This is a genomic window from Brevibacillus borstelensis, from assembly GCF_037834415.1.
In the GTDB taxonomy this organism is placed as follows: domain Bacteria; phylum Bacillota; class Bacilli; order Brevibacillales; family Brevibacillaceae; genus Brevibacillus; species Brevibacillus borstelensis_A.
Map to the genome: position 1 here is coordinate 115,343 of NZ_JAUMSJ010000006.1, position 57,671 is coordinate 173,013.

Annotated in this window: 47 protein-coding genes, 1 pseudogene and 1 riboswitch (2 of these 49 running past the window's edge); of the genes and pseudogenes, 22 read left to right on the forward strand and 26 right to left on the reverse strand. The window is 51.7% G+C overall.

What is annotated here, in order from left to right:
* Together Q3F21_RS08175 and Q3F21_RS08180 are read right to left on the reverse strand one after the other, a co-directional pair.
* Positions 1–1,802, reverse strand: partial view of a M56 family metallopeptidase gene (locus Q3F21_RS08175; RefSeq protein ID WP_340251177.1) — the 5' portion only. The gene continues 496 nt to the left of window position 1, outside the view; 1,802 of the gene's 2,298 nt are visible here — the first part of the coding sequence; its start codon is at positions 1,800–1,802; its stop codon lies beyond the left edge, outside the window.
* A 228-nt stretch (positions 1,803–2,030) separates the two neighbouring features.
* A complete protein-coding gene (locus Q3F21_RS08180; protein WP_340251179.1) occupies positions 2,031–3,002 on the reverse strand; it encodes an ABC transporter substrate-binding protein in 972 nt (323 codons plus the stop codon).
* Positions 3,003–3,177: 175 nt separating this feature from the next.
* Between Q3F21_RS08180 and Q3F21_RS08185 the strand changes: the two genes are divergently transcribed.
* From Q3F21_RS08185 to Q3F21_RS08220, 8 genes are all read left to right on the forward strand, one after another.
* Positions 3,178–4,140 (forward strand): FecCD family ABC transporter permease, encoded by a 963-nt coding sequence (locus Q3F21_RS08185; protein WP_340251306.1) that lies wholly within the window; start codon positions 3,178–3,180, stop codon positions 4,138–4,140.
* Positions 4,137–5,150, forward strand: a complete 1,014-nt coding sequence (locus Q3F21_RS08190) for a FecCD family ABC transporter permease (RefSeq protein ID WP_340251182.1) — start codon at positions 4,137–4,139, stop codon at positions 5,148–5,150. Before Q3F21_RS08185 ends, Q3F21_RS08190 begins: the two co-directional genes overlap by 4 nt.
* A gap of 406 nt (positions 5,151–5,556) precedes the next feature.
* On the forward strand, positions 5,557–6,531 hold the full coding sequence (gene sbnA, locus Q3F21_RS08195; RefSeq protein ID WP_340251186.1) for a 2,3-diaminopropionate biosynthesis protein SbnA: 975 nt from the start codon (positions 5,557–5,559) through the stop codon (positions 6,529–6,531).
* A gap of 93 nt (positions 6,532–6,624) precedes the next feature.
* A complete protein-coding gene (sbnB, locus tag Q3F21_RS08200; RefSeq protein ID WP_425341231.1) occupies positions 6,625–7,623 on the forward strand; it encodes a 2,3-diaminopropionate biosynthesis protein SbnB in 999 nt (332 codons plus the stop codon).
* Between the two features lie 55 nt (positions 7,624–7,678).
* A complete protein-coding gene (locus Q3F21_RS08205; protein ID WP_340251188.1) occupies positions 7,679–9,481 on the forward strand; it encodes an IucA/IucC family protein in 1,803 nt (600 codons plus the stop codon).
* Positions 9,482–9,542: 61 nt separating this feature from the next.
* Positions 9,543–11,381, forward strand: a complete 1,839-nt coding sequence (locus tag Q3F21_RS08210) for an IucA/IucC family protein (RefSeq protein WP_340251190.1) — start codon at positions 9,543–9,545, stop codon at positions 11,379–11,381.
* Positions 11,378–12,610 carry a type III PLP-dependent enzyme gene (locus tag Q3F21_RS08215; protein WP_340251192.1) on the forward strand — a complete coding sequence of 411 codons (1,233 nt, stop codon included), beginning with the start codon at positions 11,378–11,380 and terminating at the stop codon, positions 12,608–12,610. Before Q3F21_RS08210 ends, Q3F21_RS08215 begins: the two co-directional genes overlap by 4 nt.
* 36 nt (positions 12,611–12,646) lie before the next feature.
* Positions 12,647–13,411, forward strand: a complete 765-nt coding sequence (locus tag Q3F21_RS08220) for a ParB N-terminal domain-containing protein (RefSeq protein WP_340251194.1) — start codon at positions 12,647–12,649, stop codon at positions 13,409–13,411.
* A 93-nt stretch (positions 13,412–13,504) separates the two neighbouring features.
* Here the strand turns inward: Q3F21_RS08220 and Q3F21_RS08225 are convergent, their stop codons facing one another.
* The 6 genes from Q3F21_RS08225 to Q3F21_RS08250 all read right to left on the reverse strand — a co-directional run bounded on the left by Q3F21_RS08225 (position 13,505) and on the right by Q3F21_RS08250 (position 20,123).
* A complete protein-coding gene (locus Q3F21_RS08225; protein ID WP_340251196.1) occupies positions 13,505–14,806 on the reverse strand; it encodes a (Fe-S)-binding protein in 1,302 nt (433 codons plus the stop codon).
* Positions 14,803–16,206, reverse strand: a complete 1,404-nt coding sequence (locus Q3F21_RS08230) for an FAD-binding oxidoreductase (protein WP_340251198.1) — start codon at positions 16,204–16,206, stop codon at positions 14,803–14,805. Before Q3F21_RS08230 ends, Q3F21_RS08225 begins: the two co-directional genes overlap by 4 nt.
* Positions 16,207–16,232: 26 nt before the next feature.
* Entirely contained in the window at positions 16,233–16,922 is a 690-nt protein-coding gene (locus Q3F21_RS08235) for a FadR/GntR family transcriptional regulator (protein ID WP_340251200.1), read from the reverse strand.
* Positions 16,923–17,228: 306 nt separating this feature from the next.
* On the reverse strand, positions 17,229–18,485 hold the full coding sequence (locus Q3F21_RS08240) for an MFS transporter (protein ID WP_340251202.1): 1,257 nt from the start codon (positions 18,483–18,485) through the stop codon (positions 17,229–17,231).
* 25 nt (positions 18,486–18,510) lie between these two features.
* Positions 18,511–19,380: a DUF6282 family protein gene (locus Q3F21_RS08245; protein ID WP_340251204.1), complete on the reverse strand. Its 870-nt coding sequence runs from the start codon at positions 19,378–19,380 to the stop codon at positions 18,511–18,513.
* 20 nt (positions 19,381–19,400) lie between these two features.
* Positions 19,401–20,123, reverse strand: a complete 723-nt coding sequence (locus Q3F21_RS08250) for an MBL fold metallo-hydrolase (RefSeq protein ID WP_340251206.1) — start codon at positions 20,121–20,123, stop codon at positions 19,401–19,403.
* A gap of 430 nt (positions 20,124–20,553) precedes the next feature.
* On the opposite strand from Q3F21_RS08250, the gene lhgO reads away from it, so the two are divergent.
* Positions 20,554–21,750: an L-2-hydroxyglutarate oxidase gene (lhgO, locus tag Q3F21_RS08255; RefSeq protein WP_340251208.1), complete on the forward strand. Its 1,197-nt coding sequence runs from the start codon at positions 20,554–20,556 to the stop codon at positions 21,748–21,750.
* Between the two features lie 136 nt (positions 21,751–21,886).
* Here the strand turns inward: lhgO and Q3F21_RS08260 are convergent, their stop codons facing one another.
* From Q3F21_RS08260 to cidR, 3 genes are all read right to left on the reverse strand, one after another.
* The gene (locus Q3F21_RS08260) at positions 21,887–24,352 is read right to left on the reverse strand and encodes an EAL domain-containing protein (protein ID WP_340251211.1); all 2,466 of its coding nucleotides are present in this window, start codon (positions 24,350–24,352) and stop codon (positions 21,887–21,889) included.
* A gap of 74 nt (positions 24,353–24,426) precedes the next feature.
* The gene (locus tag Q3F21_RS08265; protein WP_340251213.1) at positions 24,427–25,629 is read right to left on the reverse strand and encodes a protoglobin domain-containing protein; all 1,203 of its coding nucleotides are present in this window, start codon (positions 25,627–25,629) and stop codon (positions 24,427–24,429) included.
* Positions 25,630–25,964: 335 nt separating this feature from the next.
* Complete coding sequence (gene cidR / locus Q3F21_RS08270; RefSeq protein ID WP_340251215.1) at positions 25,965–26,879, reverse strand: cidABC operon transcriptional activator CidR; 915 nt, start codon at positions 26,877–26,879, stop codon at positions 25,965–25,967.
* A 110-nt stretch (positions 26,880–26,989) separates the two neighbouring features.
* Here cidR and Q3F21_RS08275 point away from each other — a divergent pair, with 110 nt between their 5' ends.
* From Q3F21_RS08275 to Q3F21_RS08290, 4 genes are all read left to right on the forward strand, one after another.
* The gene (locus Q3F21_RS08275) at positions 26,990–27,364 is read left to right on the forward strand and encodes a CidA/LrgA family holin-like protein (protein WP_340251217.1); all 375 of its coding nucleotides are present in this window, start codon (positions 26,990–26,992) and stop codon (positions 27,362–27,364) included.
* Positions 27,361–28,047: a CidB/LrgB family autolysis modulator gene (locus Q3F21_RS08280; RefSeq protein ID WP_340251219.1), complete on the forward strand. Its 687-nt coding sequence runs from the start codon at positions 27,361–27,363 to the stop codon at positions 28,045–28,047. Before Q3F21_RS08275 ends, Q3F21_RS08280 begins: the two co-directional genes overlap by 4 nt.
* A 235-nt stretch (positions 28,048–28,282) precedes the next feature.
* On the forward strand, positions 28,283–28,663 hold the full coding sequence (locus tag Q3F21_RS08285; protein ID WP_340251220.1) for a BlaI/MecI/CopY family transcriptional regulator: 381 nt from the start codon (positions 28,283–28,285) through the stop codon (positions 28,661–28,663).
* Positions 28,660–30,126: a M56 family metallopeptidase gene (locus Q3F21_RS08290; protein WP_340251222.1), complete on the forward strand. Its 1,467-nt coding sequence runs from the start codon at positions 28,660–28,662 to the stop codon at positions 30,124–30,126. The genes Q3F21_RS08285 and Q3F21_RS08290 overlap by 4 nt, the downstream gene beginning before the upstream one ends.
* A 216-nt stretch (positions 30,127–30,342) precedes the next feature.
* Here Q3F21_RS08290 and Q3F21_RS08295 read toward each other — a convergent pair whose 3' ends face one another.
* On the reverse strand, positions 30,343–30,684 hold the full coding sequence (locus Q3F21_RS08295) for a zinc ribbon domain-containing protein YjdM (protein ID WP_340251224.1): 342 nt from the start codon (positions 30,682–30,684) through the stop codon (positions 30,343–30,345).
* 173 nt (positions 30,685–30,857) lie between these two features.
* Here Q3F21_RS08295 and Q3F21_RS08300 point away from each other — a divergent pair, with 173 nt between their 5' ends.
* Entirely contained in the window at positions 30,858–34,004 is a 3,147-nt protein-coding gene (locus tag Q3F21_RS08300) for a hybrid sensor histidine kinase/response regulator (protein ID WP_340251227.1), read from the forward strand.
* A 262-nt stretch (positions 34,005–34,266) separates the two neighbouring features.
* Positions 34,267–35,631, forward strand: a complete 1,365-nt coding sequence (gene glpT, locus Q3F21_RS08305; RefSeq protein ID WP_340251229.1) for a glycerol-3-phosphate transporter — start codon at positions 34,267–34,269, stop codon at positions 35,629–35,631.
* A 201-nt stretch (positions 35,632–35,832) separates the two neighbouring features.
* Here the strand turns inward: glpT and Q3F21_RS08310 are convergent, their stop codons facing one another.
* Positions 35,833–36,885: an NAD(P)/FAD-dependent oxidoreductase gene (locus Q3F21_RS08310; RefSeq protein WP_340251231.1), complete on the reverse strand. Its 1,053-nt coding sequence runs from the start codon at positions 36,883–36,885 to the stop codon at positions 35,833–35,835.
* Positions 36,886–37,078: 193 nt separating this feature from the next.
* On the opposite strand from Q3F21_RS08310, the gene Q3F21_RS08315 reads away from it, so the two are divergent.
* The 4 genes and pseudogenes from Q3F21_RS08315 (at position 37,079) to Q3F21_RS08330 (ending at position 40,901) form a co-directional block, all read left to right on the forward strand.
* Complete coding sequence (locus Q3F21_RS08315; RefSeq protein WP_340251234.1) at positions 37,079–37,870, forward strand: ABC transporter ATP-binding protein; 792 nt, start codon at positions 37,079–37,081, stop codon at positions 37,868–37,870.
* Between the two features lie 4 nt (positions 37,871–37,874).
* Positions 37,875–38,798, forward strand: coding sequence for an iron-hydroxamate ABC transporter substrate-binding protein (locus tag Q3F21_RS08320; protein WP_340251236.1), 924 nt, complete (start codon positions 37,875–37,877; stop codon positions 38,796–38,798).
* Between the two features lie 90 nt (positions 38,799–38,888).
* Entirely contained in the window at positions 38,889–39,899 is a 1,011-nt protein-coding gene (locus Q3F21_RS08325; protein WP_340251238.1) for a FecCD family ABC transporter permease, read from the forward strand.
* Positions 39,896–40,901 (forward strand): annotated as a pseudogene (locus Q3F21_RS08330) (FecCD family ABC transporter permease). Before Q3F21_RS08325 ends, Q3F21_RS08330 begins: the two are co-directional and overlap by 4 nt.
* A gap of 105 nt (positions 40,902–41,006) precedes the next feature.
* Here Q3F21_RS08330 and Q3F21_RS08335 read toward each other — a convergent pair.
* The gene (locus Q3F21_RS08335; RefSeq protein WP_340251241.1) at positions 41,007–42,605 is read right to left on the reverse strand and encodes a DUF4179 domain-containing protein; all 1,599 of its coding nucleotides are present in this window, start codon (positions 42,603–42,605) and stop codon (positions 41,007–41,009) included.
* A complete protein-coding gene (locus Q3F21_RS08340) occupies positions 42,602–43,159 on the reverse strand; it encodes an RNA polymerase sigma factor (RefSeq protein WP_340251243.1) in 558 nt (185 codons plus the stop codon). Before Q3F21_RS08340 ends, Q3F21_RS08335 begins: the two co-directional genes overlap by 4 nt.
* Positions 43,160–43,343: 184 nt before the next feature.
* Between Q3F21_RS08340 and Q3F21_RS08345 the strand changes: the two genes are divergently transcribed.
* On the forward strand, positions 43,344–44,339 hold the full coding sequence (locus Q3F21_RS08345; RefSeq protein WP_340251245.1) for a DUF4367 domain-containing protein: 996 nt from the start codon (positions 43,344–43,346) through the stop codon (positions 44,337–44,339).
* A gap of 216 nt (positions 44,340–44,555) precedes the next feature.
* Here the strand turns inward: Q3F21_RS08345 and Q3F21_RS08350 are convergent, their stop codons facing one another.
* The 11 genes from Q3F21_RS08350 to Q3F21_RS08400 form a co-directional block, all read right to left on the reverse strand.
* Positions 44,556–45,296, reverse strand: coding sequence for an amino acid ABC transporter ATP-binding protein (locus Q3F21_RS08350; protein ID WP_340251247.1), 741 nt, complete (start codon positions 45,294–45,296; stop codon positions 44,556–44,558).
* Between the two features lie 20 nt (positions 45,297–45,316).
* On the reverse strand, positions 45,317–46,057 hold the full coding sequence (locus tag Q3F21_RS08355) for an ABC transporter permease subunit (protein WP_340251249.1): 741 nt from the start codon (positions 46,055–46,057) through the stop codon (positions 45,317–45,319).
* Between the two features lie 88 nt (positions 46,058–46,145).
* Entirely contained in the window at positions 46,146–46,982 is an 837-nt protein-coding gene (locus Q3F21_RS08360) for a transporter substrate-binding domain-containing protein (protein WP_340251251.1), read from the reverse strand.
* Between the two features lie 107 nt (positions 46,983–47,089).
* A riboswitch (Lysine riboswitch) is annotated at positions 47,090–47,275 on the reverse strand.
* Positions 47,276–47,416: 141 nt separating this feature from the next.
* Entirely contained in the window at positions 47,417–47,926 is a 510-nt protein-coding gene (locus Q3F21_RS08365) for a hypothetical protein (RefSeq protein ID WP_340251253.1), read from the reverse strand.
* A gap of 110 nt (positions 47,927–48,036) precedes the next feature.
* A complete protein-coding gene (locus Q3F21_RS08370; protein WP_340251254.1) occupies positions 48,037–48,687 on the reverse strand; it encodes an ABC-2 transporter permease in 651 nt (216 codons plus the stop codon).
* Between the two features lie 4 nt (positions 48,688–48,691).
* A complete protein-coding gene (locus Q3F21_RS08375; RefSeq protein ID WP_340251256.1) occupies positions 48,692–49,543 on the reverse strand; it encodes an ABC transporter ATP-binding protein in 852 nt (283 codons plus the stop codon).
* Positions 49,540–49,920 carry a GntR family transcriptional regulator gene (locus Q3F21_RS08380; protein WP_340251258.1) on the reverse strand — a complete coding sequence of 127 codons (381 nt, stop codon included), beginning with the start codon at positions 49,918–49,920 and terminating at the stop codon, positions 49,540–49,542. The genes Q3F21_RS08375 and Q3F21_RS08380 overlap by 4 nt, the downstream gene beginning before the upstream one ends.
* A 220-nt stretch (positions 49,921–50,140) precedes the next feature.
* The gene (locus Q3F21_RS08385; RefSeq protein WP_340251260.1) at positions 50,141–50,992 is read right to left on the reverse strand and encodes a DUF2785 domain-containing protein; all 852 of its coding nucleotides are present in this window, start codon (positions 50,990–50,992) and stop codon (positions 50,141–50,143) included.
* Positions 50,989–51,747: an alpha/beta fold hydrolase gene (locus Q3F21_RS08390; protein ID WP_340251311.1), complete on the reverse strand. Its 759-nt coding sequence runs from the start codon at positions 51,745–51,747 to the stop codon at positions 50,989–50,991. The genes Q3F21_RS08385 and Q3F21_RS08390 overlap by 4 nt, the downstream gene beginning before the upstream one ends.
* 138 nt (positions 51,748–51,885) lie before the next feature.
* A complete protein-coding gene (locus Q3F21_RS08395; protein WP_340251262.1) occupies positions 51,886–52,809 on the reverse strand; it encodes a helix-turn-helix transcriptional regulator in 924 nt (307 codons plus the stop codon).
* Positions 52,810–53,090: 281 nt separating this feature from the next.
* Positions 53,091–54,482, reverse strand: a complete 1,392-nt coding sequence (locus Q3F21_RS08400; RefSeq protein ID WP_340251264.1) for an amino acid permease — start codon at positions 54,480–54,482, stop codon at positions 53,091–53,093.
* A gap of 1,101 nt (positions 54,483–55,583) precedes the next feature.
* Between Q3F21_RS08400 and Q3F21_RS08405 the strand changes: the two genes are divergently transcribed.
* Together Q3F21_RS08405 and Q3F21_RS08410 are read left to right on the forward strand one after the other, a co-directional pair.
* Positions 55,584–55,757, forward strand: a complete 174-nt coding sequence (locus Q3F21_RS08405; protein WP_340251313.1) for an FDLD family class I lanthipeptide — start codon at positions 55,584–55,586, stop codon at positions 55,755–55,757.
* Positions 55,758–55,899: 142 nt separating this feature from the next.
* On the forward strand, positions 55,900–57,671 hold the 5' portion of the coding sequence (locus Q3F21_RS08410) for a thiopeptide-type bacteriocin biosynthesis protein (RefSeq protein ID WP_340251266.1). 1,450 nt of this gene lie beyond the right edge of the window; the window shows 1,772 of its 3,222 coding nt (coding positions 1–1,772); its start codon is at positions 55,900–55,902; the stop codon falls past the right edge of the window.

A 57,671-nucleotide genomic window follows, 5' to 3' on the forward strand; every position in this document is an offset into this window, starting at 1 on the left:
GGGACAAAGCCGACTGCTTTGGGTACCTGTTTCACGTCTTCTGAATCATAAATCTCTTCGTTCAACTGTTCTTCGCCGATGAATCGCGCGAAGAGTTCTTTATCCGGATACTTCATCGAAGAAATCGTCTTGACTATTTCGTCATCCTGGAGCTCGGCGGTTGATGAGGTAGTCTCGATTTTATACTGAATCCCCTGATCCTGCCAAAAATAATGGCGCTGCCAATCGCTAACTGTTCCATGTTTGATTGTGACCTTCTCCACTTTTTGTCCTTGAACGTTGAGGGGCTGTTTCCGCTTTTCCAGCAACTCCTTTCTTTCCTTATTGTTTTCCACAATCGAAATTTCAGTAAGTTCCTTTCTTAAAAAGTGGCCGACTACGGCTTGCAGATCCGCTTCGGCTGGTTGTGCGAACAAGCTGAACTCTCCCTGATGAATACCTTCGACACTTTTATCGAAATTCAGCAACGCCAATTTTGCCCCGCCTTTTTCCTTTGGTGCAAAGGCGCCTTCTGTAAAGCGGTAACCAGCGGGCAAGGCTGCCGGAACCTTGAACTTGAAATCGGAAAGCTTGACGACTTTTTCCAGATTTCTATAGTACCGCCGCTCCGAATCAAACAATAGCCGTGCCTTCTCCGCCGCTTCCGTGCTTGCAAACTGGCTGCCGGGAGCTTGAGGAGCGCTGGCGGGCACCGGACTGCTGGCGTTGGTCAAGGTTGCCGCCCCCAGAACCCCCACGCATAAAACGGCAGCGAAAGACAGTTTATACGATCCCTTTTTAAACGACTTGATCAAGTGAATCCTCCTCTTCATTTCAACTCGATGATCGGGTCCGAAAAAATACAGCAATTCAGACTGGCGGCCAGCGGGAGAAAAGCGCTTCAGGCATTCGATGATCGTCATCCCGTACGGCACCGCCTCCGCTTCGCCGAGCGCCTCCAGAACGCAGGCGTCACAGGCAAGCTCCCTGTCCGCTTTCATCCGCTTCATGCCGATCCACACCAGCGGATTCATCCAATGGACCGCCAGCGCCAAGCTTCCTATCGCATTCCATATGATGTCTTTTCTTTTGTGATGGGCAAGCTCGTGCAAAAGGATGTGGGTAAGCTGGGATGCGCTCAGCTCCTTGGCCATCGCTTCGGGCAGATAGATCCACGGGCGGAAAAATCCGGAGAGGTACGGGCTGTTCGCGTGATGACCGGTATAGACGGGAACAGGTTTCCCGATCCCCAGACGCACTCGGCAAGCCTCTGCGATCGACAGGATTTCCGGGTCTGTCAGCGGCTTCATCCGCCTGCGCTGCCGACTCATCCTCACCGAAAATGCGGCCACATACAGCATCAGGGCCACGGCTCCAGCCAGCCATACGACAGCGGCGACTTGCATGCCGAGCGGATAGGCGGAGCCGGCTTGTTCCGGTGCCTCATCCGCTTGCCGGGCGGGAACATCCGTCAGCGACCGCGGGCCTTCCATCAGCGGCGGATTCATCCGAGTCTCCGGGATTGCAGCATCGCGGCGATCTCCATACGCCTGCGGGAGCAGCTGGTTCTCTGCTGGCCGGTCGAACAGCGAAGCCTGTTTGCTCTCCGAACCCGTCTGCAAGAGATGAAAGACGCTCACCGGGCTGTCCGGGAAAACGGGGACCAACAGCCGCACCAGCACCAGCAGCCACAAAACATGTGCAAGGCGGGGACTCAGCCTGCGGCGGAACAGTCTTTGCACAGCCATTACCAGCAGCAGGACAACGCTCGCCGCTACGGTAGCATCCAGAAACCAAAGAAAAGCGCGAATCAAAATATCCATGTTTTCCCCTCTCCGGCATGTTGCTTGGTACTCACCCTGGCTCGCTCCATGATTTACAGTTGTAAATAAAACTTGCTGCCTCTGATATTACGCTTGTAAACAAAAACTGTCAATAGCTGGTTTCCGTGGAATATTATTTTTTTTGCCCGTGGACGCTGCTGGAAACATAAAAGCCAGCATGCTCCGGTTGATTCCCGGAGCATGCTGGCTCTCCTGATGACGCCCGCCTTACTTGTCCAGATGCTTGATCACTTCGTCCAGCATCAGATTTCGCGACACAACCCCCATCCCGCTCAGCCACGGGTCGGTCGACACCTCATACACATTCCCGGCCTGAACCGCCTTTAACGTCGCCCAAAGGGGGTTGTCCTTCAGCTTTGTCGTCATGATGTTTTCCTGGTCGCGGCTGAACCAGAAGATGACGTCCCCGTCCATATCGGCGATTTGCTCTTCTGTCGCTTTCTTGGCAAACTCTTTCTCCGACTGGGCCTTCGGACGGGGGAAACCAAGCTCCTCGATGAATTTCCCGCTGTACGATTCCGACAGGTAAATGCGAATGTGATCCGCATTCATCCGCAACATGGAAACTTCTGTTTTCCCGACTTTATCGCCCATTTTCGCCTTGAATTCGGCCACGCGCTTTTCATAATCGCCAATCATCTTTTCAGCTTCCTTCGCTTTTCCCACAGCTTCGGCATGCAGCTTCAAGTTTCCCTTCCAATCCAGTCCCAGCGTCTCCACGAAAACAGTGGGGGCAATTTGCATCAGCTTGGAATGAATGGCCTCGTGCTGGTCTTTGGTTCCCAGGATCAAATCCGGCTTCAATGCGGAGACGGCTTCCAGATTCGGCTGGTCGATCGTACCCACCTTTTCAATCCCGCTTGTTTTGTCGCCCAGATAGGAGAAAAACGGTTTGTCCAAAGACACCGTGGCAGCCCCCACAGGAGTTACGCCGAGTCCGAGAAGGTTATCCAGAGCGCCATTGTCCAGAACGACGATGCGTTTGGGTTCAGCAGGCACCTTCACTTCACCCATCGCGTCCTTTACGGTATGTTCTTGCGGACTCGCCTGGGTCGGAGCATTGGACGCCGGTGTTCCTTGAGCCGGTGTTGCGGCGGAATTGCCGCATCCAAACAAGAAAAGAGAGAGAGACAATATCAGCAGAAAAAAGAAAAGGGTGTGTCTTGAAATGGAATACATTGACAGATTCCCCCTTGCTCAGTATATTTTTTATGAGAATGATAACTATTCTCACAATTAGGAATCATATACTTGATAAATACGGTTGTCAAGGATATTTATGTAAATTCATGGATTGCGAGTGAGCGTCGTGAGCAAATCGCGGAATCATCTCTGTCTGCTTATCGGGCTGATCATGGGACTTGTAGCAGTCCTCTTCTTTATCGGGGTCAGCATTTCTTTTGGGATTGTGGACATCAGTATGCAAACCGTTGTCGAAACATTCCTTGAATTTGACGGGTCGAGGGAACAGCTGATCATTTATACCACCCGTCTTCCCCGAGCGTTGATTGCCGCGGCGGTGGGAGGGTGCCTCGCCGTGGCGGGGGCCATGACACAGGCTTTGACCCGAAATCCATTGGCTGCTCCCGATCTGCTGGGCATCAATCACGGAGCCGCGCTTATGGTTGTCTTGTCCCTGTTTCTCGTCGGGGGGCAAAATCTCACCCTCTATGCATGGGCCGCTTTTATCGGGGCGGGGGCGGTATCCATTCTCGTCTTCCTGCTCGGTTCAGTCGGGCGAACCGGAATGACTCCTCTGAAGCTGACGCTGGCAGGCGTTTCTGTCACAACCCTGTTGTCGGCGTCCACGCAATCGATCCTGATCTTTCACGAGCGTTCCCTTGATGAAATGCGCTTTTGGCTGGCAGGGTCGGTCGTGGGGAGGGACCTGGAGCTTCTCATCCGGGTTCTGCCCTTCATGATCGCCGGGCTGCTGCTTGCCTTTCTGTTGAGCAGGGAAGTCGATACCCTGCAGTTCGGAGACGATGTAGCCAAAAGCTTGGGGCAGCGTACAACGCTGGTGCGCACGCTCGCTTTTACCGCTGTGGTGCTGCTTTCCGGCAGCAGTGTAGCGGTGGCCGGTCCCATCGGATTTGTCGGGCTCGCCGTTCCGCATCTTGTCAGGTCCGCTGTCGGCAAAGACCACCGCTGGATTTTTGCCTACTCGGCGGTGGCGGGCGCTGCTTTGCTGCTGCTCGCTGATGTGGCGGCCCGGTTCATTTTGGACAATCAGGAGCTGCCTGTCGGCGTGATGACAGCTATCATCGGGGCTCCATTCTTTATCTACCTGGCGCGGAGGAGGGTGCACAAGCTATGAAGGGGGAAATGCTGCAGGGGCGGACGACAACGCTTTTTGCCTTGCTTATCCTGCTTAACATCGCTTTTTTGGCGGCCAATGTAGGGGCGGGAGTATACGACCTGTCTCTGTGGGAAGTGGTCCGTACGCTGCTCGGGCTGGGGAGCGGGGAACATGCGTTTATCGTCAATACGCTGCGTCTTCCGCGTGCCCTGATTGCCTTTTTGGCAGGGGCGGGACTGGCTGTTTCGGGCGCGATTTTGCAGGGGATCACATCCAATCCTCTCGCATCTCCCGGCGTCATCGGGCTGAATGCAGGGGCTTCGCTCGCCGCTGTTCTCGTGATCGTCGCGCTGCCAGCGGTTCCGCTCGGCTTATTGCCGCCTGCCGCATTTGCGGGAGCGCTGCTCGCGGCGGCCCTCACTTACTGGCTTGGCTGGAAGGGGGGGAGCTCGATGTACCGGATCATTCTGGTCGGGGTGGGCGTCTCCGCGGTCGCGCAGGCCTTGATCACGATCATCATGATGTCCGGAAAAATCATGCTGGTCACGCAGGCTCTGATCTGGATGACAGGGAGCGTTTACGGCAGGGGATGGGAGCACTTCTACGCCCTCCTTCCCTGGATGCTTCTGTTCCTCCCGCTGGCGTTTTTGCTCTCCCGGCAGCTGAACCTGCTGCAGCTGGGCGATGACGTCTCCAAAGGGCTTGGCAGCAAAATCGAGTGGGTGCGGGGCGGGCTGATTCTGGTCAGCGTCGCATTGGCGGCAGCTTCCGTGGCGACCGCCGGAACCGTGTATTTTGTAGGTCTGATGGCTCCGCATATCGCCAGACGGTTGGCCGGACCCTCCCACACGACTCTGCTTCCGGCCGCTGCGCTGACCGGCGGGCTGCTTGTTCTCGCGTCCGATTTCATCGGCCGAACGATCGCAGCTCCGGTAGAGCTTCCCTGCGGGTTGATCACAGCGATGATCGGCGCGCCCTATTTCGTTTATCTGCTGCTGACGGAAAAAAAACAATCAGCTGCAATGTAAATAAAAGGAATTATTGACAATGATTATCAATATCATCTAAAATGGGGTTGCCCACGGGAGAACCGGACGGGGAAGGAGGTGATTTTCTACCAGTGAGGGCGAAGGGAAAGTGTAGCGAGTGCAGTTAGCGAGGAGAACAACGAGAAGCAATGCAATCCGGTCCATCCGGCAAGTATTTTTACGAAAACAGGAAAAAGCCGCTAACCAGGCAGACTTTGGCCGGTGCAGTCTGGTAACGGCGTTCGATCGGTACCCCGATTTTTACTGGGTAAAAAAGGGCACCTTTTTTCAATGTAGCAAAAACAAGAATGGATGTAAATGAAAGGGATCTACCCATCGGGCAACATCCTCATTTTTTTGACCACAAATGATAATGATTATCATTTTTGTTTAAGGAGGGATCCGCATGCCTTTTGCAGGAGCACGACCCGCTGTCAAATCCTCCATCGTCGATTGCGTCGGACACACTCCCTTGGTTCAGCTCAACCGGCTTTTTCCGCATCAAGCGTTGAGCGTGCTGGCCAAGCTTGAGTTTATGAACCCGGGCGGCAGCATGAAGGACCGCCCCGCCCGCTACATTGTCGAACAGGGGCTGAAGGATGGGACGATCCGTCCCGGCACACACATCATCGAGAGCACGTCCGGCAACCTCGGCGTCGCGCTCGCCATGGTTGCCAGAGTCTACGGACTGTCGTTTACATGCGTCGTCGACCCGAAAATTACGAAGGCGAATCTCCAAATCCTGCACCAGCTCGGCGCCAATGTTGACATGGTGGATCAGCCGGACGATCAGGGCGGATATTTGCAGACCCGTATCCGCAGAGTACAGGAGCTGTTGACCATACTCCCCGACAGCTTCTGGATCAACCAGTACGCCAACGAGCTGAACTGGAAGGCCCATTATTACGGGACCGGCAGCGAGCTCGTGGAACAACTGGACGAGCCGGTGGATTGCCTGTTTGCCGCCGTAAGCACGACAGGCAGCATTATGGGCAACGCCCGTCGCTTGCGGGAAGCTTTTCCGCACATCAAAATCGTGGCCGTGGATGCGGTCGGCTCGATCATCTTCGGTTCTCCCTCGGCTCCCCGGGAACTGCCGGGCATCGGTTCAAGCCGCGTACCCGAGCTGCTCAACCCGGACGAAATCGACGAGGTCGTACATGTCAGCGATCGGGAATCCGTACAGGGCTGCAGGGATCTGCTGTTCCATGAAGGGATTTTCGCCGGAGGCTCTTCCGGTTCGGTGATCGCCGCCGTTCGCAAGCTGCTTCCCGCCTTTCCTCCCACCTATCGCATCGCCGTCATCTTGCCCGACAGAGGGGACCGTTATCTGGACACGGTTTACGATGACGATTGGGTTTCCGGTTTGCCTGCTCGTTAAAAACCATGCGAAACGAAAGAGGTGTGTCCCGTGATCAACACCACAAGACAGCGAGCCGCGGTCACAAGCCATACGGCCCCCCACACTCCCGCTCTGCTGTACCTGAACAGGGAGACGATTGCTGCTCTGGGCGGGAACGCGTCGGCCCTTTATGTCGAAGCAATCGCCGAGGTGCTGGCCAAGCACGCTCGAGGACAATACGTCCAGCCGCTGAAGCCGTACCTCAGAACAAACGAAAAAGACGGCCACATCGCCGACCGCATTATTGCCATGCCTGCCCATGTAGGCGGGGAGGGTTCCGTCTCCGGCATCAAATGGATTGGCAGCAAGCACGACAATCCGGAAAAAAGAGGGCTTGAGAGGGCGAGCGGTCTGATTATTTTGAACGACCCCGTTTCCCGCTACCCGATTGCGGTGATGGAGGCGGGCCTGATCAGCAGCATGAGGACCGCTGCGGTCACGGTAGTGGCTGCGCGCCACTTGGCCAAGCAAGGGTTTGCCACGGTATCATGCATAGGCTGCGGGCTCATCGCCAGAAGGCAGCTGCAATCCCTGCTGGAACAATTCCCCCAGATTGAAGCCGTCTATTTGTTCGACCTCCATGAAAAGGCCGCCCGGCAATTGGCCCAGGATATGGCCAAATCCTTCCCGGCTGTCTCCTTTACTGTCAAAGAATCAGCCGAACAGGCGATTCGACAGGGAGAAGTCGTGGTGACTTGCACGGTTGCAGACCAGCCGTACATTCCTTTTGAATGGCTGCAAAAAGGCGCTTTTGTCAGCAATGTCTCGATTATGGACTTGCATAAAGAAGTGTTTATCCGCGCCGACAAAGTGGTTGTCGACGATTGGGATCAGTCTAACCGCGAGAAAAAAGTGATCAACCAGCTCGTGCTGGAAGGAAAATTCTCGCGCGAGCAGCTGCATGCGGAGCTGGGGGAAATCCTCATCGGCAAAACATGCGGCCGGGAGACAGACGAAGAAATCATCATCCTTAACCCGATGGGCATGGCAGTCGAGGACATCGCCTGCGCCCAAAAAATATATCAACGGGCAGTGGAGCTCGGGGTCGGTCTTCCGCTCTCCTTGTATTAAAGGCTTTCCGAGTAACTTTTCTGGGATTTTGACAAGAAAGGCAGGGGATGCGGCAATGAAACATGCAGAGGGGATCGCTTTCCAAAAGCGGCCGCTGGAAGCGCTATGGGCCGAACATGCGGCGATCGAAAGGGTGTTGAACGCCTATCTTCGCGAAAACGGCATTTTCGACCCGAGAGTCCAGCCTGATCAAAAGCAGCTTTCCATTCCGCTCGCGGCTGGGGCGATGTTTCGCCTCGACTTGACCAGCACCGGCGTTTCGCTCGCCGGCGAGATGACCTTTTGGTCAAGAGGGGGTCAGCACGCGTACGGCTCCTCTTTCTATCAAGCGACGGAGTCTTCCTATCGAAGGATCGACGGCTGGCAGCTGATTCATTTCATCCTCGAAGAGCTTTCCCACCTTGAAAAAAACGAAGAGATTCGACTCCAAAAGAAAAGCGAGCTGCTTATGCACATCCAAAACAGCGTGCAAAAGACCGAGGGCTACCTTCGCCATTTTCTCCTCCGGCGGCAGACTCGGCAACCATCGTCCGGCTTTCTTTCATCGGAACAATCGCTCTTTTTCGGCCATCCGTTTCACCCGACTCCGAAAAGCTCGGCAGGATTCGCGGAACGAGACCTGCACAGGTTCGCTCCAGAGCTCGGGGCGTCGTTTCCGCTGCACTATTTGACTGTTTCCCCCGAGCTGATCGCGGAAGAGTGGATGGAGCACCCCGAAGCGGGCGGCGCGGAAGCTTGCATACCACAGCCTGTTCGGGAAGCGGCGGCGGCCCAAGCGGACAGGGGGCAAAAAGATTACAAGCTGCTTCCCTGCCACCCTTGGCAGGCCCGCTATCTGTCCTCGCACGAACAGCTCCGCGGCCTTTTTCTTGAGGGGAAAATCGCCGACCTGGGGCCGATGGGAGACGACGTCTATCCCACTTCCTCGGTGAGGACCGTCTGGGAGCCTGCGCACTGCTGCCAGTTCAAGCTGCCGCTTCACGTCCGCATCACGAACTTCATCAGAGTCAATACGCGTGAACAGATCAAACGAACGATGGATGCGGCGAAAATCGTCCTGCAAGAAAAGAACGCCTTTCATAACGAGCGCTTCCGGGTATTGATGGAATACGGGTTTCGATCCATTTCCCTGCCGGAGCTTCCTCCCTCGGAGAACGACCTGCTTATGCAAGAGTGCGCCGTTGTCTTTCGCGAAAATCCGCCGGAGCTTCGGTACGAGGACAGTCCTGTCTTCGTCGTCGGTTCCCTGATGGAAGCGCCCCCTGGCGAAACCGAACCCGCTTTATTCCGCGCCATGCGGGAAAACGATAGCCGCCGTTTGCCCGATCTGGCCGATTGGTTCCGGCAGTACCTCTCAATCAGCATGCTGCCGGTGCTCTCGCTTTTCTCGGAAACGGGAGTGAGCCTGGAGGCGCATGCCCAGAACTCGCTGGTCAGGCTGGAGAGCGGCTGGCCTGTCAAGCTGTACGTTCGCGATCTGGAGGGCATCAGCGTAGACCGGGAAACCGCTCTCGGCAAGGGGTGGGTCGGCACGCTGGTGGATGCGGACAGCCCCGTTCTCTATTCACGAGAACAGGCGTGGCGCCGCTTGCAATATTACTTTTTTGTCAACCATCTCGGCTATGTCGCGCGTACCCTGGCCAAATACGGAGGGCAGGATGAGTCCGCTTTTTGGAGCATTGCCAGAAACACCTTGCTGGAGCAGCGCAAACGCCCTTTGTCCGAGCGAATGGCAGGCTGCATCGATGCTTTGTTGCATGGCAAAACGATGCCGGCAAAAGCCAATCTGGTCAGCATCTTTCAGCGGAGAGGCGAATCGCCGCTCTATGTGGACATTCCCAATCCGATTCGCTGCTGACGAGTAATAAACCGTACAGGAACTGCCTTTACCATGAAGGGGTGAAACCATGGAGAACGTTATGAGTAAATCTTTTGATCCCGCACTCCCGATGCAGGCTTGGGAGGCTGCCTTGCGCAGTCCCGAATATGCCAAGGTGCGCAGACGGATTTTCCGGCAGATCGTTGAATCCCTGATCTACGAAGAGCTGGTCGAGGAAAAATCGCTGGTTCTTCCTGACGGCGAGAGGGGATTCGTGCTGGAAGGCCGTACCCGGACAGGTAAACCGGTGCAATATCTTTGCCGCGGCCAAAGGAAGCTAAGCTATGCGAGAGTCCGCTTGACGGCGGCCCCTATCATGAGAAGGGAAGACGGGAACGAGACGGAGGCAACCTGCCTGGCGACCTTCGTGGAAGAAATCGGCCCGGTCGCCAAGGAGGAGCCGAAACAGCTGGAAGTCTTTATCAAGGAAATCCGGCAAACTCTGCTTCATGACACGTGCGCAAAATACCTCCAGACGAAGCGCCCGCCTGCTTCCCCGGCCCACAGCTATGCCGAGCTGGAGGGTGACATCCTGGATGGCCATCCGTACCACCCTTGCTACAAGTCAAGGATCGGCTTCAGCCCGGCGGAAAACGCGGCGTATGGTCCAGACTTCAAGCCTTGGTTCAAGCTTTTCTGGGTTGCCGTGCAGAGACAGAGAGCCGTCATTTCTTCCTCCACGGGCCTGGATGTTCAGGAGTTTCTGCGCAGCGAGCTGGGAGAAGCTGTGCATCGGACTTTCGCGGAACAAATCCGCAGCCGGGGATACGATCCGGAGGAGTACGTATTTGTGCCTGTTCACCCGTGGCAGTGGGAGAAAAAAGTTGCGGACGCCTTTTTCGAGCAAATCGGCAGCGGACAGTTGCTTTTGTTGGGGGAAGGAACCGATGATTACAGCCCCCAGCAGTCCATCCGCACGCTGACCAACCGGACATCTCCCGGGAAAGCGCACGTCAAGGTTTCGCTGAGCATTCAAAATACGTCGGCAAGCCGCATTCTCGGTCACCATCACGTGGAAAACGCCGCGATTGTCTCCGACTGGCTGGAATCGATCAGAAAGGGCGATTCCTACTTGCGGGACGAACTGCGCGTGGTCTTGCTGCAGGAAGTGCTGGGCGTCCACTTTTCCGATCCGGATCTGCCCGAAGCCGTTCAAAGGGAGATGTACGGTTCATTGGGCGCTATTTGGCGGGAAAATGTTTCTCTTTATCTGGACCCGGACGAAAACGCCGTTCCCTTTACGGCACTGTGCCACATCGGTGCGGACGGCATTCCTTTCATTGATGCGTGGGTACAGACATACGGCTTGCCCGCATGGCTGAAGCGTGTACTGGAAGCCTCCATTCTCCCGCTCGTGCATTTTATGTACGCCCACGGCATCGCCCTGGAATCGCATGCGCAAAACATGGTGCTGCTCCACCGCGACGGATTGCCCACGCGGGTCGCTCTGCGCGATTTTCCCGGAGGAATCCGCTGCTACACAGGGGAATTGGCCGATAAAGCGTCCCAGCCCCATTTGAAGGCTCCGCCTGCCTTCCATTCCAATGTCATTTCGTCCATGGCGACAGAGCAGGCCGCCGAGGTCACCGACTTTTTGCATGACGCGTTCTTTCATATCAACCTGTCGGAGTTTGCCATGTTCCTGAAAGAGCAGTACGGTTTTTCCGAGCACAGCTTTTGGGCGATGGCCGCTGAGATCATTCTTTCCTACCAAAAGCAATTCCCGCAGCTTCGCGAGTTGTTCGCCAAGCTCGATCTGTTCCAGGAGAACGTGCTGGTCGGGCAATTGACGATCCGCCGGTTATGCGGAGAAACCCTTTACCGGGAGCATCCGGTCGCAAATCCGCTGCACAGGGCTTTGAAGGAGCTGATGGTATGAATCCGCCAAGTCCCCTGAACCTGTTGAACCAGCTGGCCCGGATCATAGAGGAAAAAAAGCGCGCACAGGAACAGCCGATTTGCGCCTATCTGTACGATCTCGATGCGCTGCGGCGACATGTCGAGGAAGTGACACGCTTGCTTCCTCCTTCCTGCCGCCTGTTTTACGCGATGAAAGCCAACTCTGACGCGGAGATTCTGAAAACGGTCAGCGAGCATGTACACGGCCTTGAGGTGGCTTCCCTCGGAGAAGTGATAAAAGCGCGGGCCGCAAGTGAACGGATACCTGTTATCTTCGGCGGGCCGGGGAAGACGGACGCGGAAATCAGGGGAGCGATCGAGCAGCAGGTCGCACTCTTGCATGTGGAGAGCCTGCATGAATTGAAAAGAGTGGAACACATAGCCGCATCCATGAATAGGATCGTCTCCATCCTCCTCCGCATCAACCTGAGCGGGCCCTTCCCGCAAGCGACCCTCGCCATGGCCGGAACGCCGACGCAGTTTGGCATCGACGAGCCTCTGGTCGGGGAAGCGATACAGCTGGCGTTGTCTTGCCCGCACATTTCGCTGGAGGGATTCCACCTGCACTCGCTCTCCAACCAGTTGGACTGGCGCAGCCATCTGGAGCTGCTCGCCTACTATTTTGACAAGGTGGATGGCTGGTCCGAGCAATACGGCATCAACGTCTCTACGATCAACGTCGGAGGCGGGATCGGGGTCAATTACGCTGACATCCACAGCCAGTTTGCATGGAACGATTTTGCCGACGGCCTTTCGCGCCTCATCAGCGAGCGGAACAAAGAGGGAACCTCGATGCTGTTTGAATGCGGCCGCTTTCTGACCGCGGCTTGCGGCTACTATGCCGCAGAAGTGATCGACATCAAGAAAAACCACGGCAAGCATTTTGTCATTGTCAGAGGAGGCACCCACCATTTTCGTTTGCCGGTTTCCTGGCAGCACAACCATCCATTCGCCGTCATACCGCTGGACACGTGGAAGTATCCATTCGAGCGGAAGGGAACCACTGACAGCGACGTGACCATCGTCGGCCAGCTTTGCACGCCGAAAGATGTATTTGCCAGGGATGTGCTCGTCGACCGCATCCGTATCAGTGACGTGGTTCTCTTTTTGTACGCCGGGGCATACGGGTGGGCGATTTCTCACCACGATTTCCTCAGCCACCCTCATCCCGAGCGCATTTATTTGGAAAGCACACCTGTTCTCACGTAGCCATCCCGAGTGGCAAGGGGTAAAAAGGAGGCTCTCATGTCAGAAGTATTGCTGTCACTGCGATTGATCGAGCTGGACAAAATGTCGCTTCACGAAGAGCATGAACCGTCAAGGCTTGAACGGGTCAGCCAGTCGATGAAAGAAGACGGGTTCCTGCGCCATCCGGTATTGGCGACGGAAATGAGAGACGGCCGCTATCTGGTGCTGGATGGTGCCCACCGCATCGGCGCTCTCAGGCTGCTGGGGTACTGCAAGGTGCCTGTACAGGTCGCGAGGCGGGAGGATTTTTCTGTCGAAGCGTGGCATCATATCGTGCCTGCGAACGGGGGAGTCCGTCAGCTTTTTCAGGACGCTTCCCTTGACTGGGCAACGGGCGGCGAAGCTGCAAGACAGCGGCAAGGATGGTTGGAGATCGTCGATGAGCGCGGAAATGTGAGCGCCCCGGGTTTCGGAGGTCAACAGGACCTTCTGCAGGTGTGTCACAAGGTGGTCTCCACGTACAGCGCGTCTGGAGCGGTCAAGCGGGTCCCTGCCGGAACCTGCCGTTTGCCGGACAGCGGGATGCTGCTGATCAGATTCAAGCCGCTTTCGTTCGGGGAGCTGGAGCGGGTGATTGAGGAAGGACGCGTGCTTCCGGCCGGAGTCACCCGCTTCCAGATCAACGGCCGCTTGCTGAACCTGAAAATCCCTCTTCGCTTGCTGCACAGAGAGTCCGACGCTGCGGAATGGGAGAAGCTGCGTAATATGTGGCGGCGTTCGCTTCGTTTATATACAGAACAAGTTTATTTATGTGAAATATAAAAACTAGGGGCTTCAGCCGCGGCTTACCAAAGAGAAGCGGATCATCAGGCGTTTGACGCTTTTTGATGATCCGCTTTTTTCTGTCTGTACCAATCAGTTGATCCCGCATCTTTCGGCCAGGTATTCCACCAGGTGGACGGCCCGCATCCGGCCATTCAGGTTTTCGCGCTCGATGCCGAGCTTCATTTGCAAAAGGCAGCCCGGGTTTGTCGTGACAATCGTGGTTGTCTGCGTATCTTTGACGTGCTTCATTTTGTGGTCGAGGATTTCCATCGAGGCATCGTACTGCACGATGTTGTAAATCCCCGCCGAACCGCAGCACATATTGGCCTCATTCATCTCGACCAGCTCCACGTTGGGCAGGCTTTTGATCAGCTTCAGCGGGTCTGCGGTTACTTTTTGGACGTTGGTCATATGACAAGAACGCTGGTACGTAACCCTCTCTGCAGGTCTTTCTTGTCCCACGATCCCGCCGCACAGGGCAAGTACCTGGGAAATGTCTTTCGTTTTCCCGGCAAACTGGCGGGCACGCTCAGCCCATTCTGGTTCGCCCGCCAACAGATGATCGTATTCCACCATCATCGCGCCACAGCCTCCCGCGTTGTTTACGATGAAGTCCACTTCCGCCTGTTCAAACGCGACAATATTTTGCTTCGCCAGCTGTTTGCTCTCTTCCATTTCTCCTGTGTGCGCATGCAGCGCGCCGCAGCAGGTCTGCTTCTCGACGACGATCACATCGCAGCCGACTTCCGCCAGCAGTTGGACGGACAGCTGATTGATCCTTCTGAACATCGCGTCCATGACGCAGCCGACAAAGAACGCAACCGTGTATTTCTTTTCACCCTTCGCGCTCGTAAACCTCGGCAGGCTGGAGCGTTCTTTCGGCGATACCGCCGCCGGCATGATCTTTTCAAATTCTCCCAGATGGGCGGGCAGCTTCTCCATCAGCCCGCTTTTTCTCGCCAGCTTCCGAACACCGGTTTTTTCATACAGCCACATGGCGTTGCCGATCAGATTCATCGCCCTGCGGCTGGGGAAAACCTTTTTGAACAGCGTGTTTCTGAGCGCTTTGACGGGCACGGAAAACTTCTTGCGCCGCGTCACGGCCGCGCGGGCCGATTCGAGGATCGCGCCGTATTCCACGCCTGTCGGACAGACCGTTTCGCAGGCCCGGCAGCCGAGGCACAGATCCAGCGGCTCCTCCAGTACCGACAAATCCTTGATTTTCCCTTCGCCCGCCATCTTGACCAGGTTGATCCGGCCGCGCGGGGAATGCGTTTCCTTGCCCATTGTCAAATAAGTCGGACAGGCGGGCAGACAGTAGCCGCACTGTACGCATTTGTTGGTTTTGTCGTAATTCAGCTCTTCACGCAGTGCCGCAAGATTTTCGCTCATTCGCTCAACACCAACTTTTGTCCGGGCTCCGGAAAAATCTTGCCGGGGTTCATAATGTTACGGGGGTCCCACGCTTGCTTGATCCGCTTCATCATATCCAGACCGGCGGCTCCCAATTCCATTTCCATAAACGGCGCTTTCATCGTGCCGATGCCGTGCTCTCCGGACAGCGTGCCCCCGAGCTGCACGGCTGCTTCGAAAATTTCCGCAACGGCTTTTTCCACACGGGCCATTTCTTCCTTGTCCGTTTTGTCCGCGATGATGTTCGGATGGAGGTTTCCGTCGCCAACATGGCCAAACACGACGAGGTGGATATTGTACTTCTCCTTGATCTCCTGCAGGCGGCGGCACATCTCGGGAATTTTGCTGCGCGGCACCGTGGCATCCTCGGAAATTTTCGTCGGCTTCACCTTGACGATCGCCGGAGAAACGAGCTTTCTCGCCTTCCAGACATCTTCCTTTTCCGCCTTTGTTTGCGGGACGCGCACTTCCCTGGCACCGATTTGCTTGCATACCTGGGAGACCTGCTGGGCTTCGTCGCGGACCGCCATCGGATGGCCGTCCAGCTCGATCAGGATCAACGCCTCCGCATCGATGGGCAAGCCCGACGGCTGGTAGTTTTCGACCGCCACCATGGAGGCCTGGTCCATCAGCTCCATTTTGGATGGCAGGATGCCGGAGGTGAGGATTTGGGAGATCGCTCTCCCCGCGTCAACCAGACTGTCAAAGACGGCCATCACCGTTTCCGAGGCGGGAGGCTTCGGGATCAGCCGCAGAATGGCTTTGGTGATGATGCCAAGCGTGCCTTCCGATCCGACGATCAGCTTGGTCAAGTCATAGCCGGTCACGTTTTTGACCGTCCTTCCTCCTGTTCGGATGATCTCCCCCTCTGGGGTGATGACTTCCAGTCCGATCACGTAATCTTTTGTCACGCCGTATTTCAAGCCTCGCGGTCCGCCGGAATTCTCCGCCAGGTTCCCGCCGATGGTAGACACGTGGGAGCTGCTCGGGTCGGGCGGATACATGAGTCCCTTTGCTTCCGCCGCTTTGTGAATGTCGGCGGTGAGCACTCCCGGAGAGACAATGGCGACCAAATCTTCCTCGTCGATCTCCAGCAGCTCGTTCATCACCGACAAATCGATGACCATCCCTCCCTTGACCGGAAGCGGCCCTCCGCTCAAGCTGGTCGATTGGCCGCGGGGATAGACGGGAATTTTCTCGCGGTTGGCGTATTTCACCAGCTCGGCCAGCTCCTCCACGCTTTTCGTCTGGATGACCGCGTCGGGCAGATATGTTCCAAACGAGGCGTCGAAGGAGTAGCTGAACCGGTCGCTTTCCTCGGTAAGCACCCTGCCTGTTTTGACAATGTCGAGAATCTGTTTGATTTGCCTATCTGTCATCGTCTTTTTCTCCTCTTGTTGTTTGTCTACGAGAACAGGTCCAGCTTTTTCTCCGCATTCTTGAGGTGTATGGTGCATTGAATCTTCGCCAATTCCGGCTCTTCCATCTCGATGGCCGCCAGAATGTTCTGGTGCTCCTGGTAGACCGCTTTTCGTTTCTGTTTCAAGCCCAGGTTGGACTGAAGGGTGATTTTCAGGGCGCGCTCGTAGAGAGAAGACAGATTTTCCATCGCCTGGATCATGACCGGGTTATGCGTCGCCAAAAACATCGACCGGTGGAACTCCATATCCGCTTCCATGCCGATCTTGCTGTCGTCGGCCAGCTCCTCCTCCAGCCACTCCAGCGCCTCTCTCATCCGCTCCAGCTGTTCGGGCGTTCGTCTCAGAGCAGCCAGATAAGCAGCCTCAGGCTCAAGGATTTTCCTCATTTCAAAAAGATGCCTGATCCACTCCGCATCGTCATTTTCAATGTGGATGTTGCTGAATATGTTGGAGCCGTTCCGCTCCTCGACGAAGCTCCCGCCCCCCTGGCGCGAGTTGATCACACCGGCTGCCCGCAGTACGCTGAGCGCTTCCCGGATCGGGATTCGGCTCACGCCAAACTGGGCGGCCAGCTCCATTTCTGTCGGCAATTTCGAGCCCGGGGGATATTTGCCCGCCTCGATCAGCTTTAACAACTCACGCGAAATGATTTGCGACAGTTTTTCTTTGGACATCGTACATCTCCGATTCTCTTTTAATTTTATTTGTAATACAAATTGTAAATTATTTTGATTTCAAAGTCAAATCTGTCCGACTTCTCCCATCTCTTTTCGCGGACAAACAAAGAGAGGGACCAGGGATAGCCTCTGTTCAGTCACAGCATAATTGTAATACAAATATCGTTTTTCATCGTCTTGACCGGGCAACTCTTTTCCGCCAAAGGCCCCTTGTTTCGGGAAAAAGAAAAGTTCATGATGGACTCCTCATCCACAATGAACTTTCTTTTTGCGTTTGATCGCTTGTTTATTGATAGAGCTTTGCTAGTTTAGCTGCTTGCCCATTGTTTCCGGCAGGAACAGCAGAACGAGGACGGCTGCCAGCGCAAACGCGATGGCCAGGAACCCGAAAGCCGCGCCCAACCCCATACCGGTCGCCATAAATCCGACTAGGGTCGGCGCGGTTGCAGCGATACCGCGTCCAAAATTGTAGCAGAACCCTTGTCCGGTCGCGCGGATCTCTGTCGGGAACAGCTCGGCCAGAACGGCCCCAAATCCGCTAAAGTAGCCCGATCCGAAGAAGGCGACAAACGGACCGAGGATCAACAGCCTTGTCGCATCGCTGGACATGCCGTAAAACGGAACAAGCAGCGCTGCCAGTGCGAAGAACAGGATAAATGTCTTTTTCCGTCCGATCTTATCCGCCAAAAAGCCGAAGGAGACGTAACCGAACCAGGCACCTGTCTGCATGATCACAATCCAGGTGGTAGATTTCATGATATCCAGACCAGCCCCGCCTTGTTCCACCGGCGTGCCGAGGTAGGAAGGAATCCAGGTAAACAATCCCCAGTAGCCAAACTGCGCGCAAACGCTCAATGCCGCCCCGAGTATGGTCCAACGGAGAACCTTGCCGGAAAACAGCTCGACCAGCTTTGGCTTGCTTTTCTGCTTCTGGGTGGCATCCTGCTTCATTTTTTCCCAGATCTCAGGCTCTTTTGTGCCTTTGCGGATCCAAATGGCGACCAAAGCCGGAACAATCCCGAAAAAGAACACGCCTCGCCAGCCCCACAGCGGAATGACCAGACCGGCCACAATCGCAGCCAGCGCGTAACCGATTGCCCAGGCGCTCTGCACGAGACCCATCGCTTTTCCGCGATGCTTCGCGTCCCACGTCTCCGTGATCAACGCAGCGCCGGCGACCCATTCTCCGCCCATGCCGAGTCCAAGCAGCAAACGGAAGACGGCTAATTGTGTAACCGTTTGCGAGAAGCCACAGAGGAACGTGAACAATGAGTACACAATAATACTGATCATCAATGATTTCGTGCGTCCATAGCGGTCAGCGACCATCCCGAACAAAAGTCCGCCGAAGGCCGAGCTGAGCAAAGTAAGCGTTGCCAAAAAACCGCCTACTGTCTTGTCCATCTGCAATTCTTGCATCACTTGCACCAGAACCATCGAGTAGAGCATCACGTCCATCGCGTCGAGAGCCCACCCGGAACCGGCCGCGATCAAGGCCCGCCACTGGTTTTGCGTAACCTCTTTATACCACGGCTTGTTTGATACCTGTGCTTGCGCCATACTTTTTCAACCCCTTCTGTAGTCTTTACGTAAGCCCGATTAATTCTGCCGGGTTGAAACAAGCCATTTGCTCAACCTCTTTCTCTGTCATGCCCTGCGCAAGCAAGATTTGAATGAACTGGTTGTACCCTTCCGTCGGCACCGGATGATTGGCCTGTCCAAAATCGGTTTGCAGAATGCACTTTTCAATGCCGATCTGGCGGATGCCCTGTACCAGCTCGTCCGGTTCGATCGACTTCCACAGCGGCATCAGCGTCAGCATCGACTTCTCGACGTACGCGCCCATTTTGACCAATTCGATTTGCAAGGAGAGGTCCATCTTGTTGATTTTCAAATCGGGATGGGCCACAAGCACCTTCTCAACCCCGCGAGCAGTCGCGACTTCTACGAGCTTCCGGGTTTCCAGGGGAGACAGATGGCCTGTTGCCAATACGGCTCCGGTGCCCTTGATTAGATCGATGATGTCATAGACGACTGGCAGCAGCTCGCCGTCCTCCGAAAGGATCGTGATCCCTTTCTGAGGCAGGAGGCGAATGGTTGATTTCTGTTCCTTGTAGTCGCTCTTTCCGCCGTAATGATCGAGATGATGCTTGGCTGAGCCTGTAGGCATCCAGATCAGCTTTGCCCCCTGCTGAATCGCCATGTCTACGGCGTACGGGTTGAGGCCGCCGACGTACTCATTGAGCACCAGCGAGCCGTATACTTCGATGCCCTCCACCACTTTGCTGACAAGCTGCGCCCGGGAAACCGTCGATTCTTCATGCGCCTTCAGGACGATGGCCCGCATCCCCGCCTGCTTTGCCTGCTCCGCCAGCTCCAGATCGTTTACCGATCGGGGAAAAATGCTCGGACTGGAGTGGACGTGTATATCGATGGCGCCCTTTAGATTATTCACTTTCATCACCTTCTGTCGTTTCAGATTTTGATCGAGAATGCCTCGTCCGCCCAAGGCACGATAATTTCTACAGCGCTTTCATACAACGCTTTGACGACGATGCCTTGCCTGGTTCTTTCGATCTCCAGCAATCGATCATGGCCGGGGACGACAACGTCTGCCCATTGCGCGATCGAGCGGATACTCGCTCTGCTTTTGGCCTCATCCCATGTCATTACCGCTTCGCCACTGGTCAGCTCGACGATGTTTTTCACCGCGTCCGACACGAGCGCCCACTTTTTCCCCTGGTATTCGGTCAAAATGGAGTACAGGCCCGGGGTGTGCCCCGGTGTCAGCAGCCACGGAAGCCCTTCGACAACACCGGACTCTCCGGACAGAAGCGACAGCCTCCCGGAATCCCGCAAAGCCGGAAACATTTCGCGAGGAACGGCGAGGTCTTTTTCTCCGTTCTCTTCTATATGTTTGACTTCTTCTTCATGCAGGTAAAACGCAGCGTTCGGAAACAGCGGATAGTTGACAGCGTGGTCAAAATGAAAGTGGCTTAACAGAACCGTGCCGACATCTTCGGGACGGACGCCCAGCTCCTTCAGTTTGGCCAGCAGCGAATACCGCTCATTGAAGCCGACCGTGTCATACAAAATCGGCCGTTCTCCCTCCCGGCGGATCAACACACAGCTGCTCCATCCGAGAAAACCGCGGCTTGATCTCCCCGGAAAGCCTTGATACAAGACGGTTATTTCCATGTCGGGTTCCTGCCTTTTTGCGTCGGATTTTGTGTCCTGCACAATTCCTTGCCCTAGTTTTTTGGGGAAAAGGCTTTCGCCTGCTCGCTTGCCCCGTTTGCGTAAACATCTACGAATTGTCGTTCTGATTTTGTAAGAATTTCCGATAACTTGTTATAACAACTTGTACTACAAAAATACGTACTCTTATAATCACATCCTTTTCCTTTAGAACTAGTTTGATATGATTCTTATGGTGATATTAGGTGATATAAAGAATACAACACGATTATAAGTTTGTCTATATTCCAAATAATTTATTTCTTTTGAACTCATTAAGGTTGATTTGTAATACATGTGTATTATAATTGTAATACAACTTGTCATTTATGCTTGCAAATTGCGGAACTGAACTGATATTCAGGAATGCTTAGCGGAGAAAGGTGATATCATGTATGACTATGTCATTGTCGGGGGCGGAATCGTAGGTCTCTCAACCGGTTATGCGCTTGTCGAAAAGTACCCTGAAGCCAAAATTGCCGTCGTCGAAAAGGAACGCACCCTTGCTTTTCACCAAACCGGTCATAATAGCGGCGTAATCCATTCCGGCATTTATTACAAGCCGGGCAGCCTGAAGGCAAAGCTCTCAAAAGAAGGCGGCGACTTGCTGCGCGCCTTTTGCAGCCAGCATGAAATCCCTTACGACATGTGCGGAAAAGTGATTGTGGCAACGGAGCAACATGAGCTGCCCCTGCTTGAAAACCTATATAAGCGCGGTCTTGAAAACAAGCTCGACGTTTCCATTATTGATGCCGAGCAGCTCGCGGAGATCGAGCCCCATGCATTCGGCCTGAAAGCCATCCAGGTAAAGGAAGCCGGAATCGTCAACTACAAGCGCGTCGCAGAAGCTCTTGCCAAGGTCATCCAGGAGAAGGGCGGCGACATTCTCCTGGGGACGAAAGTCGAAAATATAAAGGAAAACAGCTCGGGAATCGAGATCGAATGCGCCAACAATACGATCCACAGCCGCTATCTGATCAATTGCGCCGGCCTGCATTGCGACCGCATCGCGGCGATTCAGGGATTGAAAACGGACATGAAAATCGTCCCGTTCCGCGGGGAGTACTACGAATTGAAGCCGGAAAAGCATTATTTGGTGAAAAATTTGATCTATCCGGTACCGAACCCGAACTTTCCTTTCCTCGGCGTCCACTTCACCCGGATGATGGATGGCCACGTGCACGCCGGTCCGAACGCGGTGCTGAGCTTTAAACGGGAAGGCTACCGCAAAACCGATTTTAATCTCAAGGATATAACGGAAGTCCTGACCTATCCCGCCTTCTGGAAAATCGCCTACAGCAACCTGGGCGAGGGCTGGAAGGAAATGGTCCGCTCGTTCAGCAAAAAGGTGTTCGTCCAGAGCCTGCAGCGGTTGATACCGGAAGTGCGCGCAGAGGATCTCGTGAAATCCGAAAATGGCGTAAGGGCCCAAGCTCTTACAAAGGACGGAAAATTGGTCGACGATTTCCTGATCGTCACCAATGAGCGGTCTACTCATATTTTGAATGCGCCTTCACCTGCGGCGACGGCCTCGATTGCGATTGGCCGGAACATCGGGGAAAGAATTCCGGAGCCATCGCAGATTTAACGGATGTCCCGGACCTGCATCCGGATGATAGAACGTCACAGGAAAAGCGAATCCAGCCGGCACATAGGAAAATCCCGTCTCGCTTCTTGGATGAGACGGGATTTTTGTTTTCGCTAAAAGCCTGATCCACAAGCAGTCATGGCTGCTTGGCTGCTTGTCCCGTGAGGTTATTGGGCAAGCGGTTTGGCACGAAAAAGACTTGTTCCACCTCTTGGGCAGACAACGGGCTGCTGAAATAGTACCCTTGGATTTCGTGGCAGTCGTTTTCCGTGAGGATGTCGAGCTGGTCCTTGGTTTCGATTCCTTCCGCGATCACATCCAGCTTCAGATGCTGGGCCATGGAAATGATCGTCGCTACAATCGCTTTATCGTTTTGATTTTCGGAAATATCGGTGATGAAGGAACGATCGATTTTCAATTTGTGGATCGGGAATTTTTTCAAATAGCTAAGCGAGCTGTAGCCCGTCCCGAAGTCGTCCAGGCTGATTCTGGTCCCGATCTTGTTCAGCTCCTCCAAGATGCCGATCGATACGGCAGGGTCCATCATCATGCTCTCCGTTATTTCCAGCTCCAGGTACTTTGGCTCCAGCTTTGTCTCCTCGAGAATTTTGACAATGTACTCGACCAAATTCGGCTGATGGAATTGATGAGAAGAAAGATTGACGGACACCGGTATCAACGGTCCGCCTTGATCATGCCATTTCTTCATTTGCCGGCACGCTTCGCTCAGAACCCATGTACCGATTTCGTAAATCAGGCCGGTCTCCTCCGCGATGGGAATAAACACGCCGGGAGCCAGCATTCCCCTGGTCGGATGATTCCACCTGACCAGCGCCTCCACACCGATCATTCGGTTGCTTTGGGCATGGAATTGCGGCTGGTAATACACGACCAGCTCGTTGCGTTCAATCGCCTTTCTGAGATCGCTCTCCAGACCGATATTTTCCAACAATTGAATATCGAGTTCCGGAGAGTAAAATTGATGTCCGTTCTTGCCCTGCTTTTTCACCTTGTACATCGCGGTATCCGCTTTTTTGAGCAGCTCGACGGCATCCCTGCCATGAACCGGAAACAACGCGGTCCCAATGCTCGCGGAAATGTAGAAGTCATTGTCCTTTAAATGGAACGGCTTCTTCAATGCGGCAATGATCCGATCGGCCAATTTGGCCGCTTCTTCGCCGTCCGGGCCGGTCTGGCAGAGGATGGTGAATTCGTCTCCCCCCATGCGGGCTATCGTTGTCTCGAATCCCTCTGCGCTCTTGACGATTCGGTCGCTCACCCCTTGTAAAAAGATGTCCCCATACGTATGTCCAAGCGAATCGTTGATCATTTTGAAACGGTCAATATCCAGAACCATCACGGCAAATGCGGATGAATCCCGATTGCTTTGCTCGATCGCCTGGTTCAGGCGCTCATTGAGCTTTCTTCGATTGGGCAAGCCCGTCAGCTCGTCGTGATAAGCCAGATGCCTGATTTTCATTTTGGCTGAATTTTCTTCCGTTATATCTTTAATGAAAATATGATTTCCGACTATATTTCCATCTATCTCGACAGGTATGGTCATTACACTTAACTCGACCTGGTGGCCGCTCGGGTGAACAAGGGAAGTCTCAAAATCTTTGGGCAGCAGTCCGGGAGATTGTCCATCCGCTCCGCTTTTCGCAGCCTGATCGTCTGCGAGCATGTCCAGTCCGATTGCGGAAACATGCTGATTGATCCAATCTTCCGCTCGAAGGCCAATGATTTTGGTGACAGCGGGGTTCATATTGATGATGATCCCGGTTTTATCCAGGGAAATAATGCCGTACTCGTTATTTTTGTACAGCGAACGGTACCAGCTTTCATTTTCCTGGATGACCATGTCTTTTTGTGTAAGCCGTTTGTTGATAAATACGCCAACCAATGTAATGCCCAATAGCAGAAAGGTGGCAAAAACGATGATGTAAGCCAGCGTTTCCGTTTCGACTTGCAGCTCGACGCCATCCTGGTGCTCGCTTGCATGGAAATGCGCGGCAACCATCCCGGTATAATGCATCCCCGCGATCGCCGCTCCCATAATGAGCGAGCTGGCCAGCTTGTACAGATACGCATAGCGGGATTGGTCCTTGCGAAAGTAAAACAGCAGCCACAAGGCCGCAAAGGAAGCCGTAGCGGCAATGACGACGGACAGAATGACGAGCCCGGTGTCGTAGGTGATCCCGATCATCATCGCGGCCATCCCGGTGTAGTGCATGCCGGATATGCCGCCTGCCATCAGTACGCCGGCGAAGGCGAGCTCCTTGACCGCCAGCTTGTCCCTTGAGACGGCAAGCAGAGCGATACCCGAGACGAAAATGGCAAACAGGACGGAAAGGATGACAAGCGACAGGTCATAAAGAACCCTGACAGGCAAGGTCAGGGCTAGCATCCCGACAAAATGCATGGACCAGATCCCCAGCCCCATCGACATGGCACCGAATACCAGCCAGAGCAGCCTGTGCTTGCCGCGGCTGTCCGTTACCCGACCGGCCAGGTCAAGCGCGGAATAAGAAGCTGTGACCGCAATCAAATACGATAGCATAACTAAATAAGTGTCGTACGTCCCATGTATCTGATGATCCATAGTTTCACCCGCTTTCTTTGTCAGCTGACCATCAGGCAGAATCGCTCCCGAATGAAAGTAACCTCGCTCTACAATTAGACGCTTGCCGCAGCTTTTTGTAACACTTCCGCCGAAGCGACCACTTTCTCCGTCGCGGTTCCAATCTCTTCCATGCTTTGAACCAATGTCTTCATCCCCTCTTCCACCTTCTCCACATCGCCCAGGCTGCTCGACATCGATTGAACAATGCGGTGGAAGGCTGCCTCCGTCGCTTCCGATTCCAGCTTGCTCTCCTGCACAAAGGTCTGAACCTCTTGTATGGCATGTACCACTTCTTCGGTATACGTACGCGTCTGCACGATATACGACTTAATCTTCTCCACGGAGGACTTGGTTTGCCTTGAGAGCTTCTGGACTTCTTGGGCAACAACGCTGAAGCCTTTCCCATGCTCACCCGCTCGTGCCGCTTCTATCGAGGAATTTAAAGCAAGCAAGTTTGTTTGCACCGCGATTTCCTGAACGAGGTTTATGACATTTCCGATCTCCACTACTGATCGATTCAATCTTTGAACCGTCTCTTCCATATTGTTGGTGTAGGTAAAAATCGAACCGATTCGCGCTTCCAATCCGGACAGCTTCTCCTTTCCTTCCGCGGCAAGCAACTGCGTATCCCTCGAGGTTTCCGCGCCGCGAAGAACCGACTGGTGGACCTCATGGCTGCTGAAAAAAAGCTCTTTGATTGACGAACTGGCCTTTTCGGTGATCTCCGTCATCTCCTCAGAGACCAGCATGATCTTGCCCTTCAGTTCTTCTTTGACCCGCTCGTATTGCTGTTGCCTTTGGCGGACATTTTCCTTTTCGTACGCTTCCAGAACAATTTGCTGCTCAAAATTGAGAATTTTGGCAATCACCTTGCTGACGGCGATACTCTCCTCGCGGTTATCTACATAGCGGTGAACAATGTCCAACAGTGTGCCCTGCAAGTTCTGAAAAGCGCCCATATACCATTTCGGCTCCAAGCCGATCCGGTAATGAACCTCCGCTACCCGCGTTCGTTTCTGTAAAAAGCTAGCATCAATCCTCCCGTCGAACAATTCGATCAAATGGGTCTCAAGCGTTTTGCGCAGTCGTTCGATCGTGCTGTTTTCTATAATGATTGCTTTAAGTTCATCTACGTGGGTAATCGTCTGATAAAAGCTCGACACGATATCATCGAGATGCTGGATAATCAGGGACTGGATTGATTTGGCTACCTGGATTTCTTCCTTGGTCAGCTTGATCATCTCGAGTTGCTTCATGATCGTGGGATCCTCCAGATCGATGATGACCTGTTCGTATTTTGCTTTCTCCAGCCATTCAAAACGACCTGCGGACTTTTTCTTTCCTCCGAAGAGATGTATGAGGCTTGAAAATGGACAAGTTGCCATTATATTTTACCAACTCCTTTTCCTGTTCAAAACGCTTTTCTGAAAAAGACGTTTTTTCCCTGGTGACTGTCTGCGGACTCATCATACAACACCGCTCTGAAATTTTTTTGAAAGTCCCCGTGAAAGCCAAAAACCCCGCCTGCTGCGCAGACGAGGTGCTTTACATACGATAACCCGATCGGCCGTTTGCAAAATGCAAGCGGCGATCAGCCTTTTTCACGCTGTTTGCTGTCCCTCCACTCTTCGAAAAGCTTCTGTGTAAACCGGATCCATTCCCGCGCGGCAAACGACAAATACCGATCCTTGCGCCAAATGATGACCAGATGCCAGGGGATCACCGGCTCTTCTAGGGGCAGAACCCGAATCCGCTCCTCATCGAGCTCGCGGCAGATCGGCTCGGGAAGAAAGGCGATGCCGAAATTCGCGGCCACCATCTCGCTGATAAAGTCCCACTGGGAGCTTTCATAGATGACCTTCGGCTGAAACCCCGCCTGTACACACTCTGCCGTGATCCGGCCGTGAAGCGCAAAATCTTCCCGAAAGAACACAAACTCCTCCTCGGCCAGTTCGGATAGCGATACCGCTTTTCTGCCTGCCAAAGGATGAGAGGGATGGACGAGCAGCATCAGCTTCTCCTTTACCAGCGAAAACGAATGAAACAGCTCGTCATTGGTCGGCGACAGGACAACCCCTATATCCAATACGCCGTTTTCCACATCCGCTTCCACTTTCTTGGCCCCGTCTTCCACAAGCTGAATCGTGATGGCGGGATACTGCTCGCGGAACTTCCCCAGCACATTCGGGAAAAAGCTCGAACCGATCATCGGCGGCAATCCGATGCGGATATGCCCCTTTTTCAAATTCATCAGGTCCCCCAGCTCAGCCGACAGGTTTTGAAAGGAGTGGACAATATCCTGGGCCTGGACGAACAGGATTTCCCCGGCATCCGTCAGTTCCAGCTGTTTGCCCAACCGGTGAAACAGCACGACGCCCAGATCCTCCTCCAGGTTTTTGACCATTTTGCTGATGGTAGGCTGCGTGATGTACAACGACTGCGCCGCCTTCGTAAAGCTCTTGTATTGAGCTACCTTTAAAAAATATTGCAAATGGCGTATATCCATGTATGGTCCCCTTATTTATGCATAGATGAAATGAATACAAGACATTCTATCTATTCATTTTACCTATGCAAACAGATCGTGTAAACTTTTCACAGAAAGGAGGGAGCGATGTGACAACCCTGCTGAAAAGCGCGGGACAAGTGATTCTGCTGTGCGCATTTTCCCTGCTCCTGCACAAGCTGGTCGATTTCTTTCAGCTGAAAATCCCCGCCAGCATTTTGGGTATTTTGATTGTCTTCCTGCTTCTGCAAGCGAAATGGATTCGCCTGGACTGGATCGAAGCGGGCGCACAATGGCTGCTGGCGGAGCTTCTGCTCTTCTTCATTCCCTCCGCTGTGGGCATCATGAAATATAAACACGTTTTGCTCAATGACGGCGTCTACGTCACATTAGTAATTGTCGTCAGCACCGTCATCGTCATGGCCAGCGCAGGATTGGTCGCCAAAAAAATCGCCGAGAAAAAGGAGCGTAGTCCCCTGCCATGATTGCCTTTCTGAGTCTCATCCTCACCATTGGCCTGTACTGGGGAGCGAAGCGGTGTTACCGGCTCAAGCCGAAGGTTTACTTGTCTCCGCTGCTGACGGCCCCGCTGTTGATCGTCGCGTTATTAGTATGGACGGATACACCCTATGACTCTTATCAGGCGGGAGCAAATTGGCTGAGCGACATGCTCGAACCGGCTACGATCGCATTCGCTGTCCCGCTGTACAAATATTTTCATATCCTGAAAAAACACGCGACAGAGATCATTGTCAGCGTGTTGTCCGGTTCGGTTGCAGCCATTGTCTCTTCTCTGTTCATCGCCCGGCTGCTCCATCTCAACATGCAAATTGTCGACAGTCTCATTCCGCGCTCCGTCACCACTCCCATCGCCATGGACGTATCCGCAAGCATTGGCGGAATCCCGGCGATTACAGCTGTATTTGTGATCATGACGGGCTTGCTCGGGTCTGTCATCGGGCCGATGGTCATCCGATGGCTGCGGATTGAGAACGACATTGCCCGCGGCGTGCTTCTGGGCACAGCGGCACATGGAGCCGGGACGTCCAAGGCGTTCGAGTTTAGTCCGGTAACCGGCACGATTTCCAGCTTGTCGATGATTCTGGCGGCGCTCATGACACTTGGTGTGGCTCCATGGCTCGTACCCGTTTTGGCCGGCGTGTTTTGAGCAAGAAAAGGGGCTGTCCGAAAAGGCATTTCCCGATTTTCTTAGCCCCACTTTCGTGTGAATTTTATTGCCAAACATAAACATCCCGTTCCGCAGTATACAGTGATACGGGATGTTTTTTCTTTCTATTTTGACGATTGACACAATCATTTTATCACTTATTGACAACTGCGACAATTCGTCGTACATTCTAATTACGACAAGTTGTCGCATTGAAAATCAGAGGTGCGCACTGATGAAAAAATTAGGAAGGTTATCTGAAACTGAATTGGAAGTCATGGAGGTGATATGGGAATTAGCCGCTCCCGTCACGGTTGCACAGCTTTTGGATATTTTCGCAAGCAAGGACTGGAAAACTTCAACTGTATCGACCATCCTGAAGCGGCTGATAGAAAAAGGGTTTTTAACAAAATCAATGGTCGGCAAGACGAATGTTTACGCTCCTGCATTGACACTGCAAGAGTACAAGAAGTACGAAACAAAGACATTTTTAAACCGCTTGTACAACGGGCAGGTAAAAAATTTTATCGCTGCTCTGGTTGATGAAGAAGAACTCAGCCAAAAGGACATAACGGAGCTAAAAGAGTGGTTTGCACGAAAGGAAGGTGAGAAATGATAGATTTTCTCCCGTCTCTCATCATTGCGTCATTCGTCGGGACGATCGTCTGGATCGTGCAGATCAGTGCAAAGCCAATCACGCAAAAACTGTTTTCGCAGACTTGGCACTATTACACCGGTTTCATTCCTGTGTTTTTTCTGCTTGGTGGTTCAGCGATCATCAACGGGCTTGGTTTGTTTATCCGCTCAATTTTGCCCGATACCGGCACAAGCCCGCTGACGGAAAAGGTGACGGAACCATATATACACGATATGCACGTCCTGCCAATCGAACAAACGGCAAGTCATCACCCGTTTCTCAATCAACTGTTTGTCAGTTTGTCGCGGCTGGAAAACCTTCAAGAAATCGCTTTAACCGCCATCCTGATATGGGCAGTGGGAACAATTGTCTTTCTTGCTGTGAATGTAAAAAACTATCGGGCTTTTAAGCGGTCGATCTTGCAAAACAGCCGCGTATGTGAGACGGTTAACTGCCCCGTCAAGGTAATCGTCAGTGCCCATGCGACAACACCCATGGTCATGGGGCTGTGGAAACCCATTGTTGTTTTGCCGGATACCCCGTTGGGCGAAAAAGAGCTCGCCATGATTATCTCCCACGAGCTCGTTCATTTAAAGCGCGGCGATCTGCTAATGAAACTGATCGTACTCGTTGCAAACGCGGTTCACTGGTTTAATCCGGCGGCCTATTCGCTCAACAAGCAGTTGAATATGCTTTGCGAGCTCTCCTGTGACGAAAAAGTCGTTCAGGACATGGATACGGAAAGCCGCAGGTTATACGGCGAAACCCTGTTAGCAATGCTGCAGTATGGCGTTATGCAGAGAAATGTTGTTTTCACCAACAGTCTTTGCAATTCAAAAAAATATATGAAAAGGAGACTTGTAAACCTCATGAATGCGAAGAAAAGAAATAAGCCAATCATTATACTATCTCTTGTTGCAACAATCTCAATGGTTGGAATTGGCGGACTGGTTGCGTCTGCGACCGAATCGACAGTACCGGACAGGGCAGTGCCGCCCAAGGCAGTGCCACCCAAAATTCCGACTAGTAAAGAGCCTCAAGGCCGCAATGTTTACAGTCAATTGGAGGATGGGAGGGTCTTCTACTACGATAAGGATGGGAATGTAACAGAGGTACCCGAAATGAGAAAAAGTATATCGCCGCCGAAATATACCACTGAGGAGCTTGTAGAGCAGATTAAACTATGGTTGAAAGATGATTTGCCCGTAGCTCCAGAATATATCGATCAACTACCGCAAAAAAATTTGGATGAGATCAATGAGACTTATGGCTTGAAGCTTAAAAGAACAAAAGATTTCACCACCGCGGAGCTTGTAGAGCTTACGAAAAAACGAATTGAGGAAGGCCAAGGCGTACCTCAAGCATATGTCAATGCACTCCCGCAAAAAGAATTGGATGAGATCAATAAGACTTATGGCTGGACACTGCAAAAGTCAAATTAAAGAATTAGAGGTATCTATCGAGAACGGTCGGACGATGATTCCCCTTCAGGGCAATTGCGGACGTATTCGGGTTTAAAGACCAGGGTTCAGAAGCAATTCACAAAAAACGGCAGCTATTGCAAGTGTCAAAGAATATTTGAGACTGGAGAGGCAAGTTCTCACCAGTCCTTTTTTTCGTCGGGCTCATTCTGCTCGTGGGAATGGTCATGCTGGCATTTAGATCTTCTTCACAAATTCCGATTTCAACTGCATCGCTCCAAAACCGTCGATCTTGCAGTCGATATCGTGATCCCCATCGACCAGGCGGATATTTTTTACTCTTGTCCCCATTTTTACGACCGATGAGCTTCCTTTTACTTTGAGGTCTTTGATCACGGTTACCGTATCTCCGTCTTGCAAGACGTTCCCGTACGCATCCTTGACCGTCTTCACATCTTCACCGGCTGCGGCTTCTGCTTGCAGGGTCCATTCATGGCCGCACTCCGGGCAAATCAAGAGACCTCCATCCTCGTAGGTGTACGAAGAGTTGCATTTTGGGCAATTCGGCAATGTCGACATGATTTCTATTCTCCCTTGGTTTTATAGCCCCCATTGTAGCAAAAACGGCATCCGTACGATAGCGAATCCCGTTTCCAGAGGTGCATTTTGCTAAGAATCGATCGCACGAGCTGCATGTCAGCAAAGTACTTTTAAAGAGGGAAAAGCGCGGCTTGAATCGAATCTAAAGCCACATGATGCAAATTTTTAAAAAACCGATCTTCAAATACGTTGTGACCACCATTCTTTTTGTCTCTCTCCTGCTCAGCCTGCGGCTGCTCTGGTCGGAGATGTTTCATACGGCGGAGCATCCCCATGCGGCTCGGGGAGTGCTTGACATGCGGGGATGGCCTTTCGAGACAGCGCCAACCATTGCGCTGAAAGGCGAATGGGAGTTTTACCCAGGGGCGTTCGTCTCGCATGAAGACATTGCGCGGCTGTCCGCCGACAGCTCGCGTTATGTTCAAGTTCCGGGAGACTGGCGAAGCGCTTTTCCCGAAGGAGCGGAATCTTCGTTTGGCTACGGGACGTACCGGTTGCGAATCCTGATCGATAAGCCTTTGGAGCAGCCTTACGCCTTCTGGTTTCGGGATCTCGAGGCCTCTTCCATTGTGGAAATCAACGGCAAGGTGGAAGCCGCAATCGGCCAGCCTGCGAAACGAGCGGAGGAGTATTGGCCGAGGAATGTTTCTTATACAGCTACCTATACGTCAGAAGGAACAAAAGAGATCGAGCTCCTTGTCCGCATAGCCAATTTCGACAACCCGGTTGAAGGAGGTATTGTCCGATCCATCCGCTTTGGCTCGCAGGCGGCACTGGATACCGAACGCTGGTATTCCATTGGCTTTCAGCTCGTTACCTTCATCGTCTTGATTTTGCACAGCATGTACGCCTGCATTCTGTACTTGTTCAATCCACGGCGGCAAAAGGCGTTCCTTGTCTTCTTCCTGCTGCTCGTAGCCACTTCCATTTCGGTTGTGTCCGATCACGACTATTTGCTGGGGCTGTGGATCCCGATGGACTACGCTTGGGCGCTGAAGATCAAACTGCTCTCCTATATGTGGATGGCCTTTTTTATCTTGCTGATGGCCAGAATCTTTTCCGGACAAGCGGAGTATGCCAGATTGTTCCTTGCGTATACCGCTATTCTGGTTCTGTATTCAGGGGTTGTGCTGGCCGCCTCTCCGCCGCTCATTTACTATACGGTCGAAGCAAAAGCATTCACCGCGCTTTATGTGTTTCCTTTGGTCTGGTTTGTCTGTATCATCGCGAGAATGATCATAAAAAACCAGCAAGACGCTATTTTCCTGCAGCTTACCGCCACCAGCATCATATCCAGCGCTGTATGGGGAATGCTTAATTACCACCTGGAAATTACAAGCGTCTACTACCCGATCGACGTGTTTGCGGCCATTGTAGGGTTTTCCGCTTACTGGTTTAAAAAGTACTTCCGCAACTCCGAGGAAAACATCAAGCTGAACGAACAGCTGACAAAGGCGGACAAAATGAAGGACCAGTTTCTCGCCAACACATCGCATGAGCTGAGAACGCCTCTGCACGGGATCATGAATATCGCCCGGAACATCGCGACCAAACAGAAGCACGCGATGGACGCCGAAAGCCTGGAGGACTTGGAGCTGCTGATCACGGTCAGCCGCCGGATGTCGCATTTGCTGGACGATTTGCTCGACATCGTGCGGATCAAGGAAAATCGCATTTTGCTGCAAAAGGAGCCGCTCACCATTCAATCTGTCGTCTCCGGCGTTTTCGGCATGCTGAGGTTTATGACGGAAGGCAAGCCCGTCCAGCTAAAAACGGAGATAGACGAATCGATGCCGCCTGTTTTAGCGGATGAAAAGCGACTCGTCCAGATTTTGTTCAATTTGCTGCACAACGCGCTCAAATTCACGGAAGAAGGGACGGTAGCCGTTTCCGCCAAGGCTCGAAACGGGCGAGCCGTCATTTATGTATCCGATACCGGCCCGGGCATGGACGAAGAAACGCAGGGCCGGGTTTTTATGCCGTATGAGCAGGGCGCCTACGAAAAAGGCGATGGCCGGGGAATCGGGCTCGGATTGAGCATTTGCAAGCAGCTGGTGGAGCTCCACGGCGGCGAGTTGACCGTTCGCTCCGGCTTGGGCAAAGGGGCTGTGTTCAGCTTTTCGATCCCGTTGGCCGCCCCGCACAGTTTGCCAGCGAAACAGGGCTTGTCAGCTCCGCAGACAGAGGCTTTCGAGGAAACGGCGGCCTCGCGTTTGACTTCCGACGCCGGGTCCAATGAACGGACCCCCCGTCCGCTGGCTTTGCTGCCTTTCGGGGAAGAAAAGGCAAACATCCTCATCGTCGATGACGACCCCGTCAACCTGAAAGTACTCGCGGGCATCCTTACAGTGGAGTCGTACAATGTCGGAGTGGCAACGTCCGCGCGCGAAGCGCTGCAGATGCTTTATACGAGACAATGGGATTTGCTGATCTCGGATGTCATGATGCCGCATATGTCCGGCTACGAGCTGACGCAAAAGGTACGGGAACGCTTCTCCGCTTCGGAGCTCCCCGTTTTGCTGCTGACAGCTCGCAGCGAACCGGAGGATATCTACACCGGCTTTATGTCCGGGGCCAATGATTACGTCACCAAGCCGGTCGACGCTCTGGAGCTCAAATACCGTATCTGGTCTCTCATCGCCTTGAAGCAGTCCGTCAAGGAACGGCTTCGCATGGAGGCCGCATATCTGCAAGCCCAGATTCACCCCCATTTCCTGTTCAATACGCTGAACTCGCTCATGGCCTTGAGCGACCTGGATATAGAGCGGATGCGGAAGCTCGGGGACGCCTTTACCTCCTATTTGCGGATCAGCTTCGATTTTTTGAGCGCAGGAAAGCTGGTGGAGCTTTCCCATGAATTGGAGCTGGTGCGGGCCTATCTGTATATCGAAAAAGAGCGCTTTGAGGAAAGGCTGTCCATCCAGTGGGAAGTCGACCCTGATCTCGATTTGCTTCTTCCGCCGCTGACGATTCAGCCACTGGTCGAAAACGCAGTCCGGCACGGTGTCCTGAGACGCGCCAGGGGAGGCACGGTTCAGATCCGTATCGCTTGCCAAGACCGGTCTGCGCTGATAGAGGTCAAGGACGACGGCATCGGGATGGAGCAAGATAAGGTCCGGCAGCTCCTGGATCCGGCGGGCAAGTCCAAAGCCGGAATCGGATTGTCCAACACCAATCGGCGGTTGACGCAGCTGTACGGACAAGGACTCTCCGTTCAGAGCAAGGCAGGCGAGGGCACGTCGGTATCGTTTGTCATTCCCGACCGGGGCCGCCGGCTTGAGGGCGGCCCGCAGAGGTAAAGAAAGGCTCTCTCAACCATGGGGGGTTGATGGAGAAAACTCCCATGGTTTTTCCGTTGGGAAGCTGGCCGGAAAACACGAAACACCTCATTGACAACGTTTACAACGAATAATAAAATACACGTAATGACAAGTTAACTATGATGGAGATTCGGAGACTCATACTTTTTGGCACTTTCAGTTATGAAAGGGCTTTTAAAGTATGAGTTTTTTGCTGTGCATGGTTTATCTTTGTTAAATTTATTTTAGAGGAGGAGAAAACATGCTTTCACTGTTTCGGCCTGCGCCACCTATCGAGAGACTGCCTGACGAGAAAATTGATTCCGAGTATAAAAAGCTTAGGCTGAAAGTTTTTCTGGGAATCTTCATCGGTTATGCAGCGTATTATCTGATTCGCAAAAACTTCTCGCTTGCCATGCCGTATTTGATCGATGAAGGATTTTCGAAATCCGAGCTTGGCTTTGCGCTATCGGCCATTTCGATCGCCTACGGGATCAGCAAATTTGTCATGGCCATCATATCGGACCGAAGCAATCCGCGAATGTTCCTGCCTGCCGGTTTGATTCTTTCTGCCATCATCAGTTTACTGATGGGATTTTTCCCTTTCTTCACCTCGTCTGTTACGATCATGTTCATTATGCTGTTCTTGAACGGCTGGTTCCAGGGAATGGGATGGCCTCCATCCGGACGCGTCCTTGTCCACTGGTTTAGCATCAGCGAACGCGGAAATAAAACCGCCATCTGGAACGTAGCCCACAATGTCGGCGGAGGGTTGATGGCGCCGATCGCTGTTGCCGGCGTGGCTCTGTTCGCCGGGCTTTCGGGAGGCTCCTCCTCCGGGTATGAAGGCGTGTTTATCCTGCCTGCTCTCGTTGCGGTTGTCATGGCATTTGTTACGTACTACCTGGTTCGCGATACTCCGCAGTCGGTTGGTCTGCCGCCGATCGAAGAATACCGCAATGACTATCCGACCAAAGAGAAGAAAACGTTTGAAACCGAACTGTCTACAAAAGAAATTCTGTTCAAATATGTGTTAAACAACAAATGGGTTTGGGCAATCGCGATTGCCAACATTTTCGTTTACTTCGTACGTTACGGCGTTTTGGACTGGGCGCCGACCTACTTGAGCGAGGAAAAAGGGTTCGACATGAGCAAGTCGAGCGTCGCCTATTTCCTGTACGAATGGGCAGGTATCCCGGGGACGCTCTTGTGCGGCTGGATCTCCGACAAGCTGTTCAAAGGACGCCGGGGACCGGCAGGGTTCGTCTTTATGCTTGGCGTATTGATCGCCGTTCTGGTCTACTGGCTCAACCCGCCTGGACATTCCTTCATCGACATGATCTGCCTGATTGCCATCGGTTTCCTGATTTACGGTCCCGTCATGCTGATCGGTTTGCAAGCGCTTGATTTCGTTCCGAAAAAAGCAGCCGGAACCGCTGCCGGACTGACTGGCCTGTTCGGTTACCTGGGCGGCACCGTAACTGCCAACGCGTTGATGGGTGTGATCGTTGACGCATCCGGCTGGGACGCAGGGTTTATTTTGCTGACCGTTTCGTGCGCGCTGGCGGCTACCGTCTTTGCGTTTACCTGGAATGTACGCGGACAGGAAGTCGTAAAAAATCAGTAATAATCAAGTGTAACCCACTGAAAGTGAAAAGGCTTCATTCCCTTCAGCAAGACGTCTGTTCAAAGCCGGCAAAGTCAAGGGCGCAAGGACCAGCGAGTCCTTGACGAGCTGGCGCAAGAAAGCGACGTCTTCGGGGATGAAGCCTTTTTCTGTTGTCGGCTGATCCGGCTGATGTGCGGCCCGGCCGCTATGCTTTGTTTTTTACGATCCCATCATTTGTTTGACCAGTTCCCGGTTACGCTGTTTAAACACCTCATTGTGGGAGGAGACCATCCCGATTTTGCTGGCATCGGGCTGGATAAACTGCTTTGCTTTGTTCACGGCGTTCGCCGCATCCTGGAAAGCGCCGGCGATCAAGTGCAGCTTCCCGTTATGGTGCAAAATATCTCCGGCGGCGTAAAGCCCGGGCACCGAAGACTCGGAGCTGGCATTGCCGGCAATGAAAAAGTCGTCGACCAACTCGATATTCAGCGCGCTGTTTTTCAACAAGCCCGCATCACGCTCATAGCCGTGATTGATGATGACTTCGTCGATGGGCAAGCGCGAAACCTCTCCCGTCTCGTGATTGGTCAGTTCGACACTCTCGATTTCTTCGTGATTCGCCGATGCGATCAGCTTCGTGATCGACGTGTGAAAATAGCAGACGGCAGAGCTGTTCATCAGCTGCGTGACCTGCGCTTCGTGGCCTTTCAACGCGTCCTTTCGATACGTTACATATACTTTTTTTGCGATCGGCTCCAATTCGTTTGCCCAGTCGATCGCGGAATTCCCGCCACCGGATATAATCACCGTTTTATCTTTGAAATACTTCAGAGACTTCACGGTGTAGTGCAGGTTTGCTACTTCAAATTTCTCCGCGCCTTCTATCTCCAGCTTTTGCGGCGTCAAAATCCCGCCTCCGACAGCGACGATCACTGTTTTTGAATAGTGCTTTCGGCCAGACGCCGCACGGAGGACAAAAATGCCTTCCTCGTTTCGCGTGATCGACTCCACTTTTTCATTCAACACAACCTCCGGATGAAACGTCAGCCCTTGCCTGACAAGCTGCTCAATCAGCTTTTCTCCGGTAATGGGAGTCAGCCCTCCCACGTCCCAAATCATTTTTTCCGGATACACGTGGATTTTCCCGCCCAAATGCGGCTGATATTCGATCAGCTTTGTTTTCATTTCCCGCAGCCCGCTGTAAAAAGTAGAGTAAAGCCCTGCCGGTCCTCCGCCAATCACCGTCACATCGAATAATTCCTGACGCTCCATGTCCGTATTCACTCCTTGACCAATTAGCATGCAATTGATTATCATTATCAACGAAGTATACACGCATTTCTTGGTTTTTACAATCCAGGAGAACTATTGACAAGAAAAAAGGCGGACTTTATATTATTTTTTGAAAGCGATATTGATAATCATTATCATCATTTCCCATATTCCTGCAAACGGGGTGTGAAACATGGTTCGGCTGTATACGGATAATGTAAGCATTGGCTACGGGGAGCGCTTGATCGTGAAAAACCTCAGCGTTCAGATTCCCGACAAAAAAATCACCACCATCATCGGTTCAAACGGCTGTGGAAAATCTACGCTGCTGAAAGCGATCACGCGCATTATTGCGCATCAGTCCGGTGCAGTCATTTTGGACGGAGAGAGCATCGCCAAAGAAAACACTAAGCTTTTGGCGAAAAAAATGGCCATCCTTCCGCAAACGCCGGAAAGCGCCAGCGGGTTGACCGTCGGCGAACTGGTTTCCTACGGACGCTTTCCCTATCAAAAAGGCTTTGGGCGTCTGAGCAAAAGAGACTATGAAGTCATCGACTGGGCGCTTGAGGTCACCGGAACGAAAGAGTTCAAGCTTCGTCCTGTCGACGCCTTGTCAGGCGGTCAGCGCCAACGGGTGTGGATCGCCATGGCCCTCGCCCAGGAAACGGAGATTATTTTCCTCGATGAGCCGACAACCTATCTGGATATGGCGCACCAGCTGGAGGTTCTGGAGCTTTTGCAGAAGCTGAATGCGGAACAGGAACGCACGATTGTGATGGTTCTGCATGATTTGAATCAGGCCGCCCGTTTTGCCGACTGCATCATCGCCTTGAAGGACGGGGAAGTCGTAAAGGCGGGAGATTGCGAAGAAGTGATGACACCCGAGGTCCTCAAAAAAGTGTTTCGCATCGATGCGGAAATCGGGCGTGATCCCCGGACGAACAAACCAGTTTGTGTCACCTACAACCTGCTAAAAGGAGAATAACGCAATGAAAAAGTTTTTGTTCCCCTTCCTTCTGCTGTTCGTCCTCATCATCAGCGCCTGCAATGGGCAGCCGACTGTGCAAAAAGTAAACGCATCCCCCGCGGAAACCGCTTCGGAAACGATTGCCTACCAATCGGAAAACGGACCTATTCAGGTGCCTGCCCACCCCCAACGGGTGATCGTGCTCTCCAACTTCACCGGACACGTGCTGTCTCTTGGGGTAAACATCGTAGGCACCGATTCATGGGCGAAACAGAACCCTCGTTTTGAGGAAAAACTGAAAGACGCTCAGGAAGTGTCCGATGAGACGCTGGAAAAAATTATTGAGCTGCAGCCCGATCTGATCATTGGCATGTCAAACATTAATAACGTTGACAAGCTGGGCAAAATTGCCCCTACGGTTACATACACGTACGGAAAATTGGATTACCTGACGCAATACCTGGAGATCGGCAAGCTGTTGAATAAGGAGAAAGAGGCGCAAGCGTGGATTGATGACTTCAAAAAACGCGCCCAACAGGCCGGACAGGAGATCAGAGCCAAAATCGGCGAGGACAAAACCGTTTCCGTGCTGGAAAACTTCGACAAGCAGCTTTATGTTTTCGGCGACAACTGGGGCCGCGGCACGGAGATTCTTTATCGGGAAATGAAGCTGAAAATGCCGGAAAAGATCAAGGAAACGGCTCTCAAAAGCGGTTACTACGCCGTGTCTTTGGAAGTGCTTCCTCAGTTCGTCGGCGATTATTTGATTTTCAGCAAGAACAAGGATGTGGATCACTCATTCGAGAACACCGATACCTATAAAAATATTCCGGCAGTGAAAAACAGTCGCGTTTTTGAAGCAGCTTCGAAAGAATTTTATTTTAACGATCCTTTGACGCTAGAGTTCCAGCTGGAGTTCTTTACAAACAGCTTTCTCGGCCGCTGATTGATCAGGCGCCATTCCTGTCAAAGGAGCCCTGATATATTCCGTCAACCAGTTCCCCTTATTCTATAAAAAAGAAAAGATGGTAGACAGATGACGAAAGAAAACCAACGTTTGCTCCCATTTGGATACAAATTGATCGCGGGCTTGCTCTCGTTTGCCGCCATGTTTGTGATCGCCATGGTATTTGGTGCTGCTGACACAACGATCCGGGATGTATGGCTGGCCATTGCTTCCGATGAGACTGGCGACATCCTTTCGATGATTCGCGAAATTCGTCTGCCGCGCGAGATTGGCGCGATATTCGTCGGCTCGGCATTGGCGGTAGCCGGCGCCCTCATGCAAGGCATGACGAAAAACCCGCTCGCCGACCCAGGGCTGCTCGGTCTGACGGCTGGCGCCAACGCTGCTCTGGCCGTCGCGATGGCCTTGCTCCCGTCCGCCACTTCCTTTCACCTGATGATCGCTTGCTTCATGGGGGCAGCTGTCGGAGCGATTCTGGTATTCGGGATGGGCGCGATGAAAAAGGGCGGCTTTTCGCCTCTGCGCATCGTGCTGGCCGGTGCTGCCGTTTCCGCATTTCTGTACGCAATCGCGGAAGGGGTCGGCCTTTTCTTTAAAATTTCCAAAGACGTTTCCATGTGGACCGCCGGCGGATTGATTGGCACGTCATGGGGCCAGCTGGAAGTCATTGTTCCGTTTATTGTGCTGGGCATCCTGATTTCGATTTTCCTTTCCAGACAGCTGACGATTCTCAGCCTGAGCGAAGAAGTGGCGGTCGGATTGGGGCAAAAGACGATACAAGTCAAGTCCGTCCTGTTTGTTGTCATCATTTTGCTCACAGGCGCTTCTGTCTCGCTGGTCGGGAATATGACCTTCATCGGACTGATGGTTCCTCATATCGTTCGTTCGGTCGTTGGGACGGACTACCGCTTTATCATACCGATGTCCGCCGTCGCCGGGGCTTCTTTCATGCTGTTTGCCGATACGCTCGGACGGACCATCAACGCCCCTTATGAAACGCCGGTGGCGGCTATTGTTGCGATGATGGGACTGCCGTTTTTCCTGTTCGTCGTGCGCAAAGGGGGGAAAGCATTCTCATGATTCATCCCGCTTTGCTCCAAAAACAGCGCATCGTGCTATCTGTTCTGTTCGCCCTTATTAGTCACCTTTGCCATCGGCATGGGAATCGGGTACTCCTCCCTGTCTTATGACCGGCTGATCCCGACGCTTCTCGGCCAGGGCACGTTCAAAGAGGAATTCGTGTTGTTTTCCGTCCGTTTGCCCCGTATGATCGTCACCCTGCTCGCAGGGATGGCGCTCGCGCTGTCGGGTTCCATTTTGCAAGGAATCACCCGAAATGACCTCGCCGATCCCGGAGTCATCGGCATCAACTCGGGAGCAGGCGTAGCCCTTGCCGTTTTCTTTTTGTTTTTCCCGGCAAAAGCAGGCGCTTTTGTGTATGGGCTTCCGCTGGTTGCATTTGCCGGGGCTATCGTCACGGCCTACCTGATCTATCTGTTTTCCTACAGCAAAAAAACCGGTCTGCAGTCAGTGCGGCTGGTGTTGACCGGGGTTGGCTTTTCGATGGCACTGTCCGGGGTCATGATCGTGCTCATCTCATCCGCCGAACGCGAGAAAGTGGATTTTATCGCCAAATGGCTGGCGGGGAATATTTGGGGCTCGGACTGGCCTTTCATTTGGGCCATTCTCCCGTGGCTGGTGATCCTGGTTCCGTTTGCTTTTTACAAAAGCCAGCGATTGAATCTCCTCTCGCTAAATGAGCCTGTGGCGATCGGCGTCGGGCTGGTGATTGAAAAGGAGCGTTTCGTGTTGCTGGTGACCGCTGTCGCGCTGGCGGCTGCGGCGGTTTCGATTACGGGAGGGATCGCGTTCATCGGGCTGATGGCCCCGCATATCGCGAAAGCGTTCGTAGGGCCGCGGCATCAACTGTCTATCCCCATCGCGATTCTGATTGGCGGCTGGCTGCTCTTGTTCGCGGATACAGTCGGCCATCATCTCGTCGACCCCGAAGGCATTCCGGCGGGAATCATGGTCGCGTTGATCGGGGCGCCGTATTTTATTTATCTGCTGTTGAGAAAATGAGGAAAAAAAGGACAGCACGAAAGCTGTCCTTTTTTTCGCCCTATAGCCGCCATGGCCAAAGTGAATTGCCGATGGGGGATTTGTCTCGTACGTATTGTGGTCTGCTTACCTCGGCAGCTTTATTTTCCATTCCGCCTCGGGAAGCTTCCGTTCTACAACGGCAAGCGATAACGTTAATTCTCTTGCCTCTTTCGGTACATCTTTGACGATCAGGGTAGTCACCGTATGGTTTCCCTTCTCGTCCGAATAGTTTCTTGTCTTCCACACATCGTACTCCGCTTCGTAAATTCTCCCCTCTTTATCCGCGACCAGCCAAACCGGGGGACTGTCGTTGGAATCAATCGTAAGCATGTAGGTAGAGGAGCCGGAATCCGTTGATGCTTTCTCCTGAATCTCTTGTACCTCATAGTAATTCCCTTCGTATTCCCTCCCCCATTTGCCTTGACCATGAAGAGGAACTGTCAGTGAGAAGTCCGCCTTTTCGGTAATGACGACGTCCTCCAAATGGAAAAACAAGTCTTCTGCCGGTTCCTCAAACGGCGCGAAGTAATAGGTCATCTGATTGCTGCCCGGTTGCTGTTCATTTTGACTCGGAAGTGAATAAATCAAGCCTGCCTCCGTTTGAAAATTCTTCTCGCGAGAATCAACGAGAATTTTGCCTTCTTTATTCTGAATCGTAAATTCCGCATGATTGGACGAGAGCAGCCGATTGGCCACCTCTTCCCTTACGCCCTTTGCCTTCAGCTCTTCGACTTGCTGCCGGATTTTCTCCCTCGCGTCCAAAGTCCAATCTGTTTGCACTTCCAGCGTGGTCGCACTTGGTGCATACGTGATTTGTCCCAACCTGACGATCAATCCATTTGAGCTTGTATATTGCTGATCAACCTTCAACGTTTTGGCTGCAGCAATCCCTTTGCGCAAATCAACCGGAATGGCCATACTCAGATTTGCCTCTTGCAGCTCTTTCGAACCAATGCCTTTGATCTCCAGATGGACTGTGACCTGTTCGGGTGGATTTTCCAGAGGAAACACCAAGTCCGCATATTTTTCCGTTCTCCGGAACAGCGGGCTGCGCCGAATCACCTTGCCTTCTGCGTCCGCAACATATGCTTTGTTTGATCCGTGGACAGGAAAATACTGGTCTGGCAGTAGCTGTCCTTGCGAATCCTCCAGAACATATGACAGCACGATACGGGTAGGATCGGCTATCATTTCCTTTACCCGCAGCGTTATTCCGTTGTCTGACACCGTCTGGTTCAGTTCAGTCGAGAAACCCTGTTTTGCCGCTTGTCTCAAGCCTAGCTCGCCTGTGATCGTTTGGAAAAAGGAAGACAGAAAAGAAGCGAACGCTGGGGACACCTGGGTACCGATCGCAACAGCCAGAACAACCGCCGCGACAGCCGACGGGATCAGCAGTCCTTTCTTTCTTCCCGGTCTTTGACTTTTGTTCAGCCCCTCGCCCGTTCTTTCCACTTCTATTCCTTTATCTTCGATTTGCTTCATCACCTCGATTGCAAAGTCATCGGGCAGCATCTCCATCATCCATCCGTCCCGGATCAGTTCAACCTCGTCATTCAGTCGCGTATAAACAGCCTGGCATTTGCTGCAATGCCGCAAATGAGCCTGCACCCGAAGCTCGTCGGCCGCGCTTGTTTCCCCGTCTATACAGGTGGGCAATAGCGCCTGGCACTCCTGACATTTCATACAGACCACCCCTTTGGCGAGCATCGCAAGGTGTTCGCTCGCAATTTTTGTTTGGCGCGATGTAGCTTTACCTGGATCGTACTGACGGGGATGCCGAGGATGTCGCTGATTTCCTGGTAAGACAGGTCATTGTTATAGCGCAGAAGCAAGACAAGCCGATAGCTCTCTGGCAACGCATCAAGCAATTTCCGCATTTCCGAAGCAAACTCCTTTTGAATATAGGCGCTTTCCGGCGTTTGTTCATTCGACAGCGAGAGCTGGTCGATTTCATGGAAATCCACGGTCTGAAGCCTTTGATTCTTCTGCGTATCAATGCAATGGTTGATCGCGATTCGACAGAGCCACGGGTAAAACTTGCGGTTCAGATCATAGCTGGCCAGCTTTTGAAACGCTTTTATGAAGCATTCCTGCGTCAGGTCTTTTGCTTCTTCTCTTGAGTGAACCATGCGGTATAACACGTTATATATTCGGTCTTTATATTTCGTGATGAGATGAGCGTACGCTTGTTTGTTGCCGTGCAACACCTGAAGGACCCAATCCCGGTCTTCATCCATCGCTGTTCCTCCTTTCCAACAATCCCTACCCATCCAATACTGAAAAACCAAACAAAAACTTACACCTGTTTTGCACAAAATCATCCGATGAGCCAATAAAAAATTTTACCTGTAAGATTTGCGAGCCGGATTCAGTAATGAGGGGTGTATGCCAAATCATGCAAAATACAGGAGGAATTCTGAAATGAAAAAGAAAACAAACATCAAAAAGCAAATTTCTGCCTATGCTCTTGGAGCGATGCTGCTCGCGTCGTTTTCCCCGGCAAGTGCGGCGAGTGATGCAAAAGCCGCGCCCCCGCAATCTCCAGCACCAGCCGTAAACCAAACGCAGTTGTCCAAACAACCTGCCTCTTCCAAAGCTGAAGACAAGGTTACCGTCATTTCCAAGCAAGCCGGATTCGATCTGCACTTCCCCAGCTACATTCCCGGAGACAGGACATCCGTTACGCTGAATTTCTCGGAAAAAACCAAACACGTCGCGGGTTCTTTTTTCAGCCAAACAGGATTGCCGTTCTATCTGGAAATGTGGAGGGGCGATATCGCCGCAGAGAGCAAAGGCTTGACCAAGATTGCAACCAAGAAGGGAGCAGCCTACCAAGGGACGCAAAAGGAAGCGCACGGCGATGTAAATGTGTTGATCTGGGAAGAGGAAAAAGGGATCCTCTATCGCTTAACCAGCAAGCTCTCACAGGAGGAATTGGTCAAAATCGCCGAGTCTGTGGAAAAAGGCAACAAAGTAAACGTCATCGAGGACTCGGACGATGAGCAAGTGCTGGTCCATGACCTTGATACCGCCAAAGCTTCGGAACTGTTTGGCGCTCCTGTCAAAATACCGGCCTATCTGCCATCCAACGTGAAGAAAGAGTCTCTCAAAATTAGCGCCAACATCTACAAAGGCAGTACTACCATCGACATTTACGACGGGGCAGCCGGAGTAAATGGAAGTTACTTCACTCTGGTATACGAAAAGGGAGCTCTCTCGAAAGAGGATACTGCAGAGATGAAGCCTGTTCAACTTGTCCAAGGAACCGCCTTCGCCGGAACGGCTTCCTTGATGAGCTTCATGCATCCTGAATTAAAACAGCTCCCGATATTGGTATGGGAGAAGGACGGCGTGGTGTATAACCTGAAAGCGAACACCTCCATTGAAGAGCTCAAGAAGATAGCCGAGTCGCTTTAAATTCGCTTGCTTTTTTGCTTGCTCGGTCTTGCGTCTTCCATGTGTCTCGGGGACGGGCAGGATAAGCGTATGCCTAAAACGCGCTGAACATATGTGATGACAAAGTACAAAAAGCCAGGTTCCCTTCTCGTCGGGAGCCTGGCTTTTTGTGTATAAACGGCCTTCACTCTGCGCTCAATTTAAGGAAGCAACGTGGGCAGGATATCGATCAACCATTCAGGAGCTTCGCAACGTCCGCTTCAAAAATTCCCTCGTCCGCTCTTGCGCCGGATGATTGAAAATTTGCTCGGGACTTCCTTCCTCCGCGATCACTCCTTTGTCCATAAAGACCACGCGATCAGAGACTTCCCTCGCGAACTCCATTTCATGCGTGACGATCAACATCGTCAGACCGGACTCGGCGAGCTCCTTCATCACTTTCAGAACCTCGCCCACCATTTCCGGGTCAAGGGCCGATGTCGGTTCATCGAACAGCATCACATCCGGTTCCATGGAAAGGGCCCTCGCAATGGCCACGCGCTGTTTTTGCCCGCCGGACAATTGATTCGGCTTGGCGTTGATATACTTGTCCATGCCGACAATTTTCAAGTACTTCATCGCCACTTTTTCCGCTTCTTCCCGGGAACGCTTTAACACCTTTACTTGTCCGACGACGCAATTGCTTAGCACATTGTGATTATGAAACAGGTTAAACTGCTGGAATACCATCCCGAGCTTTTGACGGTATGCGAAAATGTCGTGCTTCTCGTCCAAAATATTTTCGCCTTTATAGATAATTTCCCCGCCGCTCGGTTTTTCCAACAGATTAATGCATCGAAGGAGCGTTGATTTACCCGAACCGGAGGAACCGATGATCGTGACGACCTCCCCTTTTTTGACGGAAAAATCGATGTCCTTTAATACGTCATGCGTTCCAAAGGATTTGCTGACATGTTTGATTTCTATGATCGTTTCCATACGCTCGCCTCCTTCTTCGCTTATTTCCCGCTGTCTGTCTGCACAGGATTCGCCATCACGGCGTAATTGTCCGGTCCCTCCAGCTTTCTTTCGAAGTAACGCAAAATTTTCGTGACGATCAAGGTCATGATGAAATACATCACGCACGCGACAAAAAAGGACTCGAAATACCTGAAGTTATTTCCCGCAATCGATTTCGTCGTGAAATACAATTCGGTTACGGAAATGACATTCAGCACGGAAGTATCCTTGATATTAATGACAAATTGATTCCCCGTTGCCGGCAGGATATTGCGGATCACTTGCGGCAGCACGACATTCAGCATCGTTTGCACATGATTCATCCCAATCGCATGGGCCGCTTCAAATTGTCCCTTGTCAATCGAAATAATGCCGCCGCGAACAATCTCCGCCATGTACGCCCCCGTATTAATCGACACGACAAAGACGGCGGCCAGAATTCGGTCCATATCAACCCCGAATGCCAAGGCAGAACCGTAGTAGATGACCATTGCCTGCACAATCATCGGCGTTCCCCGGAAAAATTCGATATACGTAGAAAGGATGGCATTCACCACTTTTAGAATGGCTCTTTTGGCTCCCCGCTCCGGAACGGGGATCGTGCGGATCAGCCCGATCAACAGTCCAATCACGGCACCCAGGATCGTTCCGAGCAAAGCAATGAGCAAGGTCATTCCCGCTCCACGCAGGAACATGGGCCAGTTTTCGGAAATGATTTTTACAATCCATTCGAAGCTCATCTTTCTCCTCCATTCATGTAAGGTGGCTGCACTTCCCTGAACGAGCATAAAACCGACTGCCAAAAGATGCAGCCGGTTTCACAAGCGATTATTGTGCTGCTGGTTGATTTTTAATGGCGGTATCCATGATGCCGGTGCGTTCTTCCTCCGGGATGCCGGATAAAATTTCATTGATTTTTTTCGTCAATTCGCTGTCTTTTTTGACGCCTACCGCAATGGCCGTATCGTCTTCCGAGGTCGTAAATCCGTCCTTAAACTCGACCATCGCGAAGTTCGGGTTGGCTGAGGAGGCACTGACGGCTTCCGGACGCTCGGATACGTAGCCGTCGATCATTCCGGATTCCAGCGCCACGCGCATGGCCGGGAAGTTGTCCATCGCAGGCTCCTGAACGACGCCCTGGATTTGATCGATCACGGAATAGTGGAATGTATTCAATTGAGCGGTCACTTTTGCCCCTTTGAAATCCTGGATCGACGTGGCGTTTTCGTATTTTCCGCCTTTTTTCACGACCATGACCAAATTGGATTTATAGTAGATGTCCGAGAAATCGATCGTTTGCTTGCGCTCCGCGGTTGGAGACATCCCGGCAATGATCGCGTCGATTTTGCCCGAGGTTAATGCGGGCACAAGGCCATCCCATTCCGTTTTCACGATTACCAGTTTTTTGCCCAGGCCATCCGCGATTTTTTTCGCGATTTCCACATCGTATCCGCCTGCGTATTCGGCATTGCCATCGATTTTCACCGCGCCGTTGGAGTCGTCCATCTGCGTCCAGTTAAACGGGGCATATCCGGCCTCCATCCCTACCCGGAAGGTTCCCTCGTCGGTTGCGGCAGATTGCGAAGTGCCGCCGCTTGTCCCGCATCCTGCGAGCAGCAGCACGGCTGATAGAAACATAGCTATGAATGACGACTGTTTTTTCATGGTTCATTTTCCCCTTTGGCTTTTTTCTGTTTAAAAATGCAAAAAGCGACCTGAGATAGACTCAGGTCGCACTACATACATAGTTGCCCAAATACCTCTCTTTTCCCAAATGAGATAGCACAACTCAATAAATCGGGTCATTTATTGAGACAGTCCTGCAGCTCTTAACTGCAATCCCAGCAATGCAATACCGAGAAATATTGCAAGCTTCGGCGACATTTCCTTCTCCCTGGCTTCAGCGTTTTCTCGAACTCCGCCAAGGACTGTTAAATATCGCAACCTCTACCTCACTGAATCAAGTGAGGTTCATATTCAATTCTGTTCTTGAGTTTACAATGTTATGTTAATTCTGTCAACCTTGGTCTTTCCTCCAAATAATCCTAACAGACTAGTTGTTGCGTACCCTAATGCTCAAAAAGGCTTATATCGTTGCATCAATTTACTGGGGAAAGGTTTTCTATGAATGTTTTCCAGTCAGCTTCTTCGTTGCTGTTTGTCTGTAGATGGTAATAGCGAAGCTCATTGTAGCTCGCCTGATTGTCCAGGTCTTGCTTAGGCAGGAACACTGCTTCCAACACGCCTTGTTTGTTTGACGAATCATCAATACCGACCACATAGTTGCCGACTATCTCAAACCGATCATCGGATTTTTTCCTGTTGTCTTTATTTGCGTACCACTCGATCATCGGATGGTAGTCGTATTTTGGTTTCTTTACTTGTAATAGCTCCATATACTTGTCATGATTCATGTACGAGATGAAGAGAGACTCTTCGGTTAGATCCAGTACTCTTTTTTGTTCAGTAAAACCATCTGGCAGAATCTCTGGCAAAAATACTTGAAAGCTTAGTTTTTTTATTTCATCCATGCTTACAGGAGAATTCGCACAAGCAGCCAGCAGCAAACACACGATTATCGGTACCCATTTCCTGATAAACAACAGCATGGCTCCTTCCTTTGCTTCCAACAATAGCAGAAGAGATCAATCTCAAATTTATGTGTTGGAGAGTACGTTCATTGCCCGCCTACAATCATCTCCATCAGGAACGTCTAACCTCACAAACTCTGCTTCGCATATATCCTAACAGATAACTCCATCGAAATCCCCAAGATGAGAAGAGCCAGCACGCCAAAAAACAAGCCTTGGACCGTTTGCGGCAAAGGAATCACGTCGTGAAGCTCGAACCGATTTGCTTGCATCATCGATTTCAGCATCACGGGAAAGACAAATGGAAACAGAAACAGAATAAACATAAAGATATGCTTCGACTTTTCATAACCGTAGCGATACTGAACCGGTATCATCGTCCCGAAAAATACAGCCAGGATCAGGACAGCCAATCCAACCTCAGAAGCGCTCAAACTTTCTGCCAGAGCTGGAATTGCCAGCGCTGAAAGGGAATACAACATATAGCAGCCCGCAAAAATGGCCAGGATAAATACGTATTTGGCCCTTACCATCGCCCGTCTCGTATAGGGAGTCGCGCAAAGCAGCGCTGCGCCTTTGCATTTGTATTCAATCATCGACACCGTATTGAACAGCAAATACTGAATAAAGAGCGTGCTGATGAAAAAGCCGAGAAAGCCTCCGGTTATAAAATCGACTCGCGTATGGATAAAAATCGGCAACACAAATGCGGCGACCAGCATCACAATCCAGTACTTTTTCGCGAGCAGGAAATCCTTTTTTACCAGGTGAAACACCATCTGATCACCTCCTAATATAGCTCAGCATCACGTCTTCAATGGTTGGCCGTTCAATGAGCACGTTTCCCATCTGCCCACGGACGGCCGTTTTGTTGTCAGTCAAGCCGGAAAAGCCATACCCGGTTTCCTGGAGAGTCAAAAACAACTCCCTCGTCCGTTCGTTCAATTCTCTTCTATCCCCTTTCACCAGGCCGTGTCTGTCCAGCAGCGCGTCCTTCTCCTCGTTTAGGATGATTCTGCCATTGTCGATGAAAATCAGGGCGTCTGCTACTTTGTCCAGGTCGGAGGTAATGTGGGTTGAGAAGAAAACGCTCTTCCCGTCCTGCTTGACGAAATGAAGCAGGATATCCATTAATTCCAATCGAACCTGCGGGTCCAGTCCGCTCGTCGGTTCATCCATGATCAGCAAGTCCGGATGGTGGGAGAGCGCCAATGCGATGGCGTACTTCATCCGCATCCCTTTGGACAAGGTGCCGATCTGCTGACCCTGTCGCAGTCCAAAACGCTCCATATGATTTTTGAATGCAGCCTCGTCCCAATTGGAATAGGCCGGCGCGATAATCTTTTTCATTTCCAGCAGCGTAAGATCTTCATAAAAATACCCTTCATCCAGCACGATGCCGATCCTGTTTTTGAATTCCCGCTCCATGAGCTGGACGTTTTTGCCGTAAAACGAAATCTCTCCGGCGTCCTTGACAATCAATCCGAGAATCGATTTCATTGTCGTCGTTTTCCCGGCACCGTTGACGCCGATGAATCCGGTAATGCAGCCTTCGAGCAAGGAAAAGCTGACATCCTTCAAGGCGAAAGCACCCCAATCCTTGTTCAAACCCTTTACCTCTAAAACAGGCTTCATTCCTCCCCCTCCTCAAAAAGCAAATCCATCATGGCGTACAATTCGCTTTTGCTGATTCCGAGCGCGCGCGCCGTTTTCCAGGCCTCGGCGAGCTTGACTTCCACCATATGCCGCTTCGATTCCAGCAAAAGCTCCAGGTTTTCCTTGGCCACAAACGACCCTTTTCCCGCTCTGGTTGTGATAAAGCCTTCCGCTTCAAGCTCGTCGTATACTCTTCGCGTAGTCAAAACACTCACACGCAAATCGTTTGCCAATGCGCGTATCGATGGAAGCATCTCTCCTTCCTTCAGCTCGCCGCGTAAAATGGCATCCTTTATCTGGTCTTTGATCTGTAGATAAATAGGCAGATCGGACGCGTTGGAAATGATAATGTTCATGTAGCCTCCGAAGAACTGTGTATTTATTACATACACAGAATACACATTAGACACGCTACTGTCAACACACCCTTTATCCCTCTTTACAACCTCCTCTCTCATCACTGTTGACTATCACTAGGTGCATTTCTGTGTAACGGGGAGGTCGATCAAAAACATAAAAAAAAGCGGCCTATTTGACCACTTTTTTCGCTTTAACGAAATCCTTGAAAACAGCGATTCAATCCCTGCTTGCCGCAAACTTGTTCAATGCAGCCTCGGCGGCAAGCATGGCAGCCATAACTGCATTTCCCGAGCGGTCCCGCTCTCTTCTGAAATACAGGCTTCGCAGAAAGTTCTTGCTGTTCACACGGGCGATCACCTGACCACGGCTTCTCGGCCAGCCGCCGCATTGCGCCAAACCGCTTATCCAGTCTGCGATCTCTTGCCGCGGAAGCAGTTCTTTGTCGATCATGGTGTCCACGATGGTGGCGATGCGCTCATCCTCCTCCTCGCTAAAAATATGGTGCCCGTTGTGCAGCATCCCCGAAATAGCGGCAAGTACCTCGCGCTGCACCGCTGCATCGCTCTCCGGGCACTGCACCAGCTCGTCCAAAGCATCGGCGCCGTGGGCCGCGCTGTGAGCCCAGCCTTCTTCGGGCAAATACCCGCGCAGATCCTTCTCCTCCCGATAATAGCGGAGCAGCGATTGCTTCATGCAGCAGAAATCAGCGTGATCCAGAAAAGGCTGCTTCCGATGACGCTGCACAATCAAAGCGATGGGCAGAACCGAGAACGTCCTTGTAAAAACAGAGTGGTCCCCCTCGCTGCCAATATGATAGAACAAATGCTGCTCATCGGTCAGAATATACAGAAGGCTGCGCAGCTCCTCTTCGGTAAACCTGTCCTCTTCCTTTATCCATGCATAAAATGTCGGATAAATCAGCTCATCCCGCAATTCAGGCTGAGGATCGCCGATGTATTGCAGCATCAATGCGACGAAGTCCTGCAGCTGCTCACCTTCGCGAAGCTGGTAACGCTCCTCCTCGATTCTTTGCAGGTCCGCCATAAATGTCGTCCTCGTACCGTTCACTTTCCCCATCCCTCCAGCATAATCATAATCTCCTCTACCACAATGTCCGGTTCGTCCTGATGAATATCATGTCCGCTGCGTTCGGCAATCCGGTGCCGCGTTGAGGTTGACAGCCGCTGAAAATCGGCTTGCAGCCTTTGCTCGATTTGCAGGATTTCGCGATGAGGCCATTCCTCGTCACCCTGATCCGGCAGCCCTCTTGTAATGATGGATAGAGGGGTATCGCCATGCCAGGAATGATCGGCGATTTCCTTATAGCTGCGCAATTTGTCGATCCTTTCCTGATTCAAAAGAGGATTCTCGAGATAGGCCCTGTTCCCCGCGATCAGCTTCTCAGGCAGAACCTTTTCATAGGCGAGCTCTTTATATTCGGCAGCCGCATCAACCAGAACGATGCCCGATACCCAGGCCGGATAACAGCTCGCAAACAACCTGGCAACCAATCCGCCAAAAGAGTGCCCCACCACAATAAAAGGCGGTTCCACCGGAATCCTCGGCAACAGCTCGGAAAGCTCCTGCGCCAGATCATGGCATGTTCGCGGAACGAGTGCGGGAGCTTCGCTTCTCCCGATCCCCGCCCGATCGTATGATAAGGTTGACGTGAACCGGGCGATTCGGTCCTGCACCACATTCCATGACTCGCAGCTGTCGCCCAATCCCGCTATGAATAGTACGGTCGGCGTACCTTTTTGCGAGTATTTGCAGAACAGCTTGCGGCCTTGGCAGGTATGGCGGACTTCCGTATAGCCGCTCATGCATTCCGAACCGCACACGTCCCACCGCTGCTGCTGGAGGCCGCCCATTTTTGCTTATCCATTGCATGTATTCTCCTTTATCGACCTTTCGGCATTCTGTTTCCCCTACTATAAAGCACAATGACTGACATCTGTCTGTCAGTCATTGTATGGAGCCAATAGTTCTTTCACATATTTTTTTAAAGCCTCCCGCAAATAAGCAGGCGCTACAACCTCGCATTCCTTGCCAAAGCCTAAAATATATTTGAGCAATCCGTCCTCATACGGAAAATAATCCTCGACGATAAAGTGGCTGTCTTCGGTTTGTCTGATGTTCTCTCTTTGAAAATACTCGGTTAGCTGCTCGCCCATGCGATAGGAAAACTTTAATGCAACCTTTATGCTTCGCCTGTGATAGCTGTCCTCGATAATCTTCCTGATTTCTTCCCTGGAAGCATTCCTTTTTTCAAAGCTGCTGCCCATCCTTAAATTTTTGACCCGTACCAGCTTGAACCTTCTGTAGTCATTTCTCGTTCGGCAAAAGGCGATGAGGTACCAATGACCGTTGGAAAATTCGATTTGAACCGGTTCTGCCGTTCTTTCGGAATACTCCATTTTTCTGTTGCTGTAATCAAATACGACCAGCTTGTTTTCTTCGATCGCTTTGTTCAGCAGAAACAAGTATTGCTGCAGTTCATTTTCCCTGCCGAAATGGGACATCTGTATGCGCAGCTGGTCCGTTTTGCCTGCTTCCTGTTTATGCGTATTCTCGAACTTCAGCACAATATCGTTAAAGGACTCGTTTTTCCCAAACAGAAAGCGCAGATGATTCATTACCGCCATGAGCGCATGGGCTTCCTTTTTGTTTAAAAACAGATTGTTTACGTTATAGTTATCCATCAGGTAATAGCCTCCGCCCTTTCCCCCAATGGCGGCGATCGGAATGCCCGCTTCGGCTATTTTTTCTATATCTCTGTAAATGGTTCGCAACGATACCTCAAAATGCTCCGCAAGCTCTTTGCCTGTAACCGTCCCTTTTTTGGAGATGATCAGGACCATGGAGAGCAATCGATCTACCCGCATTGTTATGTACCACGTTGGCTGGCAACGCTTCCTCCCTTTATTTTTGTGCGGCCTTCTCGCTTTCATTGAGATAGAAAAAGATTTTGAGAGCTGCCTCTGCTATGTGGACCGGAAAAGAAACATTTTGCTGCGTATGTAAAAAGGCCGGTTTGCTGTTGTTGCATACTTTTTCGCCAGAAGCCCCTCTGCTGCCTCCGATGTAAAAAAGAAAATCGGGACATCGCTTGTCCATGTCCCGATTTTTTATCGCTATTTATGATATTGCTTTTTTGCCCGCTGCTCTACCTGTTTGTGTGTTCATCATCCGTGTCGGTACCCAATGGAACGGCCTTGCCAACGCCAAAAGCGTAATAACTGATCACGACAATGCCCAGGAAAATAATGCCCGCCACAAGGGAGATGCGTGTATCATCGTTAATCAACATGCCAACCAGTACCATGATCAAGAAAGCGATCGTAATGTAGTTCGTCACCGGAGCAAACGGCATTTTGAATGGATGAGTGGCCATTTCCGCTGCTTTTGCTTTTCTGAATCGGATTTGACTGATCAGGATGACAAACCACGGAACCATGCCGGGAAGCACGCTTGCGCTGTACACATACACAAACAGATTTTCCGGCGCAATGTAGCTCAAGACAACGCCTGCGAACAAGCCCACGAGTACGCCGATCGTTCCGAGCAAGGGCACGCCGTTGCCAGACAGCTTCGTAAATATTTTTGGCGCCTGTCCGTTGACCCCCAGTGTGTACAGCATGCGTCCCGCACTGTAAATGCCGCTGTTGCAGCCGGACATGGCAGCCGTGATGACAACAAAGTTAATGAGTCCCGCCGCAGCGGTAATACCCACCTTCGCAAAGGTTGCCACGAACGGGCTGCCGATGGCATGCAGCTGATCCCACGGGTAAACGGTTACAATAACGAAAATCGCGCCAATATAGAAGATCAAAATGCGCCAAATAATACTTTGAATCGCGCTCGTTAACGTTTTGCGCGGGTCTTTGGCTTCGCCCGCTGTAATCCCGATGAGCTCGACCCCCTGATAAGCCCCGATCACCAGGGAGAGAGCAAAGAAAAAGCCTGTCCAACCGCCGGTAAAGAAGCCCCCGTGCTCCCACAGATTCGATAATCCGATGGCGTTTCCTCCGTTGCCGATTCCGAAGAAAATCAGGCCAAGCCCGGCCACGATCATTAAGACGATGGTGACGATTTTGATCATCGCAAACCAAAACTCGAATTCACCAAATGATTTCACCGAAAACAAGTTCGCCGCGCCGAGGATCGCCATCGCGATCAACCCCGGTATCCAGGCGGGCAAATCCGGAAACCAGTACTTCATATAAGTCCCGACCGCGATAATCTCCGACATCCCGACGACGACCCACTGGAACCAGTTGCTCCAAGCCGTCAAATATCCGGCCAAGGGATGGATGTACTTGTGGCCAAAGGTCGCAAACGAACCCGTGCTTGGCTCCAGGTACAGCATTTCCCCCATCGCGCGCATGATGAAAAAGATAAAAATCCCGACGATCGCATACGCAAGCATAACGGACGGACCTGTCCATTTGATCGTGCTTGCCGACCCCATAAACAAACCGACGCCGATTGTCCCGCCCAAAGCGATCATCTGGATGTGACGCGCTTGCAGGCCCCTTTTCAATTCTTTGTTTGCCACTCCGGTTCTCTTCCTTTCTGCTACTTCTGGCTGGTATCTCAGGAAAGCTGCTGGACACCCTCCATGCAATCCGCAATAGGAGACGGGTATCCGTTTTGTACATATAGTTTGTACTTATGGAAAGAAACCGTACCACCGAATGAGTCCGCAATTTTTATTCAGCATTCCCAATAGTTAGACAAATCGATCATCTTTTCCTTAAAGGTTCGCTGCTGAATTACTTGTATTGTAATATGTTTTTTTGGTGAAGACAATTATATTTGGTGGGAAAACATTTGGGAAATCAATGTGCTGGGAGTAAATATAAAACAAATAATATGTTATTGATAAAATATTTTTTGATTACAGGCCAAAAACAATCAGGGACGATGTAAAGACTCCAGACAAGTCATATCCCTGCCTGGATGCCTCCTCTCCTGATAAACATCCTTCAGGAAAGCTGCGACCCTAATTCTCCAAATTTAACATAGAAGGAAGGATCGCAATAGCCTGAAGGTCGAGGTCAAAGCTCGAAGCCCCCCTTTTCACATGCTGATCAGCTTCATGATGACAGAGGAAATCTATTGGTAAAGCATGACGAATTATATCCTAAAATCACCCTATATGGGTAATATACCCATTTATCGTTCGACATTTTTTGACTAATGATGAATTTTAAACAGGTTTATACAAATAGTAATTCATGTAGTTCATCCATAATTTATCCTCATATCCAACGCTGCTGTCGATCTGTCAACCCAGTCAGTCTCCAGATAGAGCGTAATATAAAAAAACCTCGCTATGATCCTATCGAAAGCTATTGCCTCGTACGCTGACCCATGTGCCCCCATATATTTGCCGCCTCAAAATTTCCTCAACCGGAAATATTTTACGAGAAAACAAAAACACACTTCTTCCGTTTCGTATTTTTAGAAAAATAACAAAAATGTAGAATTATGTAGAAAAAGACGTGTTGAATTTTATCTATTTTACATGTTTTAATGTGTTTGGAATATTTGGGATAATTATCCTATTATTCCGGTATTCGTTGTGCTCCGCATTGGTTGCTCTTTTATTGATTACAATTACCAAAAATTGGGGGAACCGATTATGAAAAAAGACATGTTTGATTTGGATGTACAAGTAAACTCAGTAGGCGCTAACGGTGCCGAACCAAACACCATCAGAACCACCCTCTGTTGGGTCACCAAAATAACTTGCAAAAGTACTTGCACTTGCGTATGCACGTCTATGTGCACACCAGGTTGCCCATTCTCGGACGAGGATAAAGCATAACGACGCTTAAATAGCCAATGTGGAGCACATATCTTACTGGGTCAGTTAGACCCCGCCATATGGATAGTAAATGCGTGGTGCAAAACGTTTCTTTCACCAACGTTTACTATCCTTTCCCCATTTACAAAAGGAGGGATCTAGATTGGAACGTCCGTTAAAAGAGAAAAAACACGCTAAGAAAGAATCCCGATCCTTTTTTCGCACGATGGATTTCTTCATGCTTCGAACGCCATTGTTGCCTATACAAATATTTCTGGAGTTATGTCAATCCGATTGGAAACTGGACAAGCTCGATCCGAGAAAGCAAGCCATCATTCGAGAGTGCATCGCCGTTGCCAGTCCTTCGTTGCTCGAATCGCTGAACAAACTGGAGCAGGTCGACCGCGAGCAGCTTGAGCAGGTTGTGCGGAGCTGTTTGCGATATGTAATCCGAATGAGTACGCGAGCGACGCCATTTGGGCTTTTTTCCGGAGTAGCCTGTGGGCGTTTCGATACAAACACCAATCTCATCGTAAACAAAATGGAGCAGCATAAAAAACGGAGCCGCCCTGACATGGAATGGCTCCTGAAAATCGTTCAATCTCTGGAAGAGAATCTGGATGTGGTCAAGCAGCTCCACGTCCAGACAAACACGATGTATGAGGTAGTGGGCAATCGGGTGTCACTGCCGTATATTACGCGGTACGGTCAAAAGCACAATGGCTACCAAATGGAAAATGTCTCGATTGCGATGAATGATTTGGTCGCGCTTGTTTTACACAAGGCAGCAGAGCCGATTCCGTTTATGGAATTATTGCCGATCATTAAACAATCATACCCGGATACGGAAGACAGCAAAATCGAATCCTTTTTGTTTCAATTGGTCAAAAATGAGTTTCTGCTTACAAGCCTTCGCCCGCGTCTCACTCATTCATCGCCGTTTGATCAACTGCTTGCTGTATTGGATCGTGTGGAAGGTATTGATGAATTGTACCAGCAGCTGCTGGCGATCAAGCAGGACATCATCGCCTATGACAAGCTGGAGATTGGTCAGGGAGAAACGCATTTCCTCTCCACGCTCTCCAAAATGAAGTCGATAGAGTCATCATCATCGCAGTTACAAGTGGATTTAGCGTTGTCAACTGAGCAGGTGACGCTGCCGAAATCGATTGCCAAGGACCTGAGCAAAGCGGCAGAACTGCTGTGGAGACTATCGCCCAATCACGTTGGATGGCCTCATTTGGCGGAGTATCGGAACTCCTTTATTGAACGATACGGATTTGAAAGAGAGGTTCCCTTACTCGAATTGCTGGATGAAACCCGGGGGTTAGGTGCTCCTGCGACCTACGAAAATCCAATGAGCAAAAGAAACTATACCCCGTCTAGCCACGACAAAATAAATGAGAAGGTTCTTTTACAGTTGCTGTCCCACTCGCTTTTGACAGGAAGCAGAGAAATAGAGCTGACAGACGAACTGATCGAGAAGCTGGAGCCGGTACCAACCAAATGGGAACATGTCCCGATTTCAATGGAATTGTATGTGTCCCTGTTTGCCGCTTCGGCACAAGCCATGGATAACGGCGATTACACCCTTCATATCGGAGGAAATACGGGATCAGTGTTGGCCGGGAAATCATTTGGTCGATTCGCTGACATGCTGGGAGAGTCGTTCGAAGAACATCTTGAGCAAATCAATCAAGAACACCAGAAGGCTTACCCAGACAGCGTATTTGCTGAAGTTGTTTACTTTCCGCGGCACGGAAGGATCACCAATGTGGTTCTTTCGAAGAGCAAGCGGGAACACGAGATTTTGATCGGCGCTCCCTTCAACGAGCACCACTCCATGAGCATTCCCTTGTCCGATTTGGTTGTAGGGGCTACATCGCATTCCTTCTATTTAAAATCACGCTCGATGAATAAGGAAGTCATTCCTGT

Bases quoted from the DNA above. Each gene is read 5' to 3' on its own strand.
- Q3F21_RS08260 (WP_340251211.1), bottom strand. From the start codon at position 24,352: ATGGATCATCAGATACATGGGACGTACGACACTTATTTAGTTATGCTA.
- Q3F21_RS08310 (WP_340251231.1), bottom strand. From the start codon at position 36,885: ATGGAGCGTCAGGAATTATTCGATGTGACGGTGATTGGCGGAGGACCG.
- Q3F21_RS08225 (WP_340251196.1), bottom strand. From the start codon at position 14,806: ATGAGCGAAAATCTTGCGGCACTGCGTGAAGAGCTGAATTACGACAAA.
- Q3F21_RS08220 (WP_340251194.1), top strand. From the start codon at position 12,647: ATGTCAGAAGTATTGCTGTCACTGCGATTGATCGAGCTGGACAAAATG.
- Q3F21_RS08335 (WP_340251241.1), bottom strand. From the start codon at position 42,605: ATGAAATGTCAGGAGTGCCAGGCGCTATTGCCCACCTGTATAGACGGG.
- Q3F21_RS08325 (WP_340251238.1), top strand. From the start codon at position 38,889: ATGACGAAAGAAAACCAACGTTTGCTCCCATTTGGATACAAATTGATC.
- Q3F21_RS08340 (WP_340251243.1), bottom strand. From the start codon at position 43,159: ATGGATGAAGACCGGGATTGGGTCCTTCAGGTGTTGCACGGCAACAAA.
- Q3F21_RS08285 (WP_340251220.1), top strand. From the start codon at position 28,283: ATGAAAAAATTAGGAAGGTTATCTGAAACTGAATTGGAAGTCATGGAG.
- Q3F21_RS08320 (WP_340251236.1), top strand. From the start codon at position 37,875: ATGAAAAAGTTTTTGTTCCCCTTCCTTCTGCTGTTCGTCCTCATCATC.
- Q3F21_RS08205 (WP_340251188.1), top strand. From the start codon at position 7,679: ATGAAACATGCAGAGGGGATCGCTTTCCAAAAGCGGCCGCTGGAAGCG.
- Q3F21_RS08360 (WP_340251251.1), bottom strand. From the start codon at position 46,982: ATGAAAAAACAGTCGTCATTCATAGCTATGTTTCTATCAGCCGTGCTG.
- Q3F21_RS08265 (WP_340251213.1), bottom strand. From the start codon at position 25,629: ATGAAGCAACTCGAGATGATCAAGCTGACCAAGGAAGAAATCCAGGTA.
- Q3F21_RS08280 (WP_340251219.1), top strand. From the start codon at position 27,361: ATGATTGCCTTTCTGAGTCTCATCCTCACCATTGGCCTGTACTGGGGA.
- Q3F21_RS08395 (WP_340251262.1), bottom strand. From the start codon at position 52,809: ATGCGGGTAGATCGATTGCTCTCCATGGTCCTGATCATCTCCAAAAAA.
- Q3F21_RS08230 (WP_340251198.1), bottom strand. From the start codon at position 16,206: ATGACAGATAGGCAAATCAAACAGATTCTCGACATTGTCAAAACAGGC.
- lhgO (WP_340251208.1), top strand. From the start codon at position 20,554: ATGTATGACTATGTCATTGTCGGGGGCGGAATCGTAGGTCTCTCAACC.
- Q3F21_RS08355 (WP_340251249.1), bottom strand. From the start codon at position 46,057: ATGAGCTTCGAATGGATTGTAAAAATCATTTCCGAAAACTGGCCCATG.
- Q3F21_RS08210 (WP_340251190.1), top strand. From the start codon at position 9,543: ATGAGTAAATCTTTTGATCCCGCACTCCCGATGCAGGCTTGGGAGGCT.
- Q3F21_RS08380 (WP_340251258.1), bottom strand. From the start codon at position 49,920: ATGAACATTATCATTTCCAACGCGTCCGATCTGCCTATTTATCTACAG.
- Q3F21_RS08350 (WP_340251247.1), bottom strand. From the start codon at position 45,296: ATGGAAACGATCATAGAAATCAAACATGTCAGCAAATCCTTTGGAACG.
- Q3F21_RS08215 (WP_340251192.1), top strand. From the start codon at position 11,378: ATGAATCCGCCAAGTCCCCTGAACCTGTTGAACCAGCTGGCCCGGATC.
- Q3F21_RS08235 (WP_340251200.1), bottom strand. From the start codon at position 16,922: ATGTCCAAAGAAAAACTGTCGCAAATCATTTCGCGTGAGTTGTTAAAG.
- Q3F21_RS08190 (WP_340251182.1), top strand. From the start codon at position 4,137: ATGAAGGGGGAAATGCTGCAGGGGCGGACGACAACGCTTTTTGCCTTG.
- glpT (WP_340251229.1), top strand. From the start codon at position 34,267: ATGCTTTCACTGTTTCGGCCTGCGCCACCTATCGAGAGACTGCCTGAC.
- Q3F21_RS08370 (WP_340251254.1), bottom strand. From the start codon at position 48,687: ATGGTGTTTCACCTGGTAAAAAAGGATTTCCTGCTCGCGAAAAAGTAC.
- Q3F21_RS08240 (WP_340251202.1), bottom strand. From the start codon at position 18,485: ATGGCGCAAGCACAGGTATCAAACAAGCCGTGGTATAAAGAGGTTACG.
- Q3F21_RS08300 (WP_340251227.1), top strand. From the start codon at position 30,858: ATGATGCAAATTTTTAAAAAACCGATCTTCAAATACGTTGTGACCACC.
- Q3F21_RS08290 (WP_340251222.1), top strand. From the start codon at position 28,660: ATGATAGATTTTCTCCCGTCTCTCATCATTGCGTCATTCGTCGGGACG.
- Q3F21_RS08315 (WP_340251234.1), top strand. From the start codon at position 37,079: ATGGTTCGGCTGTATACGGATAATGTAAGCATTGGCTACGGGGAGCGC.
- sbnA (WP_340251186.1), top strand. From the start codon at position 5,557: ATGCCTTTTGCAGGAGCACGACCCGCTGTCAAATCCTCCATCGTCGAT.
- Q3F21_RS08390 (WP_340251311.1), bottom strand. From the start codon at position 51,747: ATGAGCGGCTATACGGAAGTCCGCCATACCTGCCAAGGCCGCAAGCTG.
- Q3F21_RS08345 (WP_340251245.1), top strand. From the start codon at position 43,344: ATGAAAAAGAAAACAAACATCAAAAAGCAAATTTCTGCCTATGCTCTT.
- Q3F21_RS08180 (WP_340251179.1), bottom strand. From the start codon at position 3,002: ATGTATTCCATTTCAAGACACACCCTTTTCTTTTTTCTGCTGATATTG.
- Q3F21_RS08295 (WP_340251224.1), bottom strand. From the start codon at position 30,684: ATGTCGACATTGCCGAATTGCCCAAAATGCAACTCTTCGTACACCTAC.
- Q3F21_RS08185 (WP_340251306.1), top strand. From the start codon at position 3,178: ATGGGACTTGTAGCAGTCCTCTTCTTTATCGGGGTCAGCATTTCTTTT.
- Q3F21_RS08250 (WP_340251206.1), bottom strand. From the start codon at position 20,123: ATGGAAATAACCGTCTTGTATCAAGGCTTTCCGGGGAGATCAAGCCGC.
- Q3F21_RS08405 (WP_340251313.1), top strand. From the start codon at position 55,584: ATGTTTGATTTGGATGTACAAGTAAACTCAGTAGGCGCTAACGGTGCC.
- Q3F21_RS08375 (WP_340251256.1), bottom strand. From the start codon at position 49,543: ATGAAGCCTGTTTTAGAGGTAAAGGGTTTGAACAAGGATTGGGGTGCT.
- Q3F21_RS08365 (WP_340251253.1), bottom strand. From the start codon at position 47,926: ATGCTGTTGTTTATCAGGAAATGGGTACCGATAATCGTGTGTTTGCTG.
- cidR (WP_340251215.1), bottom strand. From the start codon at position 26,879: ATGGATATACGCCATTTGCAATATTTTTTAAAGGTAGCTCAATACAAG.